The following is a 57,438-nucleotide window of genomic DNA, read 5'->3' as shown; positions in this document are numbered from 1 at the left end:
CTGGAACTGACACCCGGCAGGACGTACGGAAATCCGCGTGACTACGACTTCATCGTCGTGCACGGGGGCATACTCCATGGCGACCACAGGATCCCGGGGGAACTCTACGACTTCGTCACTGCGGCCGTCCGCAAAGGCGTGCCGGTGGCCGGCAATTGTTCGGGAAGTTTCGTGCTGGCCGAGGCGGGCCTGCTTTCCGGAAAGAGATGCGCGGTCCATTTCACGCTGGCGGGGCTGCTGCGCCAGACCTTCCCGGATATTATTCCCGTCACCGACCGGCCGGTCGTGGTCGACGGAAACGTCATAACCTGTCCCGGCGGATTGGCTTCGATAAAGCTCGCAATGTATCTGGTCTCCAATGCGTGCGGGGAGTCCCGTGCGCACAAGGCGTTTCACTATCTTCTCGGCGATCACGGCTTCGACAGGCAAGGCGCGATCGAAGAGTCCGATCTCGGCATGAAGTGCGGCGACCGCCGCGTGACGAACGCGATCGGCCTGATGCGGCAAAAGATGTACGAGCTGTGTTCGCTCGCCGACATCGCGGCGGGCGTCGGTACATCGGAACGAGAGCTTTCCCGGCTTTTCCAGAAGCATCTGCAGGTTGCTCCCGGCGAGTATTGGCGCCAGATACGCCTGAAAGCTGCGAAGTGGATGGTGCTCAACAGCGATCGGTCTATCGCCCAGATTGCCTATGAATGCGGGTTTACCGATTGCGCCCATCTGGTGAACTGGTTCAGGCGCACCTATCACATCACGCCTGCAAAACTTCGCAGATCGCATCGCGAACTGGGAGTGCGCTGACGAGAAGGCTGTTTCAGCCCAGGCCCGCAAAAGCTCTTCCGTCTCCATCGCCTGCGGCGAAAGTTCCCCGGATCGGCGGACGATCAAAAGCCTTTCAGGCGATGGCGCCGGGAGCGATCGCCAGCAATTCGGCGGCGTTCTCGGCTTTGCGGAAACAATCGAGGTCGTGCAGCGGAACCGGTTTGGCGAAGAAATAGCCTTGCAGGTCGGTGCAGCCGAGGGCTGCCAGAAAATCGCGTTGATATTCGGTTTCGACCCCTTCGGCCGTCGTCGAGATGCCGAGGTTGCGGCTGAGCGCGACGATGGCGCCAATGATGGCCGCCCCGTTGGCTTTTGTGCCGAGCAGCGAGACGAACGAACGGTCGATCTTGATGCGGTCGATCTCGAAGCGCATCAGGTGGCTGAGGCATGAAAACCCGGTTCCGAAATCATCGAGCGAAATCTGAACACCCCGGCTGCGCAGCGAGCCCAGCACCGAATAGATGTCCGAGTTATCCTCGATCAGCGACGATTCCGTCAGTTCGAGCTCGAGCCGCGATGGCGGCAGCCCGCTCTCCTGCAGCACGGCGAAGACTTCCTCGGCAAAATTCGGCCGTCTCAACTGGGCGGGAGACACGTTGACGGCAACAAATGTATCCTCAGGCCATGTGCAGGCGGCACGGCAGGCTTCGCGCAAAACCCAGAAGCCGAGCGCGTCGATAAGGCCGCCCTCCTCGGCGACAGGGATGAAGCTCGCCGGCGTCAATAGGCCGCGCCGGCTGTGACGCCAGCGCACCAGCGCCTCTGCTCCCGACGCCGCGTATCCGCCGTCGGCACGATGCACCGTTTGGTAATAGACCTCGAGCGAGCCGAAGTCCGGTCTGTTCAGAGCCGGATCGGCGCGTAGACCGTCGCCGGATGAGGCCGTGCTTTTGGCCAGCACCTCCCGGAGTTCGTTCTTGAGAATGTCGCGCGCATTCCTGCCGCCGTCCATGGACGGCGAATAGACGCGCCATTGACCTCTGCCGCCCATCTTCGCCTCGTAGAGTGCGACGTCGGCATAACGCATGATGTCGTCGGCATTCCGGCCGGCATCCGGCACGATGGTTACGCCGATCGAGCCGCCGACGCGGGCGACCGCCTCACCGCGCAAAAGCGGGAAGGGTTTGCCAAGTTCGGCAACGATCGCTTCGCAGATTGCCGGCAAGATCTGATCATCCTTAATGTCCCGGAGAAGCAGGGCGAATTCGTCGCCACCGAGCCGGGCAAGCGTGTCGGCTGGACGCAGCACGGAGCGGATCCGCTCCGCCGCCATTCGGATCAGTTCATCGCCGGCGGCATGGCCGAAGGTGTCGTTCACGGCTTTGAAGCGGTCGAGATCGAGAAGCGCGACGGCCGAGCGCTCGGTCGAGTTCTCGGTCTCGGCCAGGCACGCGTCGAACCGCATGGCAAACAAGGCGCGGTTGGGGAGGTCGGTCAGCACGTCATGCAGAGCGAGCTGGCGTGCATGCAACTCGCTTTTCCTCAATTCGCCGAGGCTGCTGCGCAGGCGTACCAGCAGGACCGAGAACAAAATGGCGATCACCAGGGCGGCAATCGAAAGCGCCGGCATCAGCCGGCCGATCACCCTGGAGCCCGGAAGATCGGGCCGCCAGACAATAAAGCCGATCGGCTCGCCGTTCGCCGTCGCATCGATCTGAAACGCAACTTCGTTTTCATCGGCATCGGCGGTGCGGGCAAAACGCGCGCCGTTGAGGCCCTGCTGCCGGCTCAATTCGTCCAGCGCCGGACCATCGAGAAACCGCACGACGATCAGGAATTGCCGCATCGGCTGCTGCTGCCTCTGATCGGCCTCGTTGATGGCGACGACGCCGACGATCGTCGGTCGGCCTTCCAGCCGCATCAGATTGGCGAGCGCACGGTTGGGGCCGGCGGCATTCGCAAGGCGGCTTTCCATCGAGGACGGCGTTCGTTCGGAAGCCGTCCCCTGCCTCACGCCGAGGCTGGCATCTTGAAGGAGCGGCAGGAAGAGGGGCTTCATCCAGCGGTAACGCTTTTCCGTTTGGGCGTCCGCCAGCATCAGCAGTTGCGCCTTCTCGTCGACGACGAAAGCCTGGTCGTAGCCGAAGGCGGACATGGCTGTCTGGCTGATCGCGCTGCCGGCCGCCGCCGTCAGAACCGCATCGAGGCTGGAGGAGCCTCCGGACGACCGTGCGGCAGGATAAACCCGTGTGAGGTAGCCGTTGCCGAACTGGCCGATAACATGCGCGACCTGATCGACCTGTTCCCGCAGGCGCGCGTTGACGAGATTGCGCTGTCGATCAAGGGCCGCAGCGTCGCTCTCTGTTCCCGCCCACAGCGCTGAAAGCACCACCAGCCCGATCGCGCCAAGCCCGCTGACGGCGATCAGAAACAGAATTCTCCCCGAAGCGATCCAGGATTTCTGAAACGTATTGGAGCTGGACGGAAGAACGATATGCAAGCGTAACCCCAGAACACCACTACACGGGCGCATGCCCAACGCTAACAAAGAAGCGTTCACGTAGAATTAAAGGCTGCGGTGCACTATCGGTTGAGATCGACCCTGCCCCGAGGAGTTTCCGGCGATGTTGCGCATATCCATTCAGACTGTGTTGCGCGGCGCGCTGATGGCGGCCGGGTTGGCTAGCCTTTTGGCCGCTACTTCGCCGCTCCAGGCGGCTGCGCAGGATCGCATGCCGATGCGAGTTGCGGTCGAAGGCGCCTTTCCGCCGTTCAATTACCTCGATGCGAACAACAAGCTGCAAGGCTTCGACATCGATATCGCCAACGCTCTGTGCGAAGTCGGCAAGTTCGAATGCCAATTCATCATCGAGAAGTGGGACGACATCATCCCCGATCTCGTTGCCAACAAATACGATGCGATCATCTCCTCCATGTCGATGAGCCTCGAGCGTCGGCAAAAGGTTGCCTTCACCGAGAAATATTACAACAGCCCGTCGGTGTTCATCGTTCGGAAAGGTTCCTCGATCAGCGATGTCAGCCCTGCCGCCCTCAAGGACAAAAAACTCGGGGTGACATCGTCGACGGCGCAGGAATCCTATGCCAATCATCTCTATCCCGAGATGAAGAAGACGGTTTTTCGCTCGTCGCCGGAATTATACAAGGGTCTGGCGGACGGCAGCGTCGACATTATCCTCGAGGATAAACTTGCCATCTACGACTGGATTGCCAACACCAAGGCGGGAAGCTGCTGCGAGTTCAAAGGGCCGGATCTGGTTGACGTCACATATTTCGGCGAAGGTGCCGGTATCGCGTTGCGGCTGGATGACAAGGAGCGCCTTGCGCGCCTGGACGAAGCGTTGAAGACCATCAAAGCCGACGGCACCTATGACATGATCAACGCGAAATATTTCCCGTTCAGCATCCAGTAGCTGGCCAATCAATTGTCATCTGACAAATGCGGAATGGCCGGTTTTCCGCCGGCCATTCCTGTCAGATAAAATTTTTCGGTCGTAGTGGCTAGCTAGGCGGCCTTCGCCACCTCGCCGTGCGGATCGAGGACGTATTTCGTCGCCGCGCCGTGGTCGAAGCTTTCATATCCAGCGGCGGCATCGTCGAGCGGGATGACTTTGGCGTTGACGATATCGGCAATCGGCAAGCGGTCATGGAGGATCGCCTGCATGAGCTGGCGATTGTATCTCAGCACCGGCGTCTGGCCGGTGTGGAAGGACTGCGCCTTGGCCCAGCCGAGGCCGAAGCGGAGCGACAGATTGCCGTGTTTGGCGGCATTGTCGACGGCGCCCGGATCCTCGGTGACGTAGAGGCCGGGAATGCCGATCGAACCGGCGGCGCGGGTGATCTCCATCATCTGGTTGAGCACGATCGCCGGCTGCTCGCCGCCCGAATGCCCCCTCGCCTCGAAGCCGACCGCGTCGATGGCGCTGTCCACCTCGTTGCTGCCGACGACTTGGGCGATCATATCGCCGAGACGGTCGCTCTTGGAGAGGTCGATCGGTTCGAAGCCGACCTTGGCTGCATGCGCCAGGCGATCCTTGTTGAAATCACCGATCATCACGACGGCAGCGCCGAGGATGCGGGCCGAAGCTGCAGCGGCGAGACCGACAGGGCCGGCGCCGGCGATGTAGACGGTCGAGCCGACGCCAACGCCTGCGCGCACCGCGCCGTGGAAGCCGGTGGGCAGAATGTCGGAAAGCATGGTGAGATCCCGGATCTTCGCCATCGCCTTGTCCCGATCCGGGATCTTCAGCAGGTTGAAATCTGCGTAAGGAATGGTGACGTAACGCGCCTGTCCGCCGATCCAGCCGCCCATGTCGACATAACCGTAGGCGCCACCGGCGCGGGCCGGGTTTACCGTCAGGCAGACGCCGGTATCCTGGGACTTGCAGCAGCGGCAACGGCCGCAGGCGACGTTGAACGGCACCGAGACGATGTCGCCGATATCGAGCATCTCGACGTCGACGCCTTTCTCGATGATCTCGCCGGTGATTTCATGGCCGAGGACCAGGCCCGGCATCGCCGTCGTGCGGCCGCGGACCATGTGCTGGTCGGAGCCGCAAATGTTGGTCGAGATCACCTTCAGGATGACGCCGTGTTCGATGCGGCGGCCGTCCGGCGCTTCCAGCTTCGGGTCGTCGATGTCGCGCACTTCGACCTTGCCCGGCCGGAGATAAACGACGCCTCTATTCTTGCTCATGGATTCCTCCCATTGTTTGAATGCCTCGATCTGCAACCGATGCAGCCGATGGCAATCCTTTCCTCCGGTCTGCCTCCTTCGCAGGCCGGTATTCACAACGCCGCACGGAGCGACTTCGAATTTCGCAGATAGGCACACAGGCTGGATGGAGGAGAGAGTGACACGATAGGTTTGGTCTGTCGTTCCGCTCGTCATCGCCCGCCGCAGTCCGCAGATCTGCCGCGCAAAGAGCTGGTTTCGGGCTCCAGAACCTCCTTTCGATCCATCTCGATATCTGTCCGGATGTCTTTCCGGCGATCTCCATCAGGATTGAGTTCTTCTACCTCTGTGGGATGGCCCCGGCGTCAGACCGGTCTCCCGATGGTTCAAGTCGCCAACTCGCGAGGCGGCGCCTAGAACATCACAAACAAACCACGCCGGGCGGAAAACAGCGCCCGAGAAAACGACATGGGCGCAACTCAAAGACGACAGGCGACGACGTCGCGGCGGGTTGCCGCCCGGAACAAGGATTTGCTCCCCCGAATAGGGCGGTTTTCCGGACCGTTTCAAAGATTTGATCGTGGACCTTAGCCGTCGTACGCCCGGCGGCCGCGTTTGGCGTCGAGTGCCGTGTGCCAGAACACGGCGCCGAGGATGATCGCGCCGCCGAAATAGGTGGCGATGGGCGGCTGTTCGGAAAACAGCAGCCAGACCCAGAAGGGCGTGAGCACGATTTCCATCGTGCCGATCAGCGCTGCTTCGGCCGGCGGCATCCGCTTTGCCCCGGCAAGGAAGAGCACCAGCGCCAGGGAAAAATTGGTGGCGCCGAAGGCGGCAAGGACGATCCAGTTGTGCAAGTCGAGCGAGCCGACCGAACCGAAGGGCGCAAAGATGACAAGCGTGAGGAAGGCGCTGACGACGGTCGGCGGCAGGCTCGGCACGCCGGGATTGATGCGCGGAATGATGATGACGAGCGCGAAGGAGGCGGTCATGCCGAGCGCCAGCAGATCGCCCCAGCCGGTGCCGCCGCCGATCGACGAAGCGACGATGATGCCGACGCCGAAGAGGGACACGGCGCCGGCAATCATCGTCCGCCTGGCGACCCTCTCCTTGAGGATGAGCCAGCCGAACAGCGCCGCGATGAAGGGCGTCGTCGCATAGATCATCGTCACATTGGCGACGGTGGTCATGTAAAGCGCCCCGATGAAGCAACCCTGACTGAAGGTCTGGCATGCGATCATCGCAAGTCCCGACGGGTGGAAGACGGAACGCCATTGCTGCCGCGAGATACCCCCTTCGAGGAAAAGGCAGGGGATCAGCAGGAACAGGCCTCCGAACAACGACCGCCAGGCGATCGCCGTCCATACGTCGGTGGTCAGGAGCCGCGAGTAAACACCGCTCGCGCTCCAGGCAAGGGTCGCGGCAACGATGAGAAGCACACCCTTCTCGTGCTCGCTGCCTGCGAGTGGTCTGGCCGGATTTTCAATGGTCACGCGGATAGTCTCAAAGAAGGAAGTCGAACGCCGCCCATTTCTGCGCCAGCAATTGACATTAGACAAGCGAATAGTAGAGATAGCTACCATCGATTTTTTCTATGGCTTGTCATGCACGAGGCGATCGAAAGCGACCTGCTGCGAACCTTTCTCGTCGTCGCCGAGACGTCGAACTTTTCCGCGGCCGCCCAGCGCATCGGGCGGACACAATCGGCCGTCAGCACCCAGATCAAGAGGCTCGAAGCGGCGATCGGCGAGCCGCTCTTCGAGCGCGGCGCCCGCGGCGTGCTGCTCACGCGCCCGGGCATACAGCTGGTGCCCTATGCCCGCAGGGTGATCGATCTCCTGAACGAGGCCGCCGCGACGATCCGCAGCAAGCCGCTGGACGGGCCGGTGCGCATCGGAATTCCCGAGGAATACAGCCAGACGGTGCTGCCGGCAGCGCTTGCGGCTTTCGCCGTGCGCCATCCGGCGGTCGAGGTCACCGTGTCCTGCGACTATACCGTCCGTAACCTCGCCGCCCTCGAGCGGGACGAACTCGATCTGGCCGTGGTTTTCGACTGGAGCGATCAGACGAAAGGTGAGGTTCTCTGTATAGACCCGACCGTCTGGGTCACATCGATGGTGCACCGGCTGCATGACATCGATCCGCTGCCGATTGCGACCTATCGCAACTCCGCCTGGTCGCGCGATTATGCGCTCCGGTCGCTGGAGCAGATCGGCCGCAATTACCGAATAGCCTTCATCGCCGATACCGGCTCGGGGCTGAAGAATGCCGTGACCGCAGGCCTTGCCGTCACCACGCTATGTCGCAGCAATATTCCGCCCGGCTGCCGCGAGTTGACTGCTGAAGACGGCTTCCCACCGGTCGACTCCTCGAAAGTCGTGCTCCGGCGCAATCCCTACCGATCCAATGAGGCAGTTCGCGAACTCGCGGATATGTTGCGAGACGCCTTCCAGCCTACGTCGACGTGACGCGGCGGCGCAGGCGACGCCGGGTCTCGGACGGGCTCTCGGAGAAACTCGCCCGGTAGCTTCTGGCAAAGGCGGAAGCCGAATTGAAGCCGGTTGCTGCCGCGATGTCGGCGAAAGAGGCCGTCGTCTCGATCACTTTGCGGCGCGCCGCGTTCAGGCGCAGCGCGAGATAATGCACATGCGGCGGTGCGCCGATGCTCTGCTGGAAGAGGTCCTGCAGATGCCGGGCGCTGATGCCGACCCTGCGGGCGAGCCGCGCCAGAATGAGTGGCTGCTCGATATGCTCCTCCATCAGCCGTACCGCCTGCGCCACGCGGGGATCGTGCATGCTGAGCCCCGCCGAGGCTGCGGAAAGCGGTTCGTCGCCATGGAAGGAGGGCTGCTCGTAGCGGAACAGCCGGCTGACCTCGAGCGCCAGCGAATAACCCTGCCGCTGCCTGATGATCTCCAGCATCAGGTCCACGGTCGGCAGCGAACCCGATGTCGTCAGCCGCTTGCCGTCGATGACAAAACGATCCTTGACGGCCCGCACCTCAGGATAAGCAAGCGCAAAATCCTCGTAGTCCTCCCAGTGGACGGTGGCCGGCAACCCGTCGAGCAGGCTTGTCTCCGCCAGCAGCCACGTGCCGGACTCGATGCCGGCGATGACCGTGCGGTAACGGGCGGCCTGGGAGAGCTGCATCTTGAGTGCCGGCGTGGCGCTGTCACGCCAATTGTAGCTCGCCAGCACGAAAAGCGGCCTGTCTTCGGTCGTCGCCCGGAAGATCCCTTCGGCCGGAATGGCGATATGGCTGGTGGTCGGGACCGGCGCCCCGTCCGGCGTCAGCAGTCGCCAGCGGTAGAGTTCGCTGCCGGAGATGCGGTTGGCGCCGCGCAGCGGCTCGATGACCGAGGCGATCAGGATCAGGTTCGTATCCGGCAGGACGAGAAGATCGATGTCGAGCCGTTTGGTCGATCGCTGCAGCAAAGCCACCTCCATCAATTCTGATAATGTATCAAGGACTTCTGAAAATGCAAAGCATCCCAATCCTTGCTGTCGCGTAATGGGGACAAGACGGGGAGAACAAAAACATGCCTCTAGCGATGAACCGCGATGTCTTCATCACCTGCGCCGTGACCGGCGCCGGCGATACGGTTTCGAAATCCAGCCACGTTCCCATTACCCCCAAGCAGATCGCGGAGTCCGCGATCGACGCCGCCAAGGCTGGGGCGGCGGTTGTTCACTGTCATGTCCGCGATCCGGAAACGGGAGCGGCCAGCCGCCGCAACGATCTCTACCGGGAGGTCACCGACCGCATCCGCTCGGCCGATGTCGACGTCGTCCTCAATCTGACCGCCGGCATGGGCGGGGATCTGATCTTCGGCGATGTCGAAAGACCCCTTCCCCTCAACGTAAAAGGCACCGACATGGCGGGTGCTACCGAGCGCGTCAGCCATGTCGCCGAATGCCTGCCGGAGATCTGCACGCTCGACTGCGGCACGATGAACTTCAACCTCGGCGACTATGTCATGACCAACACGCCGGCGATGCTGCGGGCGATGGCAAGCAAGATGACGGCTCTCGGCGTGCGGCCCGAGATCGAGGCTTTCGACACCGGCCATCTCTGGTTCGCCAAGCAACTCGCCGAAGAAGGGCTGATCGAAGACCCGGTGCTGATCCAGCTTTGCATGGGCATCCCTTGGGGCGCGCCCGACGATCTCAACACCTTCATGGCGATGGTCAACAACGTGCCTCAGAGCTGGGCCTTTTCGGCCTTCTCGATCGGCCGCAACGCCATGGCCTATCCGGCCGCAGCGGTTCTCGCCGGCGGCAACGTCCGCGTCGGCCTCGAGGACAACCTCTTCGTCGGCAAGGGCCAGCTCGCCACCAATGCGCAGCTCGTCGAAAAGGCGGTGCAGGTGGTGGAAGGCATGGGCGCCCGGATCATCGGTCCTGAGGACGTCCGCAAGAAACTCAAACTGACAAAGCGCTGAGGGCGGGATGACAGGGATCAGCAAGGCAGCTTGTATCGGCGGCGGCGTCATCGGCGGCGGATGGATCGCCCGTTTCCTGCTCGCCGGCATCGACGTTGACGTGTTCGATCCGCATCCGGAGGCGGACCGCATCGTCGGTGAAGTAATCGCCAATGCCGAAAAAGCCTATGCCATGCTGACCGGCGCGCCGTTGCCGCCGCGCGGCAGACTCACCTTCTGCAAGACGCTTGAGGAGGCTGTCGCCGGCGCCGACTGGATTCAGGAAAGCGTTCCGGAGAGGCTCGACCTCAAGCGTGGTGTCCTCACGCAGATCGATGCCGCGGCGCGGCCCGACGCCCTGATCGGCTCTTCCACCTCGGGCCTGCTGCCGACCGATCTGCAGCGCGACATGAAGCATCCCGAGCGCCTTTTCGTTGCCCACCCCTATAATCCCGTCTATCTCTTGCCACTCGTCGAAATCGTCGGCGGCGAGAAGACCTCGGCCGCGACCATCCAGGCGGCGATGGACAGACTTCAGCCGATCGGCATGAAGGGTGTCCATATCGCCAAGGAAATCGAGGCCTTCGTCGGCGACCGGCTGCTCGAAGCGCTCTGGCGCGAGGCCCTTTGGCTGATCCACGACGACATCTGCACCGTCGAGACGCTCGACGACGTCATCCGCTATTCCTTCGGCCTGCGCTGGGCGCAGATGGGACTGTTCCAGACCTACCGCATCGCCGGCGGCGAAGCCGGCATGCGTCACTTCCTCGCCCAGTTCGGCCCCTGCCTCGCCTGGCCCTGGACCAAGCTCACCGATGTCGTCGATCTCGACGAGGCGCTGATCGAAAAGATCGGTCGGCAATCCGACGAACAAGCTGGGGGTCTTTCGATCCGCGAACTCGAACGCATCCGCGACGAAAATCTCGTCGGCATCCTCCAGTCCCTCAAAGGCGGCGACAGCGGCAAGGGCTGGGGCGCCGGCAAGCTCCTGAAGGATTTCGAACAATCGCTCTGGGCGAAGGGCGGCGGTGCGGCCGCGTCCTTCGATCCAGCGAAGTCGCTGCGGCTCGTCGAAACCAAGGTGAGCCCGGCCTGGGTCGACTATAACGGCCACATGACCGAACACCGCTACCTCCAGGTCTTCGGCGACACCTCAGATGCGCTGCTGCGCCTGATCGGCGTCGATCTCGCCTATGTCGAGGCGGGGCAGAGCTACTATACGGTGGAAAGCCACATCCGCCATCTCGGCGAAGCCAAACTCGGGCAGGCGATCCATTCGACTTGTCGAATTCTTGATGTCGACGAGAAGCGGCTGCATGTCTTTCACACGCTGTATGACACGACGACTGGTGAAGTTCTCGCGACCGCCGAGCAGATGCTGCTGCATGTCGACAGCAAAGCGGGCAAGGCCGCCCCGGCGCCAGCCGCCGTGCTCGACAAGGTCAAGGCGATCGCCGCGGTTCATGCGGAATTGGCGCTGCCCGAAGGCGCCGGCCGTCACGTCGGCCAGAGGCGGTAGGAGGAGCGGCATGGATTTCGGTCTCAGCCAGGAACAGGAAATGATCGTCGAGACGGTTCGCGGCTTCGTCGAAACCGAAATCTATCCGCATGAGAACGAGGTTGAGCGCACTGGTTTCGTTCCGCCCGAGCTTGGACGCGAGATCCAGCGCAAATGCATCGATCTCGGCTTCTACGCCTGCAATTTCCCCGAGGAGGTCGGTGGCGCCGGTCTCGACCACCTTACTTTCACGCTGGTCGAACGGGAGCTCGGGCGCGGCTCGCTGGGCCTGACGGTGTTCTTTGGCCGGCCCTCCGGCATTCTGATGGCCTGTGAGGGCGAGCAGCGCGAGCGTTATCTTCTGCCGGCCGTGCGCGGTGAGAAGATCGACGCGCTCGCGATTACCGAGCCCGATGCCGGTTCCGACATGCGCGGCATGAAATGCACCGCCCGCCGCGACGGCGGTGATTTCGTCCTGAACGGCACGAAACATTTCATCTCGCATGCCGACGTCGCCGATTTTGTCATCGTCTTTGCCGCGACCGGTGAGGAGGAGACGCCGAAAGGCATCAAGAAGAAGATCACCGCTTTCCTCGTGGATCGAGGCACGCCGGGCTTCGAAATCCTCAAGGGCTACGAGTCTGTTTCGCATCGCGGCTATCACAATTGCACGCTGAGCTTCGAGGATTGCCGTATTCCCGAAGCCCAGGTACTGGGCGAGGTGCATCGCGGCTTCGATATCGCCAATCAATGGCTTTACGGCACGCGGCTGACGGTCGCCGCCACCTGCGTCGGCCGGGCGCGGCGTGTCTTCGATCTGGCGCTCCCCTATGCCGCCGAGCGCAAGCAATTCGGCAAGCCGATCGGCGCCAATCAGGGCGTTTCCTTCAAGCTCGCCGACATGATTACCGAGATCGACGCGGCCGACTGGCTGACGCTTGCCGCCGCCTGGCAGCTCGACGCCGGCCGCCCCGCGGATCGGCAGATTGCTTCGGCCAAGCTCTATGCCTCCGAAATGCTCGCGAGGATCACCGACGAGGCGATCCAGATCTATGGCGGCATGGGCCTGATGGATGACCTGCCGCTTGCCCGCTTCTGGCGCGACGCCCGCGTCGAGCGCATCTGGGACGGCACCTCCGAAATCCAGCGGCACATCATCAGCCGCGATCTGCTTCGGCCGCTGGGAGCGTGAGCCGATGACCTCAAGACCGCTCGATCGCCTGCTCAGACCGCAAACGATCGCCGTCTTCGGCGGCCGTGAGGCGCGCAGGGTGATCGAGCAATGCGACCGCATGGGCTTTTCAGGCGAGATCTGGCCGGTCCATCCCAAACTCGACGAGGTGCTCGGGCGGCGGTGTTATCGCTCCGTATCCGATCTGCCATCGGCTCCGGACGCCGCCTTCGTCGGCGTCAACAGGACGCTCACCGTCGACATCGTGCGCAGCCTTTCTGCGGCCGGCGCCGGCGGAGCGGTCTGTTATGCCTCGGGCTTCAGCGAGGCGACGGCGGAACTCGGCGACGGCGCAGATCTGCAGCAGGCGCTGCTGGCGGCGGCCGGCGACATGCCGATCCTCGGCCCCAACTGTTACGGGCTGATCAATGGTCTCGATGGCGCACTGCTCTGGCCCGACCAGCACGGGATGAAACGCATCGAATATGGTGTCGCGATCCTCACACAGTCTTCCAATATCGCCATCAACCTGACCATGCAGGCACGCGGGTTGCCGATCGCCTATGTGGTGACGGCAGGCAACCAGGCGCAGACGTCGCTTGCCGATGTCGCCTGCGCATTGATCGACGATCCGCGCATCACGGCGGTCGGCCTTCATGTCGAAGGGTTCGGCGATCTCTCCGGCCTCGAACGCCTTGCCGCCATTGCCCGCCGGTTGAAGAAGCCGGTCGTCGTGCTGAAGGTCGGCAGGTCCGAACAGGCAAGACATGCGACGGTGTCGCACACCGCCTCGCTCGCCGGCAGCGATGCGGTGGCCGATGCCGTGCTTGCCCGCCTCGGCATCGGCCGTGTCCAAAGCCTGCCGGCCTTGCTGGAAACCCTGAAGCTGCTGCATGTCGCCGGCCCTCTGCCAAGCCATTCGATTTCGTCGATGAGCTGCTCCGGCGGCGAAGCTTCGCTGATGGCCGATGCCGCCGTCGGCCGCAATGTCGAATTCCCGGCGCTGGAGCCGCAACAATTGCCGCGTCTGCGGCGGGTCCTCGGCGAGATGGTGGCGCTCTCCAATCCGCTCGACTACCACACTTTCGTCTGGGGCGATTTCGAACGCCAGACCGAAGCCTTCAGCGCCATGTTCGAAGGCGGCTGTGCGCTCAATCTCGTCGTCCTCGATTTTCCGCGCGGGGACCGCTGCGATGCGGCCGAATGGGTGATGACGGCGGACGCGGTGATCGCCGCGGCCACTGCCACCGGCGCGCTGGCCGGCCTTCTGGCGACCCTTCCCGAGAATATGCCCGAACCGGTCGCCGATCGGCTGATGGCGAATGGCATCGTCGCCTTTTCAGGCATCGACGAAGCCATCATTGCGGCGGAAGTCGCCGCCGGTATTGGCAAGGTCTGGGATCGCCCGCCTCCCCTGCCGCTGCTCGACGTGCCGTCCATCGACGGCGAAATCGAGACGCTGACAGAAGCCGATGCGAAAACGGAACTTGCTGCCTGCGGCCTCCCTGTTCCCTGGGGGCTGCAGGCTTTTTCTCCCCGCGAAGCCGCAGAGCAGGCCGAGCGGCTCGGTTTTCCTGTCGTGCTGAAGGGCCTCGGTATTGCGCACAAGACCGAGGCCGGCGCCGTCGTGCTCAACCTGAGGGATAGTGAGGCGGTGTTGAACGCGGCGGCGGCAATGCCGCCGAACGGCGGCTATCTCGTCGAAAAGATGATCGATCCGCCGGTCGGCGAACTCATCATCGGCGCCGTCCGCGACCCTGTCTTCGGATTGTCGCTCACCTTGGGAGCGGGCGGAATCTTCGTCGAATTGCTCGAAGATTCCGTCATCCTGCCGCTTCCGGCGACGAAAACCGAAATTCATGCGGCGATTTCTCGCCTCAAGCTGGCAAAATTGATCTATGGCTATCGCGGGCGGGCGAAAGGCGATCTCGACGCTGCGGTTGCCGCCATCGCAGCAGCGGCAAATTATGTCGTAATGAACGCGTCATGCCTGGAGGAACTGGACATTAATCCATTGATGGTTCTTCCCGAAGGGCGCGGGGTTGCCGCAGTCGATGCTTTCATACGGCGGAGGAGGTAGCAGAGGTTGAGCGATCCCATTCGCACACGACAGGACGGCGGCGTGCTGGAAGTCGTCATCGACCGGCCGAAGGCGAATGCCATCGACCTTGCGACCAGCCGTGACATGGGATTGATCTTCCGGGATTTTCGCGACGACCCGGCCTTGCGCGTCGCCATCGTGTCGGGCGCGGGCGAAAAGTTTTTCTGCGCCGGCTGGGACCTCAAGGCGGCGGCATCAGGCGATGCGGTCGACGGCGATTATGGTGTCGGCGGCTTCGGCGGGCTACAGGAATTGCGCGACCTTAACAAACCCGTGATTTGTGCTGTCAACGGCATCTGTTGCGGCGGCGGGCTGGAGATCGCGCTTTCGGCCGATCTGATCATCGCCGCCGAGCATGCGAGTTTCGCCCTGCCGGAAATCCGCTCGGGCACGGTCGCCGATGCCGCTTCGATCAAGCTGCCGAAGCGCATCCCCTACCACATCGCCATGGACATGCTCCTGACGGGCCGCTGGCTCGACGTTCACGAGGCGCATCGCTGGGGTTTCATCAACGAGATCCTGCCGGCCGAGCGGCTGATGGAGAGAGCCTGGGAGCTTGCCCGGCAGCTGGAGAGCGGGCCGCCGCTCGTCTATGCGGCGATCAAGGAAATCGTGCGCGAAGCGGAGGGTTCGACGTTCCAGACTGCCATGAACAAGATCACCAAACGGCAGTTTGCGACCGTCGACAGGCTCTATTCGAGCGAAGACCAATTGGAAGGCGCGCGGGCTTTCGCGGAGAAGCGAAGCCCCATTTGGAAAGGAGAATAGGGAGGCGGCAGCAACCGCAGCATTTTCCCGCATGATGCGGGCACCGGAGGCGGAGAGGAAACCGCCTGCGATCCTGCCCGGAAGTTCTGTCAACGCACCAAAGAAGGAACTGGGGAATGAACGACTATACGAAATATCTCGCAAGCCGCGTCACCGCGGGCGGGCTCAGCCGCCGCGAATTCATGGGACGCGCCATGGCGGCCGGCATCACACTCGCCGTCGCCGACAAGCTCTTCACCGAAAGTGCTGAAGCGGCCGAACCGAAACGCGGGGGCCACCTGAAGCTCGGCCTCGAAGGCGGCGCTGCCACCGATTCCAAGGACCCGGCGAAATTCCTGTCGCAATTCATGTTCTGCGTCGGCCGCTGCTGGGGCGACATGCTGGTCGAATCCGACCCGCTGACGGGTGCTGCCGTGCCGGCGCTTGCCGAATCCTGGGAGCCCTCGAAGGACGCGGTGACCTGGACTTTCAAGATCCGCAAGGGCGTCAAGTTCCACGATGGCAAGGAACTGACGATCGACGACGTCGTTGCGACGCTGAAGCGTCATACCGACAAAAAATCGGAATCCGGCGCGCTCGGTGTCCTCGGCTCGATCAAGGAGATCAAGGCCGATGGCGGCAATCTCGTCCTGACGCTCAGCGAAGGCAATGCCGACATGCCGCTGCTGCTCTCCGACTATCATCTGGTCATCCAGCCGAACGGCGGCGTCGACGATCCGCTCGCCTCGATCGGCACCGGTCCCTACAAGCTCACGAGCTTCGAGGCCGGGGTCCGCGCCACTTTCGAGAAGAACAAGGACGACTGGCGCAGCGACCGCGGTTACGTCGATTCGATCGAGATCATCGGCATGAACGACGCCACCGCCCGCATCGCGGCGCTGTCGTCCGGTCAGGTGCATTATATCAACCGCGTCGATCCGAAGACCGTCAACCTGCTGAAACGCGCGCCCAATGTCGAGATCCTCTCGACCGCCGGCCGCGGCCACTACGTCTTCATCATGCATTGCGACAAGGCGCCGTTCGACAACAACGATCTGCGCCTGGCGCTCAAATACGCCATGGACCGTGAGACCATGGTGCAGAAGATCCTCGGCGGCTACGGCAAGGTCGGCAACGACTTCCCGATCAACGCCACCTATGCGCTCTTCCCGGAAGGCATCGAGCAGCGCACCTATGATCCCGACAAGGCCGCGTTTCACTACAAGAAATCAGGCCATAGCGGCTCCGTCCTTCTGCGCACATCGGAAGTCGCCTTCCCCGGCGCCGTCGATGCGGCCGTCCTCTATCAGGAAAGCTGCAAGAAGGCCGGCATCGAGATCGAGGTCAAGCGCGAACCGGGCGACGGCTACTGGACCAATGTCTGGAACGTCCAGCCCTTCTCGACCTCCTATTGGGGCGGGCGGCCGACCCAGGACCAGATGTATTCCACCGCTTACCTCTCGACGGCGGACTGGAACGACACCAAGTTCAAGCGTCCCGACTTCGACAAGCTCTTGCTGCAGGCCCGCTCCGAACTCGACGAAGCCAAGCGCAAGGAACTCTACCGGACCATGGCGATGATGGTGCGCGACGAGGGCGGCGTGATCCTGCCGATGTTCAACGACTTCGTGAACGCCTCCACCAAGCAGGTGAAGGGTTATGTCCACGACATAGGCAACGACATGTCGAACGGCTACGTCGCGACCCGCGTCTGGCTGGACGCCTGATGGCAAAGGGGCGCCTGCCCCTCCGATCTCCAATGAAGCCGGGACCGTGGGATGAAAGCCTGCGGTCCTCCCGACGTTTCAGCGCTAGGTCTTCGCCATGACCAATCCTGTCCCCAGCAATATCCTGCCCGGCCTCCGGTTCCGGCAGCGTTTTCCGCTGCTTGCCCTCATCCTCGAGCGCTTCGTGCTCAGCATCGTCCTGCTTTTTGCCGTGTCCATCCTGATCTTCGGCGGCCTGGAAGCTTTGCCCGGCGATTTCGCCACCACCTATCTCGGCCAGTCGGCGACGCCGCAGGCCGTCGCCAATATCCGTGAGGATCTCGGGCTCAATCGCCCGGTGACGACGCGTTATGTCGAATGGCTCGGCAATGCCGTCCAGGGCGATTTCGGCACCTCGTGGGCCAGCAAGAATTCGGTGAGCGAACAGATCGGCAAGCGCTTGGGAAATTCGCTCTTTCTGGCGGGTTTCGCAGCGCTGATCTCGGTGCCGCTCGCCGTCGGGCTCGGCATGTTCTCGGTGCATTTCCGCAACCGCATGCCGGATAAGATCATCAACGTGATTTCGCTGGCGGCGATCTCGCTGCCGGAATTCTTCATCGGCTACCTCTTGATCCTGTTCTTCGCGGTGAAGTTCGGCATGGCGACCTTTCCGGCGACCGTCTATGACAGCATGGGTTTCGTCGAGCGGCTGAAGGCGATTGCGCTGCCGACGGCGACCCTGGTGCTCGTCGTGCTCGCCCACATGATGCGCATGACGCGGGCAGCAATCCTCTCCGTCATGTCGTCGGCCTATATGGAGACCGCCGAGCTGAAGGGTCTCAGCGGCTTCCGCTCGATCGTCAAGCACGCCGCTCCCAATGCGCTGGCGCCGATCATCAATGTCGTTGCATTGAACCTCGCCTATCTCGTGGTCGGCGTCGTCGTTGTCGAGGTGGTCTTCGTCTATCCCGGCATGGGGCAATATATGGTCGATGCGGTCACCGTGCGCGACATGCCCGTCGTGCAGGCCTGCGGCCTGATCTTCGCGGCCGTCTACATCTTCCTCAACATGACGGCGGATATTCTGGCGATCGTCGCCAATCCCCGGCTGAGGCATCCGCGATGAGAGCAAGAGACATCCCCATCACCGCCTGGATCGGCATAGCAGGCATCGCCGTTGCCTTCATCTTCGCGATCTTCGCGCCCTGGATCGCGCCCTATGGCGAGACGCAGGTCGTCGGCGACGTCTGGGCGCCTGCCGACGCCAATTACGTCTTCGGCCTCGACAATCTCGGCCGCGACATCCTCTCGCGCCTGATCTACGGCGCGCGCACGACGCTGCTCGTCGCCTCCGCCGCCACCATCATCTCCTTCTCGCTCGGGGTCATTTTGAGTTTCACCGCAGCAGTGTCACGCGGGCTGATCGACACGGTCTTGTCGCGCTTCAACGATTTGATGATGTCGATCCCGACGCTGATCTTCGCGCTGGTGGTGCTGGCGGTGCTGCCGCAAAACATGATCGTTCTGATCCTGGTCATGGCGATCCTGGACTCCACCCGCGTCTACCGTCTCGGCCGCGCTGTGGCGCTCGATGTCGCGGTGATGGAATTCGTCGAGGCGGCCAAGCTGCGCGGCGAAGGCAAGCTCTGGATTATCTTCCGCGAAATCCTGCCGAACACGCTGTCGCCGCTGCTGGCCGAGTTCGGGCTGCGCTTCGCCTTCTCGATCCTGTTCCTCTCGACACTGTCCTTCCTCGGCCTCGGCATTCAGCCGCCGGCAGCCGATTGGGGCGGCATGGTCAAGGACAACAAGGACGGCATCATCTTCGGCATCTCGGCCGCGCTGGTGCCGGGCACGGCGATTGCCGTGCTTGCCGTCTGCGTCAACCTCGTCGTCGACTGGCTCCTGAAACGCACATCCAGCCTTAAGGGAGGGCGCGGCGATGCCTGAGCTTCTTTCCGTTCGCAATCTGAAGATCGAAGCGACCAGCTATCCGCCGGGGGAGCCGCCCAAGCGGGTGACGATCGTCGACGGCGTTTCCTTCGACCTGCAGAAGGGCAAGGTTCTCGGCCTGATCGGCGAATCCGGCGCCGGCAAGTCGACGATCGGCCTTTCCGCACTCGGCTACGGCCGGGGCGGCGCCGAAATCACCGGCGGCGAGGTGCGGCTCGACGGAGCCGATATCCTGGCGCTTGGGAAGAACGGCATCCGCAAAATCCGCGGGGCGCGGGTCTGCTATGTCGCGCAGTCGGCGGCCGCCGCCTTCAACCCGGCGCATAGGCTCGGCGACCAAGTGATCGAGGCGTCGGTCAAACATGGGTTGATGAGCAAGGACGAGACGCGCAAGCGGGCGCTTTATCTGTTCCGTGTCCTCGGCCTGCCCAATCCGGAAAGCTTCGGCGAGCGCTTTGCCCATCAGGTCTCCGGCGGCCAGTTGCAGCGGGCCATGACGGCAATGGCGCTCTGCTCCAACCCTGAACTCATCGTCTTCGACGAGCCGACCACCGCACTCGACGTCACTACGCAGATCGACGTGCTGGCGGCGATCAAGCATGCGATCGAGGAAACGCACACCGCCGCCCTCTACATCACCCACGACCTTGCTGTCGTCGCCCAGATCTCGGACGACATCATGGTGCTGCGCCATGGGAAACAGGTCGAATATGGCAGCGTCAAGCAGATCATCGAGGCGCCGCGGCAAGACTATACGCGTGCCCTCGTCAATGTCAGGCAGGCCTATCGCGACGAGGCCGCCGATCAGTCCGCGGCCCTTCTCAGGATAGAAAACGTCAGCGCCGAATATTCCAACGGCTTCAAGGTGCTGCACGACGTTTCGCTGCACGTGCCGAAGGGACAGACGCTCGCGGTTGTCGGCGAATCCGGCTCGGGCAAATCGAGCTTGGCGCGCGCCATTACCGGCCTCCTGCTGCCGAGCAGCGGCCGCATCCTCTTTGACGGCAAACCGCTGATGCCCGATCTCAAGAGCCGGCCGAACGACGACCTCAGACGCATCCAGTTGATCTACCAGATGGCCGATACGGCGATGAACCCGCGCCAGACGGTGCGCGACATCATCGGCCGGCCGCTGACCTTCTATTACGGCCTGAGAGGTGCGGAGAAGACCGCCCGGGTGAAGGAATTGCTCGACCAGATCGAAATGGGCAACGGCTTCATCGATCGTTATCCGGCCGAACTCTCCGGCGGCCAGAAGCAGCGTGTGGCGATTGCCAGAGCCCTTGCCGCCAAGCCTGAACTCATCCTCTGCGACGAGCCGACCTCGGCACTCGACCCACTGGTGGCCGAGGGTATCCTCAAGCTGCTGCTACGCCTGCAGGAGGAAGAGCAGCTCTCCTATATCTTCATCACCCACGACATCGCGATCGTCCGGGCGATCGCCGACAGCGTGGCGGTGATGCATCGCGGCAGACTGGTACGGTTCGGGCCGAAATCGGTGGCGCTGTCGCCGCCCTTCGACGATTATACCGATCTGCTGTTGAAATCCGTGCCCGAGATGGAAATCGGCTGGCTGGAACGGGTGCTTGCCACGCGGCGCATGGAGAGCGCCGGTCACTGAAAGGCCGATCACTGAAAGGAACGAGCATGGCCTCGCGCGGCTTCACCACCATCGAGAACGAATGGATTACCCTCAAGGATGGAACGCGGCTTGCCGCGCGCATCTGGATGCCTGACGGCGCGGCAGACGATCCGGTTCCCGCCGTTTTCGAATTCCTGCCCTATCGCAAACGCGACGGAACCAGCCTTCGGGACGAGTCGACCTATCCGGTCTTCGCGGCCGCAGGCATTGCCGGCGTGCGTGTCGATATCCGCGGATCGGGAGAATCCGAAGGCGTCATCGATGGCGAATATACCGAGCGTGAGCTTGCCGATGCCTGCGAGTTGATCGCCTGGATTGCCGCGCAGCCGTGGTCGAACGGCTCGGTCGGCATGATGGGAATCTCCTGGGGGGGCTTCAACAGCCTGCAGGTCGCGGCATTGCGCCCGCCGGCGCTCAAAGCCGTCATCTCGATCGCCTCGACCGTCGACCGTTACAACGACGACATTCACTACAAGAATGGCTGTCATCTTTCCGCGCAGCTCTCCTGGGCGGCGACCATGCTCGGCTATCAGTCGCGCCCGCCGGATCCTGTCCTTATCGGCGAGCGCTGGAAGGAGATGTGGCTGGAACGCCTGGCCGGCGAGCCCTTCTTCATGGAGGAATGGCTGAGCCACCAGCGGCGCGACGATTTCTGGCGTCATGGCTCGATCTCGGAGGATTTTTCGAAGGTGGAGGTCCCGGTGCTGGTGATTGCCGGCTGGGCGGACGGTTACCGCAATACGCCTCTGATGACGGTCGAAGGCCTCGGTGAAAAAGCCAAGGCGCTGATCGGTCCCTGGGTTCACAAATATCCGCACTTCGCCTGGCCGAAGCCGCGCGCCGATTTTCATGGCGAAGCAATCGCCTGGTGGAACAAATGGTTGCGCGGGGAGGACAATGGCGTCGACGGGCTGGCGCAGACCCGCGCCTATATCCTCGATGCGATCCGCCCTGCCGCGCGCCGCGACAGAGATCCTGGCTTCTGGATCGCTAGGGATGTCTGGTCGCCGCCGCACATGCAATGCTTCTATGTCGAGCAATTCGGCCGGCTGACGGAGGGCATGCCGATCCCGCATGCGCCAGAGCATCCCGTCCATCTCCATTCTCCGCACGACACCGGCACGGCATCAGGGGAATATTTCACGCTGAAGCCCGACGCCGAATTGGCGATCGATCAGCGCTCGGACGATGCCGGTTCGCTGGTCTTCGATACGATGCCGCTTGCCGGCGATTGCGATTATCTCGGCCGGCCCGTGTTGACGCTTGCGCTGCGCGCCCACGCAATGGGCGGCAATCTCTGCGCCCGGCTCGTCGACGTCCATCCCGACGGCACGGCTATGCGGGTTGCCTTCGGCGTCCTCAATCTCACCCATCGCGACGGCAATGCCGATCCGAAACCGCTGGTGCCGGGCGAGACGGTGTCGATCCGGCTCGTGCTCGACGCCTGCGGTTACCGCTTCCGCAAGGGACATCGCATCCGCCTTTCGCTCTCCACCGCCTATTGGCCGATGATCCTGCCACCGCCTGAAGACGAGGGCATCGAAGTCGATATCACTTCGCTCGGCCTGGGGCTGCCGATGCTCGGCGAGCACCAGCGGATCGACATCGAAGAACCGGCCAATCCCGATCCCTTGCCGAAATATATCGAGCACGCGGCCGCGGCGACGAAGCGGCAGGTCGTTCGCGACCTCTCGGCCAACCGGACGGAATATCATATCCATGAGGATAGCGGGCTTACCGAACATCCTGAGACCGGCCTGTCGACCCGGCAATTGCGGGAGGAGGTCTGGTCGATTGCACCGAATGATCCGCTATCGATGACCGGGACGTCGACCTGGACCTGCGACATGCGCCGGCCCGGCTGGTTTGCCCGCACGGTCGCGACGGCGCGAATTGCCTGCACCGGGACCGAGTGGATCATCAGCGCCGTCGTCACCGCTTTTGAAGATGACGTGCAGATCTTCGAGAAGGTCTTTGCGGAGAAGCGGATCGCGCGCGACCTGATGTGATCGTTAGAGCCTTGAAAAATGTCTGACGGCCTCGCAAACGGCGCGGAAGCCTTCCTGCGCGCCATCGCTGATGTGGCGGGCCCGCAGCCATGCATGCACCATCTGCGGCTCCTCCCGGAACCAGACTTCGACACCTTCGGCGGTGAGCCGGGCGGCATATTGCCGTCCGTCGTCCCGGAGCGGATCGAAATGGGCGACCGTGATGAAGGCTGGCGGCAGTCCCGCAACCGAAGATGCCGTCAACGGCTGGGCGATTTCGTTTCCATCAGGCGCCTGCAGGATATCGCGGTAATAGGCGACGTCCGCCGTCGTCAGGCCGGGCGCCGCGGCCATTTCGACATAGGAACCGGCATCGAGGTCGCCGCCGAGCGCGGGGTAGATCAGGACCTGGCCGACAATGCCGGTTAGGTCTTCATCGCGTGCCCGCAAGGCAAGGCCGGCCGCAAGGTTGCCGCCGGCGCTGTCGCCGATCAGCACGACCTTGTTGCTGGCGGCAAGCAGATGTTTGAGCACGGCGAAACCGTCATCCGTCTGTGCCGGCCAGCGATATTCTGGGGCCAGCCGGTAATCGACGGAAACCAGTTCTGCGCCGGCAAAATCGGCGATCTCGGCGCAGATGGCGTGATGGCTTTCGAGCGAACCGACGACGAAGCCGCCGCCGTGAAGATAGAGCAGGATGGTGCGCGTGCTGATCTTCCGTGGGCGATAGCGCCGGATCGGGATACGCTGGAGCATGCCGTCCGCAAAGATCATATCCGGGGGAGCCGAGCGGTCGAAGCGGGCGCAAAGAGCGTCGTACCAATGCCGCTGCTGCTCGACCGATGCCTGGACGGCATCCGGCGGATAGAAACTATCGCAAATCTCGAGAAACTGCAGAATGCCCTTTTCGGTGGGGACAGGCGATGGAGCGGACATGCAGGGTCCTTTCGATTTGGGACGTACAGATCATGTCCCTGGCCGACTCTGACCCCATCATGCGCCTTTGCCTCGAGGGTAATCTGTCTGGCCGCGACCCAAGGATGTCGCGATGCTTCCTTATTTTGTCCTGCGTTTCCAAGCTTTGCCGCTTTTTCAAAAAAATCCGATAATTTTTTATGGTCGACCCAAGGAAAGCCATTGGAGAAACGTCTCAATCCCGAAGTAGCATCTTGGCTGATAGCTTGGGGGTAGGTGCGCATTGGATGCGGAGCTCATAGAACGAGCGCAGGTGGGTGACCGGGAGGCCTTCGGTCAACTGGTCTCGCGCCATTATGATTTCGTCCACGCGACGGCGTGGCGATGGTCGGGCAGTTCCACCGACGCCGACGATATCGCCCAGGAGGTCTGCGTCAAGCTCGGCGCTGCGATCCGCGGCTTTCGCGGCGCCAGCCGCTTCAGGACATGGCTCTATATGCTGACGCTCAATGCCGCCCGCGACCATAGACGCAAGCTTGCGCGGGAAGAGCAGACATTCCGCGCTTATGCCGCCGAACCGCAGCCGGACGCGCCGGGCAGAAATGATGACGAGCTGTCGAGCGAATTATGGGCGGCCGTGCGTGCTTTGCCGGAACGGCAATGCGACGCCGTGCTGCTCGTCTATGGCGAAGGCCTCAGCCATTCGGCTGCCGCCGATGTCATGGGCTGCTCGGAGGCAACCGTCTCCTGGCAGGTGCACGAGGCGCGCAAGAGGCTGAAGGCCATGCTCGGCAAGGAAGAGGTATGATGGACAAGGAACTCGAAAAGCTCTCCCGTCTCACAGCCCCGGCAGCCGATCCGGAAGCACGCGCGCGCGCCCTTGCCGCGGCGATGCAGGCCTTCGACAGTGCGGAAAATAATGCGGCGGCAGCCCAAGGAAATGCGAAAGGCCGGCGTCCAAGCTCCATCATTAACTGGATATGGAGCCCTGCCATGAACAAGAAATTCCTCGCCGGTTCAGCCCTGGCGACGCTGCTCGTCATTCCCGCCGCCGGTTACCTTACGTTCGAGCTGACCCGCAACGGATCGCCGATCGTCGACCAGACCGAGATCGCGGGCAACCTGTCGAAGAATGACGCGCCAAAACCAATCGAGGGGTCGGCCCGCCAGCCGGCGAAACCCATTGCGATTGTGCCCCAGCCTCGGCCGGCGACCCCCGAAACGAGCGAACTTGCTGAAGAGCCCGCTGCTGACAGCGCGCCAGCTTTGCAGGACAAGGAGCAGCGAGCTCCTGCGAAAACAGCTGCGGCGCGGCGATCTGAATTCAGCGCTGATGAGATATCCTCACTCCTGCCTAAATCGGAAGGGTCCGCGGCGGCTAAACGTTCTGTGCCGGCCGCTCCCGGCATCGTCTCTCAGCAACCTTTGGCTGAACCGATGACCGTTGCCCCCTCGCCTGTTCCGGCTGAGGAAGGGCGTGTCCAGATCCAAGTCGAAGCTGATCGCGAACGCTTTGCCAATGCCGCGGCAAATCCGATCAAGAGTGTCGCGACCGATCCGGTCTCGACCTTCTCCGCCGATGTCGACAGCGCCTCCTATTCCTTCGTTCGCCGGTCGCTGACCAGCGGCGCGCTGCCCGATCCGCAATCGGTCCGCGTCGAGGAGATGATCAATTATTTCCCTTATGATTGGCCGGGTCCTGACAATGCCGACCAGCCTTTCAAGGCGACCGTGACCGTGATGCCGACCCCGTGGAACCACGACACGGAACTGATGCATGTGGCGATCAAGGGTTATGACATCGCGCCGGCGACCGTACCGCACGCCAATCTGGTCTTCCTGATCGACGTCTCGGGCTCGATGGACGAGCCGGACAAGCTGCCGCTGCTCAAGAGCGCCTTCCGGCTGCTCGTCAACAGGCTGAAGTCAGACGATACCGTCTCGATCGTCACCTATGCCGGCAATGCCGGCACGGTGCTGGAACCGACGCGGGTGGCGGAAAAATCGAAAATCCTCTCGGCGATCGACAGGCTGGAGGCTGGAGGCTCGACCGGCGGCGCCGAAGGCATCGAGGCGGCCTATGATCTTGCCAAGCAGGCCTTCGTCAAGGACGGCGTCAACCGGGTGATGCTGGCAACGGACGGCGATTTCAATGTCGGTCCCTCGAGCGATGAGGATTTGAAGCGCATCATCGAGGAGAAACGCAAGGACGGCATCTTCCTGACCGTTCTCGGCTTCGGGCGCGGCAATCTCAACGATTCCCTGATGCAGACGTTGGCCCAGAACAGCAATGGCAGCGCCGCCTATATCGACACATTGGCAGAGGCGCAGAAGACGCTGGTCGAGGAAGCTGGGTCGACGCTGTTTCCGATCGCCAAGGACGTCAAGTTCCAGGTCGAATTCAACCCGGAACGGATCGCCGAATACCGGCTGATCGGCTACGAGACGCGGGCGCTGAACCGCGAGGATTTCAACAATGACCGTGTCGACGCCGGCGATATCGGCTCCGGCCATAGCGTCACGGCAATTTACGAGATCACGCCTAGGGGAAGCCCGGCGGTGATGAATGACGACCTGCGCTACGGCGCGGCCGACAAGGCGCCTGCCGCGACGTCGGATCGTGCGCGTGGAGGCGAGCTTGCCTTCGTCAAGATGCGCTACAAGCGGCCGGGCGAGGAGAAGAGCGCCCTCATCACCACGCCCGTCGGCGACAGCAACACGGTCGCCACCGTCGATGCGGCGCCGCAGGATGTGCGCTTCTCGGTGGCCGTCGCCGCCTTCGGCCAGAAGCTGAGCCGCATCGCCGCCGTCGATGCCTATTCCTATCAGGCGATTGCCGATCTCGCTGCGGCATCGCGGGGGACGGACCCCTTCGGCTACCGGTCGGATTTCCTCGGTCTTATCAGGCTGGCGGATGGCCTCACCCAACGCTGAAGAGAGAAGCACCGCAAAGCAGAGGCCGCCTGGGAAGTCGGCCTCTGCTACTGGGCGTTTGAAAATGGCGTTCAGCTGCGGGCAAATTCGAGAAGGGGACCGATGTCATGACTGTCGGCGGATCGAAGTGCCGCGATATAGCGCATGCGTAACTCGCCCACGTCGCCGAGGCTCCCGCTCCCCCAACTGAAGGGCTCTTCATTCAGTTTTTCCACGAGAAGATCGGCCGCCAGTCGCGCATGGCGCCCGTTGCCGTTTGGGAACGAGTGGATGGCGACCAGACGATGGTGGAATCGGATTGCAATCTCGTCCGCTGCGAAGGTCTCATGCTCGATCCAGTATCCTACGTCGGCAAGCAAAGCGGCGAGCTCGACCGAGATCCGATAGGCCTGAATACCAATGTTACGTTCCGTCGCTCGGAAGTTACCTGCCCATTGCCAGACTTCGCCGAACATGCGTCGGTGCAATGTGCGCATGAAGTCTTCCGTCAGCATCCTGTCGACCGGCATGCGCCGACGTCCGCGGACCCAGGCTGCGCCCTTGACGATGTTCTCCTGTTCGGCCTCGTTGAGGTCGTTTCGATGCGTGATCCAGCTTTGAAGCAGGCCCTCGCGTTCCTGCGGTTCGAGCGGTGTTGCGTCCTTGGGTTCCTGGAAGAGGTCGGTCATTTCTCTGACCAGAGATCGCGCTCGGAAAGCTGGTCACGGATGTAGGCCTGGATACGAGACTCAAAATCGACGTCATCGGTTCCCTGTGCCTCCAGGCGCATCGTATGCGCGACCCGCTGAAGTTCGCGCAGCGCGATCTTTCTTGCCCGCTCATTGAGCGCAGCCTCGATCGACGTATTCGGGACCAGTGCGTAGACGAGGGTGCAGTCGAGCGCCTCGGCTGCACGGCGCAGGGTGCTAAGCTGAATCGTTCCGGACGCCTCCGACTTCTCGATCGCTTCCACTGTCTGCGGCCGGATCCCCATCCGGGAACCGAGTTGCGCTCCGGTCATGCCGAGTGCGTCCCGCAATGCGCGAACCCAACCTTTAGGGGGCGCCCTGAAATTCTCCGTAGGCTGTAGCGCGCGAAGACGTTCGTCAAGCCGTTTCCGCGCTCGTTTTCGCACCTCGCCCTTGATCACTGAAACCTCCTGACCCTATTGCGAAATCATATCGCAGACTGATCCTACCCAATTAAATAACAGTCGATAGACTGATAAACAATGGACTAAAATCAGCTTATAGCATGAATAATGTGCGCATTGATCAGGTCGTGGACTGATTTTGTTGTGAGTCGGGCAAAAGAGAAGAAGAGCGGAACCGTCGCAAGCCCGCCGGCCCGAGGGTCAGAAATGGCCAGCCAGAGCCCACTCGTGACCCTTCCGATCCCTCAAGATATTATCAGGCCTCAACCGAGACCGGAGCGACAGCGCGCTCTATCCCGGTCTCGATCCGTTGGCCGTGAGATAAACGGCGTAAAGAGACGTGGTTGCGGTGATGAAGAGACGGTTCAGTTTCTCGCCTGCGAAAGCGACATTGGAGACGATCTCGGGAATATGGATCTTGCCGAGCAGGGTGCCATCCGGGTCATAGGCGTGCACGCCGTCGGCGGCGCTCGCCCATATTCTTCCCTTCCTGTCGACGCGAAAGCCGTCGAAAAAGCCTGAGGTGCATTCGGCGAAGATGCCGAGATCGGTCAGCTTTCTATCGCCTGAGACCGCGAGTTTTCTGATATGCCGCGGACCGCCCGGCAAGTGTGAAGCCCCGGTGTCGGCGATGTAGAGAAGGCTCTCGTCGGGTGAGAAAGCCAGCCCGTTCGGCTTGACGAAATCCGACGCCACCTGCTCGGTCGCGCCTGTCGTCGGGTCATGCCGGTAGACATGGCATCCGCCGATTTCCTCTTCGCCGTAATCACCCTCATAATCGTGGAGGATGCCGTAGCTCGGGTCGGTGAACCAGATCGTGCCGTCGGATTTGACGGTGACGTCGTTGGGAGAATTGAGCCGTTTGCCCGCAATGCGATCGGCGAGCACGGTAATCCCGCCGTCGAAATCCGTCCGCGTGACCCGGCGCGTCAGGTGCTCGCAGGTAACAAGCCGGCCCTGATTGTCAACCGTATTGCCGTTCGAGTTGTTGCTGGGCGAGCGGAATACCGAGGTCTGCCCGCTGGTATCGTCGTAGCGCATCATGCGATTGTTGGGGATATCCGAGAAGACCAGATACCGCCCGGCGGCAAACCAGGCCGGTCCCTCCAGCCAGCGGCCTCCCGTCCAGAGCCGCTCGACGCGGGCATGGCCGACGAAGCAGTTTTCAAAGCGCGGGTCGAGAACTTCAAACCCCGTACCCTCGATTTCTCCGAACATGATGCTCCCTTATCCCTTATTGTTATCGATACCACTTTGCCCTGTTTTGCGGTCTTCGTACAGAGATCGATGGACTGTGGAACGCTGCACTGCCGCAATAATATCGATTGTGCGATGATAGCGATAACTTTATCGTATCCCGACTTGCCCAACTCGGAAGCTGTTTGAAAGCGGAGCCGGTGAAAAACGAGGATGAGCCAAAAGATAAGCGTCTCAAGGGAGGAGACGCCCAGAAGCTGACGATGGCTGAAGTCGCCAAATATGTCGGCGTCTCGGCCATGACTGTTTCGCGCGCCTTTCGCCAGGACGCCAGCGTTTCCGAAGAGACCCGCAAGCGCATCATGGAGGCGGTCGACGCGCTGGGTTATGTGCTCGACCTTTCGGCCGGCAGTCTTTCCTCGCGGCGCAGCGGCTTCATCGCGGCCCTGGTGCCCTCCATCAACAATTCGAATTTCTCCGACACCGCCCGCGGTATTACCGATGCACTGGAGAATACCGGCCTTCAGCTTCTTCTCGGCTATACCGACTATTCCGCCGAGAAAGAAGAAAAGCTGATCGAGGCGATGCTGCGCCGCCGCCCCGAAGGCATCATCCTGACAGGCGGTTCGCACACCGACCGCGCCCGACGCATGCTTGACAAGGCCGGCATTCCGGTGGTGGAAACCTGGGAGCTTCCGGAGGAGCCGATCAACCATGTCGTGGGCTTTTCCAACAGCGAGGCGATGTCGCTGCTGGTGCGGACGCTCGCCGGCCAGGGTTATCGGAAGTTCGGCTATATCGGCGGAACGACGGCGCGCGATACGCGCGGCAGCCAGCGGCGAAGCGGTTTCCTGAAGACCGTCGAGGAACTGGGCCTGGGACCGGGCCGGGCGATTTCCTTCGGCGTGCCGCCGATCACCATGGAACAGGGCGGCCAGGCGATCGTGAGTCTGCTGGAGCGCTGGCCGGACACCGAAGTGGTTCTTTGCGTTTCCGACCTTTCCGCCTTCGGCGCGATCATGGAATGCAAGCGCAGGGGAATGAGCGTGCCGGGTGATATCGCCATTGCCGGCTTCGGCGATTACGAGATCTCGTCGATCTGTCATCCCAGCATCACCACCATCAATGTCGACTGTTACGGCATCGGCCGTCAGGCCGCCGCCCGCCTGCTCGATGCCCTGCAGGGCAGCGGCGAGGCGACTGGCGACGAGATCACATTGACGGGCTACAGGGTCGTTCTGCGCGGAAGCACGGATCGCGGCGCCTCATAGCCGGCGACAATATCAGAAGGCGATCTGCACCTTCATCGACTTGCTGCGGTCGCTGGCCAGTTCGAAGGCGGCGACAGCCTCGTCGATCCCGAAGACGCCTGTCAGCAGCGGTTTCAGATCGACACGGCGCGCATTGATCAGTTCGACGGCGAGCCCGAACTCTTCGTGAAAGCGGAATGTTCCGCGCATCTCGATTTCCTTGGCAACGATCATGTTCTGCGGGATGGAGACATCGCCGCCAAGGCCGAGCTGCACGAGCACGGCACGGGGCTTCAGCACCTCAAGGCCGGCGCGCACGGCCCGCTCATTGCCCGACGCCTCGAACATGACGTCGAAATATCCCTTGTCGGCGCCGTAAGCGGCAAGGTCTGCAGCATGCGTGGCAACATTGATCGTGCGATCGGCGCCGCTGGTGCGGGCGATCGCCAGAACGCTGTCGGTCACATCGGTCGCGACGATTTCGCGGGCGCCGAGAACGCGCGCCGCCACGATCGCCAGCATGCCGATGGGACCGCAGCCGGTGACGAGCACTCGTTTTCCGAGCAGCGATCCGGCGCGGCTTGCCGCATGCAGCGTCACGGCAAAGGGTTCGGCGAAGGCAGCCTCATGAATGGAAATGCTGTCGGCGACCTTGTGGCATTGCCAGCGCTCCGCCACCAGCCGCTGGCGAAAACCGCCCTGGATATGCGGCATCGGCATGGCGCTGCCGTAGAACCGCATGTTCAAGCAGTGGTTCTGCTGTCCCTTCAGGCAATATTGGCAATGGCTGCACGGCCGGCTCGGGGAAACCGCAACGCGGTCTCCAACGGCAAGATCGCTCACGCCGGCACCTAGCGCCTTGACCGTGCCGGCGATCTCGTGGCCGAGGATCATCGGTTCGCGCAGACGAACGGTGCCGAAGCCGCCATGATTGTAATAATGCAGGTCGGAGCCGCAGATGCCGCCGGCTTCGATCGATATCTCCACCTGCCCAGCTCCCGCAACCTCCGGCTCGCGCTCTTCGACCCTGAGATCCTTGGCGGCGTGAATGACGATGGCTTTCATATCGGGATCCTCATACGACCGGAGTCGGAAGCGCGCGACCGGCAAAATGCGCGGCGAGATTGTCTCTGACCAGTTTACCCATGGCCTTGCGGGTTTCGATGGTGCCGGAGCCGTGGTGGGGCTGCAGCACGACGTTTGGCAGCGTCAGGAAGCGCGCATCGATTTTCGGCTCGTTGAGGAAAACGTCAAGGCCTGCGGCCTGGATGGTGCGGTTCTGAAGCGCTGCGATCAGTGCCTCCTCGTCGACGGTCGTTCCTCGCGAAACATTGATCAGCATGCCTTCAGGACCGAGTGCTTCAAGCACCTCGGCGTTGATGATCTTCGTGGTCGCGGCCCCTCCGGGAACGATGACGATCAGGAAGTCGGCCCAATTGGCAAGCGCGACCAGATTGGCTTCATAACCATAGGCGACATCCTGGTCCCTATTGCGGGCGAAATAAGAGATGTCGCAGCCGAAAGCGGCAGCCCGCCTGGCGATCGCCTTGCCGATCCGCCCCATGCCGACGATCCCGACCTTCTTGCCCGAAACCCGCGTCACCAGCGGCATGGGAACGTTGCCCCACTGGCCGGTGCGGACGAAAACGTCGGCCTGCGGAATCTGGCGCGCCGTGGAAAGCAGCAGTCCGATGGCGATATCGGCGACGTCTTCGGTCAGCACGTCAGGCGTATTCGTCACGCGAATGCCGTTGGCGCGGGCGTAGGACAAGTCGATGGCGTCGGTGCCGACGCCGTAACAGGAGACGACCTCCAGCTTCGGCAATTGCTTCATCAGATCGGCGGAGGCGCCGAGTTCGCCGCGCGTCGCGATGGCGCGGATATTGCTGCCGACTTTCGAAATCAGTTCCTGCCGATCGGCGGCTTCCCACAGGCGGTGGACGCGGTAGGTCGCCTCCAGATCCACCATGTCCCATTCCGGATAGGCCCCGGCCATCAAGATTTCTACGTCAGGCATTTCGTCTCCATCCCGCATTTTGGCTGTTGATTATGTTATCGATAACATATAATCCGAGAAAGGGATGTCAAGTGAGTTTCACCGCAAGTGGCGGTATAAGCCGTCATTCACAGCGACACCGGAGGAGTGATTTGCATGAAGAACCTGTTTGATCTGACCGGGCAGCTTGCCCTGATCACCGGCTCGAGCCAGGGGATCGGTTATGCACTGGCCGAGGGCCTGGCGCAGCATGGCGCCGAGGTCGTCATCAACGGCCGCACGCCCGAAAGCGTCAAACGCGCAGTCGAAAGCCTCAAGGCTCAAGGCCTGTCTGCCCATGCGGCCATCTTCGACGTGACCAGCAAGGACGCTGCCGCGCAGGGGATCGCCGCGATCGAGGCCGATATCGGTCCGCTCGATATCCTGATCAACAATGCCGGCATGCAGTTCCGCACGCCGCTGGAAGACTTCCCGGCGGACAAATGGGAACTGCTGCTGACCACCAATATTTCCAGCGTGTTTTACGTCGGCCAGGCGGCCGCCAAAGCCATGATCGCCCGCGGCCAGGGCAAGATCATCAACATCGCCTCGGTTCAGAGCGAACTGGCCCGTCCCGGCATTGCCCCCTACACGGCGACCAAGGGCGCGGTGCGCAATCTGACCCGCGGCATGTGCGCCGACTGGGCCAAGCACGGCCTGCAGATCAACGCGATCGCGCCGGGCTATTTCAAGACGCCGCTCAACCAGGCGCTCGTCGACAATCCCGAATTCTCGTCCTGGCTCGAAAAGCGGACGCCGGCCGGCCGCTGGGGCAATGTCGAGGAACTGGTGGGTGCTGCCGTTTTCCTGTCGGGGCGCGGTTCGTCCTTCATCAACGGCCATACGCTCTATGTCGACGGCGGCATCACGACCTGCCTCTAACGGAGGTGAGATGATGAACCTCGAGAAAAAGGCACTGCCCCTGGCCGTCGTTGTCATGGGCGTCAGCGGCTGCGGCAAATCCTCCGTTGGAGAACGCGTCGCCGCGCAAAACGGCATGCCGTTCCTGGAAGGCGACCAACTCCACCCGGCTGCCAATGTCGAGAAGATGGCCAAGGGCATCCCGCTCACCGACGATGACCGCCTGCCCTGGCTCGACCGGATCGGCGAGGAAATAAGGGCGGCGCAAAAGGCGTCGCAAGGGCTGGTGGTTTCCTGCTCCGCGCTGAAAAAAAGCTATCGCGACAGGCTGAGGCAGGCGGCGGGCGGGCGCCTGGCCTTCGTTTTCCTCGACGGATCGCGCAAGCTTCTGCTGTCGCGGATGCAGGCACGTCAGGGCCATTTCATGCCGGCCTCGCTGCTCGACAGCCAGCTGCAGACGCTGGAGCCGCCGACCGGTGAGCCCGGTGTCGTGACGGTGGCGATCGATGGTGCTTTGGATGATATGGTGGCGCTGGCTTGTGAGGGGCTGAGAGGCGCCGCCGTCAAGGGAGGGTTTCATGCAGGATGACTACAGAGCAGATGTCGCCGTCATCGGCGCGGGCATCATGGGAGCGGCGATCGTCACGCGATTGATCGAGACTGGCCACAAAGTATCGGTCTTCGATCTCGATGTTGAAAAGGTCGCGGCATTGGCGGCCAAGGGCGCCCGCGCGGCCGCTTCGGTGGAGGATGCGGTCTCGCGGTCGCAATTCTGCGTGCTCAGCCTCAATCACGCAAACATCGTCCGCGCCGTCGTCTTCGGCGAGAAGGGCGTTGCGGCGGCGGCGAACGCCGGCAAGCTGCTGATCGACATGTCCTCGATCGACCCGGCCGAGACCGCCGACATGGCGAAGCGGCTGCGTGGGGAAACGGGCATGGCCTGGGTGGATTGCCCGCTTTCGGGCGGCGTGCCCGGCGCGCTCGGCGGAAAGCTGACGATCATGGCCGGCGGCAGCCCCGAGGATTTCGAACGGGCGCGGGTGGTGATGCGGCATCTTGCCGCCAATTATACGCTGATGGGTGGCTCCGGCGCCGGCCAGACCACCAAGCTGATCAATCAGCTGTTCTGCGCCGTGCTGTTCCAGGCGGTCGCTGAAGCCGTCAAACTGGCGGAAGCCGGCGGTGTCGATCCCTCCGCCATTCCGGCCGCCCTTGCCGGCGGCAGGGCGGACAGCCGGATATTGCAGGAATTCATGGCGAAATTCGCCGCCCGGGATTTCCAGCCGACCGGCAGGATCGACAACATGCTGAAGGATCTGGACTCGCTTCAGGCCTTTGCGCTGAAGACGAAAACGCCGCTGCCGATGACGGGCGCGGTGGTGGAGATTCATCGCGTGCTCTGCGCTGCCGGCCTTGGGCCGAAGGACTCTGCCGAGATGATGCGTCTGCTCGACGGATTTAATGCCGACTGACGTCAAATTTCAGGCGTTGGAGATTGCTATTTTCCGCTTGACTACTGTGGAATGTTATCGATAACATCCCTTCATGACGTCAGCTGCAGCTTTGGGAGGAGCCACAGTGGAAGCCAAGAGACTGCTGGAGTTCCAATCGATCACCAAAAGCTTCGGCGGCACGCAGGCGCTGCGTGACGTCTCGATCGACCTGCGCGAGGGCGAGATCCTGGCGCTGCTCGGCGAAAACGGCGCCGGGAAATCGACCCTCATCAAGACGCTGGCCGGCATCTACAAGCCCGATCATGGCGACATCCTGTTTCGTGGCCAGAGCTATCACCATCGCCCGCCGAAGCCGAACGAGCGGCAGCCGGTCGCCTTCATCCATCAGGATCTCGGCTTGATCGAGTGGATGACGGTCGGCGAGAATATGGGCCTGTCGCAGGGCTTCTCGATGCGGCGCGGCCTGATCGACTGGAACAGGACGCAGGCCCGCGCCAAGGAAGCCCTGAAACTGGTCGGCTGCGACTTCGATCCGACGACGCGGGTCTCGGCCCTGTCGCGCACCGAAAAATCGCTCGTCGCCATTGCCCGCGCGCTTGCCGTCGAAGCCGACGTTCTGGTGCTCGACGAGCCGACCGCGAGCCTGCCCGCCGACGAAGTCGATCGGCTGTTCAATGCGATCCGCCCGCTGAAGGAGCGCGGCGTCGGCATGATCTACGTCTCCCACAGGCTGGATGAGATCTTCCGCATCGCCGATCGCGTCGCTGTGCTTCGCGACGGATGCATGGTCGGACAGAAGCCCGTCAGCGAGACCACGCCTGACGAACTGGTGACGATGATCATCGGCCGCAGCGGCGACAGTCTTTTTTCGAAGACCGAGATCAAGCCCGGCAAGGCGATCGTCAAGGTGCGCGACCTGGTCTGCGCCGGCACGAGCCCGATATCCTTCGATATAAGGGAGGGCGAACTGCTCGGTCTTGCCGGACTGCGCGGCGCGGGCCAGGAACGCATCGGCCGGGCGCTGTTCGGCTGCGAGCCCTTCAACGGCTCGGTTCTGCTGCATGACCGGGCACCGGACCTTTCGAGCCCGCTGCGGGCGATGGCGTCGGGCATCGGCCTGATCGCCCGTGACCGGACGGAAGAATCCGTGGCGCTGTCGCTTTCCATTCGCGAAAATACCTACCTCAATCCGGGTGCCGTCGGACGTGGGCTGTTGTCCTTCCTGTCGCCGCGCGGCGAAGCCGATCTTGCCCATGCGATCGGCCATACCGTCGGCCTCAGGCCGAACGACCCGGACCTGCCTGTCGAGGCCCTGTCGGGCGGCAATCAGCAGAAAGTGGTCGTCGGCCGCTGGCTGGCGACCGGCCGCAAACTGCTGATCGCCGAAGATCCGACCGCCGGCGTCGATATCGGCGCGCGTGCGGAGATCTACCGTCTGATCACCCAGGCACTGGAAGCCGGTCTCGCGGTCGTCGTGGTGTCGACCGACTTCGAGGAAATCGCCCATATCTGCCACCGCGCGCTGGTTTTCTCGCGCGGCAAAATCGTCAGCGAACTGACTGGAAGCGCCCTGACGACGGAGGCGGTGATAACGGCCGCATCCGCATCGGAAGCTGCTTGAGCCATCGGGAGAACAGCCATGCAATCCATTGAATCCACCGCGCTGGAGCCGACCAAGAGCGAAATGGCCGGCCTGTCCACCGGCCAGAAGATCGGACGCCTGATCCCGGTTTACGGGCTGGTGATCCTGACCCTCGGGCTGATCGTGCTCTTCTCGATCCTGCTGCCCGATACGTTTCCGACCGTGTTGAATGTCCGCTCGATCGTCTCCGACAAGGCGATCATCGCGCTTCTGTCGCTGGCCGCGATGATCCCGATGGCCTCGGGCCGCATCGACCTGACCGTGGGTTACGGCATCGTGCTCTGGCACATTCTCGCCATCAGCCTGCAGACGGTCTACGGCCTGCCCTGGCCGGTCGCGGTCCTGATCGTTCTCGCGCTCGGCGTTCTCACCGGCTTCATCAACGGCCTTTTGGTCGAGGTCGCCAAGATCGACAGTTTCATTGCGACGCTCGGCACCGGGACGGTCCTCTACGCGCTTGCCCTCTGGCATACCGGCGGGCGACAGGTGGTCGGCGTCCTGCCTGAAGGGTTCTACGCGCTGAACGGCACCATGCTGTTCGGCCTGCCGATCACCGGCTTCTACGTGCTCTTGATTGCCATCTGCATGTGGATCGTCCTCGAATACCTGCCGATCGGCCGTTATCTCTATGCCATCGGCGCCAATCCCAAGGCCGCCGCCCTCAACGGCATTCCCGTCCGCAAATTCGTGATCGGCGCCTTCGTCACCTCGGGGCTGCTGGCGGCCCTGACCGGGGTGCTTCTCGCCTCGAAGCTGCGCATCGGCCAGGCCAGCGTCGGCCTCGAATATCTGCTGCCGGCGCTTGTCGGCGCATTTCTCGGATCGACGACGATCAAGCCCGGACGGGTGAACGTCTGGGGCACCTTGATCGGCGTCATCATCCTGGCAGTCGGCATTTCAGGAATTCAGCAATTCGGCGGGTCGTTCTTCGTCGAACCGCTGTTCAACGGTGTGACCCTGCTGATTGCCATCGGCATAGCAGGTTACGCCCAGCGCAAACGCGGAGCTGTGAGGAGGATCACACCCGCATCCAAATGAAGGTGCCGGCTCACCGGTATCTCACAACAAACAAAATGGAGGAGTGAACATGAAGCGCAGAATGTTATTGCAGGCAACGGTCGCAACCGTCGCCGTTATGCTGAGCATGCCGGCACTGGCCGATTCCATGGCCGACGCCAAGGCCGTGGTCGACAAGTATGCGTCCAAGGTCAGCGCCTGGGATGGCCCGACGAGCGGCCCCAAGGGAGCGACCGGCAAAAACATCGTCATTCTTGCCGCCGATATGAAAAACGGCGGCATCCTCGGCGTGGTCAATGGCGTTCAGGAAGCAGCGGGTGCGCTCGGCTGGACGGTGAAGGCGCTTGACGGCGCCGGTTCGATCGGCGGCCGCACGGCAGCCTTCGGCCAGGCCATGGCGCTGAAGCCGGATGGCATCATCATCAACGGCTTCGACGCGGTCGAGCAGAAGCCGGCGATGGAAGCGGCCAAGGCGGCCGGCATTCCGATGGTTTCCTGGCACGCCGCCTCGGCCGTCGGCCCGGTTCCCGAAGTCGGCGTCTTCGCCAACGTCACCACCGATGCGATGGAAGTATCGAAGTCGGCGGCCGATTGGGCCTTTGCCGACGCCGGCGGCAAGCCGGGTGTCATCATCTTCACCGACTCGACCTATGCGATCGCGATCGCCAAGGCCGACCGCATGAAGAAGGAGATCGAGGATCTTGGCGGCACGGTGCTCGAATATGTCGACACGCCGATCGCCGAAACCTCCCAGCGCATGCCGCAGCTGACCACGTCGCTTCTGCAGAAATATGGCGCCAAGTGGACGCATTCGCTTGCCATCAACGACCTCTATTACGACTTCATGGGACCGTCGCTCGCCTCGGCCGGCATTGCCGGCGACGGAAAACCGGTGAATGTCGCAGCCGGTGACGGTTCGGAAAGCGCCTATCAGCGCATCCGCGCCAAGCAGTATCAGGCCGTCACGGTGGCCGAGCCGCTCAACCTCCAGGGCTGGCAACTCGTCGACGAACTGAACCGCGCCTTTGCGGGCGCTCCGTGGTCGGGCTATGTGTCGCCGCTGCACGTGGTGACGAGCGCGAACGTCGAATTCGACGGCGGGCCGAAGAACAGCTTCGATCCCGACAACGGCTATCGCGATCAGTACAAGAAAATCTGGGGCAAATAAGCCTTCCCAAGGGCGTATCGACGGATACGCCCTTACCCCTGCCGACACCACGCCAATATCGATCCAGCTCCGGCGAGTTTTGGAAAAGAGAACCCATGATCATTCGTTATGCTTTGTTTGAAGGCGAAATCCATCCCGGCCGAGAAGCGGAATTCCGCGACTTTGTCAGGCAGCGGCTCGTCCCTCTCTGGACGAAATTTCCGGGCGCCGAGGAGGTCCGGGTGCTGGATGGCATGGAGCGCGACGAAGGCGCGCCGGTCTATGCCATGGCGCTCGCCATTCGTTATCCCGATATGGATGCGGTCAACGCAGCGCTTCGCTCCGATGTCCGCTTCGAGAGCCGTGAGGTTACCGGCGAGCTCCTGCAGCTCTTCACCGGCAAGGTCCATCATCACGTCTTCTCGGCCAACGAATACGCACCGGCCATTGCCTGACCGCCGGGCGGCTTTCGTACCGGCTCGAGCGATGCAGGCTGCCCGGCAGCAAAATTGAGAGCAGGGATCGATCAATCCTAAAGCGCCTGCGAACAAGCGTTCCGGGCGCTTTTCCTGTTGGGACGCTGCCAAGGTCACGGGCGCAATTGTTCCGGCTGCCCGACCTTTGGCATAATTTTTCATCGGCGCCGCCATTATTAAAATTAAATAGTCTACTGATTTAATAGGTAATGCTCCATCTTACCTCGCATGGGCGCCCGGCGAAGCAGATAACCGCATGATCTCCCAGGAGGCCTTCTTCTTCCAACCACACAGATCCGCAGCATCGCATGAGCACTCATTCCGAATTTCTCTGGTATATTCCAAACGACGTCAGGCCCGGCCATCGCGGCGATTCCGCCGTCGACAAGCACAACAGCCTCGATACGCTGACCAGCCATGCGAAGGCGCTGGAGGAGCATGGCTGGAAGGGCGCGCTCATCGGCACCGGCTGGGGCCGGCCCGACACCTTCACCGTCGCGGCCTCGCTTGCCGCGCGCACCACCACCTTCGAGCCGCTGATTGCGATCCGCCCAGGTTATTGGCGGCCGGCGAACTTCGCGTCCGCGGCGGCGACGCTTGACCACCTCACCGGCGGCCGGGTGCGGATCAACATCGTCTCGGGCAAGGATGATCTGGCCGCCTATGGCGACAGCGAGGGCGACCAGGCGCATCGTTATGGCAGGACGAGGGAGTTCATGCGGCTGGTCCGCAGGTTATGGACGGAAGAAAACGTCACCTCGGCGGGCGAGCATTTCCGCGTCACCCAATCCACCGTGGTGCCGCGCATCGAGGTTCGCGGCGACCGCCGGCACCCGAAATTCTATTTTGGCGGCGCATCCGAGGCGGCCGAACGGGTGGCGGCCGCCGAGGCCGATGTCCAGCTTTTCTGGGGCGAACCGCTCGACGGCGTCCGGGAACGGATCGATCGGCTCAAGGGCCTCAGCCGGGACCTCGACCGTGACCTTCCCCCTTTGGAATTCGGGCTGCGGATCACAACGCTGGTGCGCGACACGACGGAACAAGCCTGGGCCGATGCCGAAACGAAGGTCGCAGAAATGGCGAAGAGCAACGGCGCCGGCTGGCACGATCACCAGCGCGTGCTTGCCGTCGGCCAGCAACGACTGCTCTCTCTGTATGAGCGTGGCGACGTTCTCGACGACAATCTCTATACCGCACCGGGCAAGTTCGGCGGCGGCGGTGCCGGCACCACCTGGCTGGTCGGTTCGGCCGCGGATGTCGCCCGCTCGCTGCGCAAATACCAGGATCTCGGCATCACCCATTTCGTGCTGTCCGACACGCCCTATCTCACCGAGATCAGGCGGCAGGGCGATCAGCTTCTGCCGCTGCTGCGCGGTTGACACTTGCGGAAAGGTCAGCTCGTCGCAGCTACGCGTGACAATCCCCCAAGGGCGGCTCTAACAAGCTGCGACCGAGATTAACGGTCGCCTTCAGTCGTTTCGGAGATAATGATTCGTCTGGAATGTAAGAAGAGCGGGTTTCCCTAGTTTTACAACACATGATGTGCCTCGATTCCGCCGAACAACTTGCCATATTGTTTTCGGCCGAAGCTTCTGCCCATTTTCCGAAAATATGCGGGCAGAATAGCCGAAAAGCGCAGCGGAATGACCGGCTGTCGGCTCCGTTTACACTATCTAAAATATATTTTCTTATTTTTCCGCATATCGGAAGGACGTTCTCAGCAGCGTCACCTATGCCATGACGGCACGCCAGGCACCCGAAAATCTCGCATGAAATCGACGATGTTACTTGGACGGACGACCGCCCGGGCAAAGACGCCTTTAGCGACGGATCTGAGCCCCCGTGTTCGAACGGGATAGGGGAACGGCCCTGGCGTCCAGGACATTGAGCAAATCTCGCCAACACGACGGAGAGGCGAAATGAACAGTATTAAGAGTTTCGGGATCGCGGCGCGTCTCGCGCTTGGCTTCAGCTTCCTGGTCATGCTGATGGTGGGCCTCAGCATCTATTCAGCGGTAAAGGTTGCCGAGATCAACAGTAATCTCGGGACGATCAATGACGTCAACAGCGTCAAGCAGCGCTTTGCCATCAACTATCGCGGCAGCGTGCACGATCGGGCGATTGCCATTCGCGACGTCACTCTGGTGACGTCAGCCGATGAACGCAAGGCGGCCGAGGCGTTGATCGCAAAGCTCGCCGCTACCTATGCCGAGAACGAAAAGCGCATGGCGGACATGGTTGCATCTCCGGCCGGTGCGACGGATCAGGAAAAGACCATCCTCGGCGAGATCGCCGACATCCAGGCGAAGACCAATCCCCTGGTCGCCCAGATCATTGCGCTGCAGGAAAAGGGTGACGGCGAGGCGGCCCGCAAGATCCTGCTCGAGCAGGCCCGGCCTGCTTTCGTTGCCTGGCTCGGCGCCATCAACAAGTTCATCGACTACCAGGAAGGGCTGAACAAATCGATTGGTGGCGACGTCCGCAGCACGGCGAGTGGCTTCAAGCCGATCGTGTTGACCGCGCTCGGCATTGCGGCGGTTCTTTCGATCATCGCGGCGGCCATTACCGCACGCACGATCGTTGGTCCGCTGGCAAAACTGCAGCTTTCGCTGAAGGCCATGGCGGAGGGCAATCTTGACGGGGATCGTCGCCTCGAAGCGCGCGGCGATGAGATCGGCAAGCTCGCACGCGCCGTCGCCGGCTTGCGCGACGCGATTTCGGCCAAGGCGGAACGGGAAGCCGATGTGGAGGCCAAGCGGGCCGTCGCGGAACGGCACAGGCTCGAGCAGGATGCCGATGAACGCCGCACCCTTGCCGAGCAGACGGACCGGGCTGTCGGCCAGCTTGGCACTGCACTGCAGGCGCTGGCCAATGGCGACCTGACGCAGCAGATCGACACACCGTTCATCCCGTCTCTGGAAAAACTCCGCGCCGACTTCAATACCGCGGTCGAAAAGCTCCGCGCCGCCATGCAGAAGGTTGCCCAGAACGCCAGCGCCATCGCCGCCGGCGCACAGGAAATCCGATCCTCCTCGGACGATCTCGCCAAGCGGACCGAACAGCAGGCCGCTTCCGTCGAGGAAACCGCCGCTGCCCTTGAAGAGATCACCACGACCGTCGCCGACTCGAGCAGCCGGGCGCAGGAAGCAGGACAGCTCGTTCGCAAGACCAAGGATAGCGCGGAACGCTCGGGCAATGTCGTTCAGGACGCGGTCGACGCCATGGGCAAGATCGAATCCTCCGCCACTGAAATCGGCAGCATTATCGGCGTCATCGACGAGATCGCCTTCCAGACCAACCTGCTCGCGCTGAATGCCGGCGTCGAAGCCGCCCGCGCCGGTGAAGCAGGCAAGGGTTTCGCCGTCGTTGCCCAGGAGGTGCGCGAATTGGCGCAACGCTCCGCCAAGGCGGCGAAGGAAATCAAGGAACTGATCAATGCTTCGAACGGCCATGTCAAAAGCGGCGTGGCCTTGGTCGGCGAGACCGGCAAAGCCCTGAAGGAGATTGTCGCACAGGTGCAGCAGGTCGACGGCAATGTCGGCGCCATCGTCGGCGCTTCGCAGGAGCAGGCAACCGGGCTGAAGGAGATCAACACCGCGGTCAACAGGATGGATCAGGGCACGCAGCAGAACGCCGCCATGGTCGAAGAAGCGACGGCCGCCGCCCATAACCTCGCCAAGGAGGCCGACGCGCTGTTCCAGCTCTTGGGCCAATTCAGCATCGGGGGCGCTGTGGCAGCACCTCGGCGCATATCGCAGCCCGCTGCCGCGGCACAACATGCTCAGCCGGTTTCCTCGCCCGCCCGCCAGATGATTGCCAAAGTCGGCAAGTCGTTCCAGTCGAGCGGCAATGCGGCCTTGGCCGGCGATTGGGAAGAGTTTTAAGTCGCACTGATTTCTCTCCGGCTTCCGCCGGACGGCAATGGCGAAGGGCAGCGTTGGCTGCCCTTCGCATTTTCATCTTAGATCCGAAGAGGTGAGCATGATGTTATCCAAAAACCGCTCACACTTTTCGGCATCATGCTCTAAGCCCGCACCGGAGCCCTGGCCGGAAGAAGGGCGTTGATCACGACGGCAACGCCGATATTTGCCGCAAGCGCCAGCAGTCCAGTGTAGACGGTGAAGGGCTCGCCGCCGAGGCTGATCAGGTGCAGCGGCTTCCAGCCGGCATCCCAAACGAGGAAGGTGCCGCCGCAGAAGCCGACGAACCAGCCGGCAAGCAGAGCGGGTGCACGGAACCAGTTGGTGTAGAGACCGAAGACCAGGGCCGGCAGCGTCTGCAGGATCCAGATGCCGCCGAGCAGCTGCAGGTCGAGTGCGAACTGCGTCGGCAGGAAGATGATGACGAGAAGCGCGCCGACCTTCACGACCAGCGACGTCACCTTCGCGACCTTAGCCTCACCCGCATCGCTGACCTTGGGATCGACATAGGCCTTCCAGAAATTGCGGGTGAAGAGATTGGCGGCGCCAATGCTCATCACTGCCGCCGGCACCAGCGCGCCGATGGCGATCGCCGCAAAGGCGAAGCCGGAGAACCAGCCGGAAAACAGCGTCTTGAACAATGTCGGAACGACGTCGTTGGCGCTGTCGAGCTTCAGGTTGGCGGCATGGCCCATATAGCCGAGCAGCGCCAGAAGGCCGAGCAGCAGCGTATAGGCGGGCAGCATGATCGCGTTCTTGCGGATCGTCTTGCCGCTGTTGGAGGCGAAGATGCCGGTCAGCGTGTGCGGATACATGAAGGCCGCAAGCGCCGAACCGAAAGCGAGCGTGGCATAGGCGACATACTGATTGCCGCCGAGCAGCAGGCTGCCGGAGCCCTTGGCCTGGAAGGCCGCATCGGCCGAGGCGAAGACATTGGCATAACCGCCGAGCTTCGACGGGATCAACGCCACGGCGGCGATCACCACGATATAGATCATGATGTCCTTGACGAAGGCGATCAGCGCCGGAGCGCGCAGGCCCGCCGAATAGGTGTAGAGCGCCAGTACGATGAAGGCGATTGCCAGCGGCAGTTCGCCATGCAGCCCGAGCGCCTTCAAGACCGCCGTCATGCCGACGAGCTGCAGGGCGATGTAGGGCATGGTGGCGATGACGCCCGTGGCCGCGACGGCGAGTTCGAGACCGCGCGATCCGTATTGGCCATGCACGACGTCGGCGGCCGTCACATAGCCGAATTCCTTGGCGCGTTTCCACAGGACCGGCATGACCATGAAGACGAAGGGATAGACGACGATGGTATAGGGCAGCGCGAAGAAGCCGTAGGCGCCCACCGTATAAACCAGTGCCGGGACGGCGATCACGGTATAGGCGGTATAGAAATCGCCGCCGACGAGAAACCAGGTGATCCAGGTGCCGAAATTGCGGCCGCCGAGGCCCCATTCATCGATATGGGCGAGTGTCTCGGGCTTGCGCCAGCGGCTGGCGACGAAACCCATGACGGTGACGAGGGCGAAAAAGAAGATGAAGACGGCCAGCGCCGTGCCGTTGATATCAGTCGTCATGGCGGGTGCTCCGATAGGCGATCCAGGTCAGCGTCGCGGTGATCGGCACCCAGAGGAGCTGATACCAGTAGAAGAAGGGGAAGCCGAAAAGCGACGGGTCGCGAAGATTGTAGAACGGCGGCCAGAGCAGACCTATGTACGGAATGATCAGCAGCCAGAGCGCTGCCTTGCTACGTGGTTTTTCCATGTCGGGATACCTTTCAGGCGCCGCGGGGCGCGGTCGCCATGTTCCAGTTGTCGGCGTGGAAGGCAGGTCTGTCAGCCGGCGGCGGCGGCAGGCCCGGTTCGGGTCGCTCGAGCTTTTCCGGACGTTCGGAAGCTGATGTAACGCATATGAATTCCTCCCAACGGCCAGCACTTGGCCAGCCGTGAATGGAGTCCTAGGGCGCTGGTTTCATCCCCACAAGATAGGTGCCGGGGTGAAATGCCGGGGCCTACCCAGAAGTGGGTAGGCGCGGATTCGCGTCGATTTTCGCAGCGATGCCATGGTCGAGCGCGTAGCGGATAAGGCCCGCCGTCGTTGCGATACGGAGCTTTTTCTTGAGGTTCTTGCGGTGCGTTTCCGCCGTGGCCGAGCTTATCCCCAGCGCTTCGGCGATCTCCTTGTTGCTCCTGCCGGCAACGATCAGCCCGAGGGTGTCACGCTCGCGCGGCGTCAAGGGATCGCTCCCCTCCTCCGCCCGTTCGCCCATCAGCGTGTCGAAGACGCCCGAGGAGAAATAGGTGCCGCCGCCGGCGACGGTTTCGATGGCGGAGACGATCTCGTCCGTCGAGACGTCTTTGAGGACGTAACCGGCGGCGCCGTGCATGACCGACGAGGAAATATACTCGCGGCTGTCATGCATGGAGAGCATCACGACGCGGGTCTGCGGCAGCTCGTTCCTGAAGAGTTCGATCGCATCGATGCCGCTGAGCTTCGGCATGTTGATGTCCATCAGCACCACCTGAGGCTGGACCTGCCGGGCGATGTCGAGCCCGGTTTGGGCGAGCCCGGCGGTGCCGGCGACTTCGATGTGGTCGAATGTTTCGAGCACGGCCTTCAGACCGTCGAGCACCAGCGGATGATTGTCGATCAAGAGCACTTTAATCGTGGGGCGTTCCGTCATGCCGCTTCCGCCTGCCGGTCGGCGGGACGATTGGCCGATTTCGGCAGCATCGCCGTCAGCGTCGTGCCGGTCTCGCTGCTGTTGATCAGCAACAAGCCGCGGAAATGCGCCATCCGTTCCTGCATGTTGCGCAGGCCGAGGCCCGATCTGCCGGATGCGCCGTCCTTGCTACCGTCGAAACCCGAGCCGTTGTCGGCGATCGTCATACGGGCGCGGCCACCGTCGCTCCAGAGCTTGACCGTAAGCCGGGAGGCGCCCGCGTGCCGCTCGACATTGTTGAAGGCTTCCTGCGCGACGCGATAGAGCGCGGTATTGGCTTCGGCCTTCAGCGTATCGGTGAAACCTGAAGCGTCGATATCAGTCTCGATCCCCGTCCGCTCGGCGAAATTGTAGCAGAGTGCCTCGAGCGCCGCCGTCAGGCCGAGGTCGTCGAGCACGCGCGGGCGCAGATCATGCGACAGCCGCCGGATCTCCTTGATGGCGCCGTTCAGCGCCTCGATACCGCGGTCGATGGTCACAGCCGCATCGTCGACATTGGTCCTGACCTTGCGGCCGGCGAGATCCATCGCATAACGCACGCCGACGAGATTCTGGGAGATGCCATCGTGCAATTCGCGGGCAAGACGGGCGCGCTCTTCTTCCTGGGTATCGATGACCCGCTGCGTGAGCGCCTTAAGCCGGCTATCGGCCATGCGGCGCTCATGGAAGGTCAGCAGCATGCAGGTGGTGAACACGACGAGCACCGAAGGGACGGCGATCAAGGCAACGATGACGAAGGTCCGCCGGATGTTGGCGCGCATCACCTTGTTGGCGGCGGCACTTTGGGCAAAGACGTCATCCAGGTAGACGCCGGTGCCGACGACCCAATGCCATTTGTCGAGGCTGACGACGAAGGAGAGCTTGTCGGCGATCTGCCCGGTCGATGGTTTCTGCCATTTGTACTGATGCAGGCCGCCTCCCGCCTTTGCCGTGGCGATCAGTTCGGCAATCACCTTGTCGCCATCCGGATCGGTGAGATCGAGCCAATTGTGCCCATGTCGGAAACTCTGGCGCGGATGGACGATATTGTTGCCGTCGTAATCGTAGACGAAGAAATAGCCGTCCTTGCCGTAATCGAGCGAGGTCAGAATCGCAGCCACCTGCTGCTTGGCTGCCTCGTCGTCGGCCCCGGCCTTGTCATAGATCGTCTGGATGGCGGAGAGGGCAAGATTGGTCAGATTGAGGATCTCGGCTTCCTTGGTCTTCAGCATGTTTTGCTCGAACGTGTCGATGCTGTTCTTGGCGAGGTTTGCCGATTGCCAGGTGATGAAGGTGGTGATCGCAAGGATCGAGATGACGAGCGGGACGATCGCCAATGCGATGATCTGGTGTCGTAACGTCAAGGATCGTTCCTCCCGAGGATTTGCGCCCGGAATTATGCTCTTTGCCGAAGGCGAGTCCAGCAGCTTGTCGGCGTGCGAAGCCGGGCCGGCGCTATTCCAGCGGCACGAACAGGCCGAGCTTTACGTCGCGCAGCACGACATTGGTGTGCATGCGGCGGATCTGCGGATTGTCGGCCATGATCAGGGCGGCGATATCGTCATAATGCTCGACGTCGCGGGCAGTGACGATCGCGATCAGATCGACCGCGCCGGTGACATAATAGACCTGCTGGATATGATCCTGCTTTTCCGCCCACTGGCGGAACTTCGCCAGAGCGTCGTAATTGTCCCGCTCGATCTCCATCCCGACGATGAACACCATCGATGTCCCGGTCGCCTTCCGGTCGACGACGGCAACCTCCGCCTTGATGATCCCCTCCTCGCGCAACCGCTTCAACCGCCGCTGCACCGCCGAGACCGATAGTCCGATCCGCTCGGCGATCGTTTCGGCCTTCAGCTGGCAGTCGCGCTGAACGATATCGAGTATGTCACGGTCAAAACGATCCAGTTGTTCCATTATCCAGTCCTAATTCTTGCCGCAGCATTTCACGCGTTCTGCTGCATTCGCCGCGTGAGGAAGATTATTTTGCACAAATTATGCAGAAGAGACAAAAATTGCGCGAAAAAACCGCGTTCTTTTATCATTATCCTTTGCAAACTCAGTTCAGCCGGACCCATGCATGTCGGATCAACCCTTTCCTGCTCTTCGCGTCGAAGATCTCCATAAAAGCTTCGGCTCGCAACTGGTTCTCAAGGGTATCTCGACCGAGGCCCACAAGTCGGATGTGATCTCCATTATCGGCTCGTCGGGTTCTGGCAAGAGCACCTTCCTCAGATGCATCAATTTTCTGGAAATGCCGGATCGCGGCCGCATTGCCGTGAACGGCGAGGAGATCGCGCTGAAACCAGGCCGCGGCGGGCGGCTGCAGCCGCGCAGCTGGCGGCAGATCGAACGGCTGCGGACCGGACTTGGTATGGTCTTCCAGAGCTTCAACCTCTGGGCCCATCGCACCGTGCTCGAAAACGTCATCGAGGCGCCGGTGCATGTCATGGGCATTCCCAGGCGTGAGGCGATCGAAAAGGCCGAGGCCCTGCTCCACAAGGTCGGGCTTTTCGACAAGCGCGACGCCTATCCCGCTTTTCTCTCCGGCGGCCAGCAGCAGCGCGCGGCGATTGCCAGGGCGCTCTGCATCGATCCCGCCGTCATGCTGTTCGACGAACCGACATCGGCGCTCGATCCGGAGTTGGTCGGCGAGGTCCTCAAAGTCATCCGCGATCTCGCCGAAGAAGGCCGGACGATGCTGATCGTCACGCATGAAATGCGTTTCGCCCGCGATGTCTCCAGCCGCGTCCTCTTCCTGCACCAGGGCCGGATCGAGGAGGAAGGTCCGCCGGAGCAGATATTCGGGGCGCCCGTCAGCGCCCGCTGCCGGGAATTCACCGGTCTCAGCACCCACTGATGCACCCAAGCCGTCATCGATAACACCAACCAGGAGAACCCTGCGAATGAAACTGCTCCCCATGCTCTTTGCCGGCGCGGCACTTGCGCTTTCCGCGGTCACGGCGCAGGCCGAAGTCCGCTTCGGCGTCATGAACGAATCCTATCCTCCCTTCTTCGCCAAGGACGCTTCGGGTGAGTGGCAGGGATGGGAGATCGATCTCATGAACGCCGTCTGCGCGGAGATGAAGGAAAAATGCTCGATCGTCGACATTTCCTGGGATGGCCTCATTCCGGCCCTGCAGAGCAAGAAGTTCGACGTGATCTGGTCGTCGATGTCGAACACGGCGGAACGCTCGAAGGTGATCGACTTCACCGACAAATATTACAACACGCCGAGCACCCTGATCGGCCCCAAGGACCAGAAGCCGGGCGCCACTGCCGAGGATGTGAAGGGCAAGACCATCGGCATCCAGGTGTCGACGATCCAGTCGGAATATTACAAGAAGTATTTTGCCGGCGCCGCCGAGGAGAAGACCTACCAGACCCTCGACGAGGCTTTCCAGGATCTCGCCTCCGGCCGTATCGACTATGTCTTCGGCGATTCGCTGGCGCTCGACGCCTTCCTGAAAAGCGACGGCGGCAAGGATTGCTGCGCCAAGATGGGTGATGTCGCCGACGACAAGGAAATTCTCGGCGCCGGCGTTTCGGGCGGTCTGCGCAAGGAAGACACCGAGCTGAAAGCCAAGCTGAATGCGGCGATCGCTGCGGTTCGCGCCAACGGCCAGTATGACGCGATCACCAAGAAATACTTCGACTTCGACATCTACGGCGCGAAGTAAGCAGTCCTGGAGATGGCGACCGCGCAACAAGGCATTCTGGAGCTGCTGTCTCCCTATCCTCCGGGATGGGGCGGCGTTCTGCTGGCAGGTGCGGTCTCCACGGTCGCCATCTCGGCCTGCGCCTTCGCGGTCGGTCTTTTGCTCGGCACAGGCGGCGCGCTTGGGAAGCTTTCGGGAAATCGCCTGCTCCGCCTGCTGCTCGATTTTTATACCACCGTCATCCGCGCCGTTCCCGAGCTGATCCTGATCGTCGGGCTCTATTATGCCGGCACCGACGGCCTCAACCGGCTGCTCGCGGCATTCGACCTGCCGCCGGTCAATGTGAACGGTTTCGTTGCGGCGGTTGCCGTGCTCGGCTTCGTGCAGGGCGCTTACATGACGGAAGTGCTGCGCGGCGCGATCCTCGCCATTCCCGTCGGCCAGATCGAGGCGGCCAAGGCCTTCGGTATGGGGCCGATGCTGCGCTTCCGCCGCGTCCTGCTGCCGGCGCTCTTGCCGAACGCGCTGCCGGGGCTTGCCAATCTGTGGATGTCGATCACCAAGGATAGCGCCCTGGTCGCGGTCGTCGGCTATCAGGAACTGGCGCTCGCCACCCGGCTCGCCGGGGCGAGCACCAAACATTACTTCGTGTTTTTCCTGGCTTCTGCCCTTCTCTACCTCGCCATCACGCTCGTCTCCAACGTCGTCTTCAAACTGATCGAGGGGCGGGTGCGGCGGGGGCAGCCACGCCTTGCCTGAGGAGCGCGCCCCGTGAGTTTCACCTGGATCTCTTCCTATTGGCCGCTGCTTCTGACAGGCGCCTGGCAGACGGTGTCGCTGCTTGTCATTTCCGTTGTCTTCGGTTTCGTTATCGCCATCGGCCTCGCCTTCGCGCAGGTCAGCGGCGGCAGGCTGACGCGGCTTCTCGCCCGCGGCTACTGCACCTTCTTCCGCGGCACGCCGCTGCTGATCCAGCTTTGGCTTCTTTATTACGGCGTCGGCTCGCTGCTGCCGATGATCCCCGGCATCCGCCAGAGCCTGTTCTGGCCGATCCTGCGCGAGGGGTTCTTCTTTGCCGCCGTCAGCTTCACCCTGAACTACGCAGCCTATGAGGCCGAGGTGTTGCGCGGCGCGCTGCTTGCCGTTCCCAAGGGTGAGCTCGAAGCCGGCCGGGCCTTCGGCCTGTCGCCCTGGAAACTGACCCGCCGCATCTGGCTGCCGCGGGCCATTCGCATCGCCCTGCCGACCATTGCCGGAGAGATCGTCATGCAGCTGAAGGCGACGCCGCTCGCCTTCACGGTGACGGTGATGGATCTCTATGCCGTCGCCAACAAGGTTCGCCAGGACACGCTGCTGGTCTACGAACCGCTGCTGGTCGTGACCGTCTTCTATCTCGCCCTCACCGCAGTGATCGCCCGCGTCTTTCGAGGTTTCGAAGCGCAGGTGCCGGTTCGCCGCTAGACCGGCGGAAGCTGACACATTGTTTTGAAAAGTCCGCGGCCGGTGACGGCGCGAAAGCATGAATGGAGACGACCTCATGAGCACAACGCGAATTCTCGATGGCGGCATGAGCCGCGAGCTACTGCGGCTCGGTGCCGAATTGAAACAGCCGGAATGGTCGGCCCTGGCGCTGATCAATTCGCCGGATATCGTCCGCGAGGTGCACAAGGAATTCATCGCCGCCGGCTCGGAGGTGATTACGACGAACAGCTATGCGCTGGTGCCCTTCCATATCGGCGAGGACCGGTTCCAGAAAGAAGGGGCTGAACTGATCCGCCTCGCAGGCCGTCTGGCGCGCGAAGCGGCCGATAGCGTCACCGATCGCAAGGTTCTGGTCGCCGGTTCGCTGCCGCCGATCTTCGGCTCCTACGAACCTGAGAATTTTCAGCCTTCGCGGGTACAGGATTATCTCAAGGTGCTTGTCGAAAACCTCGCGCCCTTCGTCGACATATGGCTCGGCGAGACGCTGAGCCTGATCGCCGAGGGCGAGGCCGTCCGCAAGGCGGTGGCGGCAACGGGCAAGCCGTTCTGGATCTCCTTCACCTTGGCGGACGACGCGGCTGTTATAGCGGGCGGCGAGCCGAAGCTTCGCTCCGGCGAAAGCGTCGAGGCGGCGGCATCCTGGGCGGTCGCATCAGGTGCTGAAGCCTTTCTGTTCAATTGCAGTAAGCCTGAAGTCATGCAGGCGGCCGTCGAGACGGCAGCGCGTGTGTTTCGCAAGGCGGACGCTCGGATCGAAATCGGCGTCTATGCCAATGCCTTCGAAGGGGAAACAGGCGATGCGGCCGCCAATGAGGGGCTGCACGATACCCGCGACGATCTCAACGACGATATCTATTCGCGTTATGCCTGCTCCTGGGCCGAAGCCGGTGCCACGATCATCGGCGGCTGCTGCGGTATCGGGGCTGCCCATATCCATCGCTTGAGCAAGACGCTTTTACGCTGAAGCGGCCGGTTGGCGGCGCGGCCATGCCGCCGTCGCCATGCGCCGATCGGGAGGGGCCTGCCGCTGTTTTCCAGTGGCGGATCTTATGTTTTTCCTGGCGGAGAGCCGGACGATAAATAACTTGATTTATTTGATCATATTTTATAACCCGACCTCGTATTTAACCGATGGATGGTCGTCATGAATTTTAAATCCGTGGCCAGCTGGCTGGCTGCTTCACTTATTTCTATTTCCGCTGTTTTCTTCGCACCGTCTGCCATGGCGGAACAGAAAACGATCACCGATGTGATCGGCCGCGCGGTGAAGGTCGACCTTCCCGCCAAGCGCGTGGTCCTCGGTTTCTATTTCGAGGATTACATGGCCGTCGGTGGCGAGAAGGCCTACGATTCCGTCGTCGGGATTTCCCGTGAGGCATGGGAGGGCTGGGTTCCGGCAAATTGGAAGATGCACCTTGCCCACCGCCCCTCGCTCGGCGATATCGCCGATGTCGGCGAGGTGGAAGCGCAGACCTTTTCCATCGAGAAGGTGTTGAGCCTCAATCCCGACCTGGTCATCCTGGCCGACTGGCAATACCAGGCGCTCGGTCAGGACGCCCATCGCCTGGAAGAGCAAGGCATTCCGGTGGTCGTCGTCGACTACAACGCGCAGACGGTCGAGCGCCATGTCGCCTCGACCGTGCTTTTCGGGCAGCTGACCGGTCAGGACGCACGCGGCAAGGAAATCGCCGATTTCTACGCCGGAGCGCTGAAGGACATCGCCGATCGCGTCGCCGTATCGGGCAAGCCCAAGCCGAAGGTCTATGTCGAATTCGGCAACAAGGGACCGGCGGAATATTCCTTTACTTACGGCAAGAACATGTGGGGCGCCATGTCCACCGCAGCCGGCGGCGACAATATTGCCGCACCCTTCGTCGAATGGTGGGGGGCGATCAATCCGGAGCAGGTGCTGGCGTCGAAGCCCGATGCCATCTTCATTTCCGGCCGTGAGAACAACAAGAGCGAGACCGCCCTGCCGATGGGCGAGGGCGTGAAGGCCGATGAAGCCCGCGAAAAACTCAAGGCGTTCGAGACCCGCCAGGGCTGGAACGAACTGCCCGCCGTCAAGAACGATGCGCTCTTCGGCGTCTATCAGGGCGCGTCCCGCACGATCTCGGATTTTGCGATGGTGCAGTATATCGCCAAGCAGCTCTATCCCGAGCAGTTCACGGATGTCGACCCGGTTGCCAATTACCTCGGCTATTACAAGAAGTACCTGCCGGTGGTTCCCGAGGGCACGTTTGCTATCGCGGTCAAGGGTTGATCCCGGCACGTTCACCTCTGCGAGCGCCACGTCACCGATGGCGCTCGTTTCCCTTCGAGACAGGTTTCCCGATGACTGTGACCGCCCGCAATGCCGAAGCGATCGGTGCGCACCGGCTGCGTGAGCGCAGGCGCTGGCGCAGCCTGCTGATTTTTGTGCTGCTCCTGGTGATATGCCTTGTTCTCGACATCGCCACCGGTCCCTCGCTGCTGTCGCCGGTGGAAGTGGTGCGCTCGCTCACCGGGCTCGGCGAGCGGGCGGCGATGACCGACGCCATCGTTCGCGGCCTGCGCCTGCCCATGGCGCTGATGGCGCTTGCCGTCGGCGCAGCCCTTGGAGCCGGAGGCGCGCAGATGCAGACGCTTCTCAACAATCCGATGGCGAGCCCCTATACGCTCGGCATGGCGGCGGCGGCCGGCTTCGGGGCCGCGCTGGTTCTGGTGCTCGGGGGCTTGGGCCTCGATCCGATGATCGCCGTGCCGCTCGGCGCTTTCGTCTTCTCCATGCTGGCGGCGCTGTTTCTCTTCACGCTCGCCTCGATGCGGCGGATGACGGCGGAAACCATCATTCTCGGCGGTATCGCCCTCTTGTTCCTGTTCCAGTCGCTTCTGTCGCTCATCCAGTTCCTCTCCTCGCCTGAGTTGTCGCAGCAGATATTGTTCTGGCTGTTCGGCAGCCTGACGAAGGCAACCTGGCCGACGCTCGGCCTGACCGCAGCCGTGACATCCCTCTGTTGCGCCCTGCTGATGGCCGACTCCTGGAAGCTGGCCGCCTTGCGCATGGGCGAGATGCGGGCCGCGAGCCTCGGCGTCAATGTCCGGCTGCTGCGCATGAAGGTCCTGGTCATCGTTGCTGTGATGACGGCGACCGCCACGAGTTTCGTCGGCGTGATCGGCTTCATCGGTCTCGTCGCCCCACATATCGCCCGCATGACGGTGGGCGAGGATCAGCGTTTCTTTCTGCCGATGTCTGTTGTGTCAGGCGCGCTGATGCTGTCGGCCGCCTCCGTCGTGTCGAAATCGATCATTCCAGGTGCTTTGTTTCCGGTCGGCATCGTTACCGCCATCGTCGGCGTGCCGTTCCTGCTGTGGCTGATCTTTGCGCCGAAGAAAGCAGGCGCATGATCTGCTTGGAAAACATCGCCATCGAGCGCGGCGGGCAGAGAATCGTCTCGGGCATCGACATCTGTCTCGAAGCCGGCAAGATCCATGCCGTCATCGGCCCCAACGGCACGGGCAAGACCACGCTTTTGCGGGCACTCTTCGGCGACCTGCCGCTGGCCGGGGGCAGATTGACGCTCGGCGACAACAGTCTTTCGGCCGGGCGGACGAGCGCGCGGACGCTGAAGTCATGGCGTGAGAGCTTCGCCTATATGCCCCAGGATACGGCCGCCGACATCGCGCTGTCGGTTCTCGAAGTCGTGGTTCTCGGCCGGCTGGGCCGGCTGTCGCTGCACATTGACGACGAGACGCTCGACATGGCGATGACACGGCTTTCGCAAGCCGGCATCGCTCATCTCGCCGGGCGCGACATCGCGTCGCTGAGCGGCGGACAAAGGCAGATGGCGCTGTTTGCGCAGGTTTTGATGCGCGCGCCGAAAGTCATGCTGCTGGACGAGCCTGTCAGCGCCCTGGATCTGAAGCACCAGATTGCCCTGCTCGATCTCGTGCGCCGGGAAACATGCGCCAACGGCTGGGTCACCATGGTCGTGCTGCATGATCTCAATCTGGCCTGCCAATATGCCGACAATTTACTGGTCATCGCGGACGGCACGATGAAGGCGAGCGGTCACCCGCAATCGATCATCACGCCGTCGCTCATCGCCCAGACTTACGGCGTCGATGTCGAGGTGCTGCGCGACCGCCGCGGCCAGCCGGTGATTCAGCCGCTGGTCGTCGAGAATTTGTAAGTCCTATCGCGTCGCGGTTCATTCCGCTTTCGGCGCCGTTTTCTGCAGTTCGACGAGAAGCTCGATCAGCTTCGGGGCCATGACCCGGATTTCCGAAAGATGGACGGCACTCAGCCTCGTCAGGAGTTCGTCGGCCTTCGCGGTCAGGAGCAGCGTCTGCCGGCGCCTGTCGGCCGGGTCGGTATGGCGTTCGACCAATCCGGCATCCGAGAGCCGTCCGACGAGCTCGGTCGCCGTATGGGGCGCGATGAGCAGCCGCTCGGCCAGCATGCCGATGGTCATCGCTTCGCCGCCGCGTTGTCCCTTGATCGCCAGCAGCGCCTGATGCTGCTGCACGGGCAGTCCCTCGGACTGGGCGGCAGAGGCGCTGAAGTCCATGAACTGACGAAGCGCGAAGCGGAGGTCGGCGAGCGCCTGGTAATCCTCCTGTCTCAGCGGCGGCGGGATTCTCTTCACACTCATTCTCCTCTGCCGCCTGCGATCCGCAGCGCGAATTGTTCCCGAAATTGAATAGAGGCGCACTCGACAGCCGGTCAAGTGAGGCATCTTCACGCGACATTTTCGTCTCGGTGTTTTCGTCCATTGATTTATATCGTATTACGATATAATGGCCTCAAGCCTACCCATTTCCGCGTAGCAGAGGTTTTCATGGCGCAGCATCAACCCAGCAACCGGCCGCACGATTTCACCGGCGGTCTTTCCCGGCGCGAGGCCGGGGATTTCACCACCGACAGGCGGGTTCTCGTCCTGATCGGCATGTCCCTCATCGTCGGCACCGCAGGCGCCTTTGCCGCCTGGTGTCTCGTCAGCCTGATCGCGCTTGTCACCAATGTCGTCTGGTTCGGGCAGCTGGGTATCGAGCCCGCCTCTCTGGCTGCGGTGCCGCGCTCGCTGTGGGTGGTGCTGGTGCCGCCGCTCGGCGGGCTCATCATCGGCCTGATGGCCCGCTTCGGATCGGAGAAGATCCGCGGCCACGGCATTCCAGAGGCCATCGAGGCGATCCTGATCGGCGGCAGCCGGATGTCGCCGAAGGTGGCGGTCCTCAAGCCGCTGTCATCGGCAATCTCGATCGGAACCGGCGGGCCGTTCGGCGCCGAGGGGCCGATCATCATGACCGGCGGAGCGATCGGTTCGCTTTTCGCGCAATTCTTTCACATGAGCGCGGCTGAGCGGAAGACGCTGCTCGTCGCCGGTGCCGCCGCCGGCATGACGGCGATCTTCGGTTCGCCGATCGCTGCGGTCATGCTGGCGGTCGAACTCTTATTGTTCGAATGGAAACCGCGCAGCTTCATTCCCGTCGCCGTTGCCGCCTGCGTATCGATCTGCTGGCGCCCACTGCTGTTCGGCGTGGGGCCGCTGTTCCCGACCCATTTCCAGGTGACCTTGCCCTGGTGGGGGATCTTCGCCTGCGCGGCAATGGGCATCATCTCAGGCCTGCAATCGGGATTGCTGACGACGCTGCTCTACCGGATCGAAGACCTGTTCGAGGCCTTGCCGATCCATTGGATGTGGTGGCCGATGTTCGGCGGTCTCGTCATCGGTCTCGGCGGCCTGATCGAGCCGCGGGCGATGGGTGTCGGTTACGACATCATCGAAGGCCTGCTCAACAACCGGCTGCTCGCGCCGGCTGTCCTGTCGATCCTGCTGGTAAAGACCGTCATCTGGCTGTTTGCCCTGTCGTCGGGCACCTCGGGCGGCGTGCTCGCCCCGCTCCTGATTTTCGGCGGCGCTCTCGGATGGCTGGTCGGACTTGTCATGCCCGGCAATGACCCGGGCTTCTGGGCGCTGCTTGGAATGGCGGCGATGATGGGCGGAACCATGCGCGCGCCGCTGACGGGAACCTTCTTTGCGATGGAGATCACCGGCGACGTCAGCACGCTCGTTCCGCTGCTCGCGGCAACAGTGGTGGCCTATGCCGTCACGGTCCTGCTGCTGCGCCGCTCGATCCTCACCGAGAAGATCGCGCGCCATGGCCAGCACATCACCCGCGAATACGGCGTCGATCCGTTCGAACTCTCGCGGGCAAGGGAGATCATGATCGGCGATGTCGATACGCTTGCCGTCACTATGACGGTCGGAGAGGCCTGCGATTTCTTCGCCTCTGAAGAGAAGACCCATCGGATCTACCCGGTGGTCGATGCCGGGGGCAGGCTGGCCGGCATCGTCTCGCGGGCCGATGCCCTTCTCTGGCAGGGGAAGGCGGAACTTGCCGCCCAGACGCTCGGTGAAAACGTCGCGGACGATTCCGTTCCCGTGGGGCATCCCGATGATACGGTCGCATTCATCGCCGACCTGATGCTGTCGACCGGCGACGGTCGCATTCCGATCGTCGACCCCGCTTCCGGCAAGCTGTGCGGCCTGATCGCCCGCAAGGATCTGCTGCGGCTGCGCAGTTCCTACCGCTCGGCGGAACTGGATCGGCGGCCTTATCTGACTGCCGGAGCAAAGAGTAAGGCGCGATAGCGGTCCGCGCGCGTCCTCCGCATCGCTACTGCCGCGCGTCGCATGGATCAGACCCCATGCGGCGCGCAGACGTCTGAAGAAATCAATGCAGTCCGAACAGGTTCAGCAGTTCTTCGCGGTGCCGGACGAATTCCGGCGCGCTACGGTCGCGCGGGCGCGGCAGTTCGATGTCGATCAGACGCGGCTCGGCTCCCTTTTCCCGCGGCAGGATCAAGATCCGGTCGGCGAGATAGATCGCCTCCTCGAGATCGTGGGTGACGAGAATGGTCGTCACATCCTCATCGCGCCAGATC

General features: G+C 62.4%; 51 protein-coding genes (2 of these 51 running past the window's edge). 34 read left to right on the top strand and 17 right to left on the bottom strand.

Features of this window, described 5'->3' with window-relative positions; genetic code table 11:
• Positions 1-801, top strand: the 3' portion of a protein-coding gene (locus CO666_RS10830) for a GlxA family transcriptional regulator (RefSeq protein ID WP_245436769.1). 150 nt of this gene lie to the left of the window's left edge; 801 of the gene's 951 nt are visible here — the last part of the coding sequence; its start codon lies off the left edge, out of view; it ends in the stop codon at positions 799-801.
• 94 nt (positions 802-895) lie between these two features.
• On the opposite strand, the gene CO666_RS10825 is transcribed toward CO666_RS10830, so the two are convergent.
• Entirely contained in the window at positions 896-3,295 is a 2,400-nt protein-coding gene (locus CO666_RS10825) for a putative bifunctional diguanylate cyclase/phosphodiesterase (RefSeq protein ID WP_179869656.1), read from the bottom strand.
• 91 nt (positions 3,296-3,386) lie between these two features.
• Here CO666_RS10825 and CO666_RS10820 point away from each other — a divergent pair, with 91 nt between their 5' ends.
• On the top strand, positions 3,387-4,193 hold the full coding sequence (locus CO666_RS10820) for an ABC transporter substrate-binding protein (protein WP_097612065.1): 807 nt from the start codon (positions 3,387-3,389) through the stop codon (positions 4,191-4,193).
• A 92-nt stretch (positions 4,194-4,285) separates the two neighbouring features.
• Here the strand turns inward: CO666_RS10820 and fdhA are convergent, their stop codons facing one another.
• Positions 4,286-5,476 (bottom strand): formaldehyde dehydrogenase, glutathione-independent, encoded by a 1,191-nt coding sequence (gene fdhA / locus CO666_RS10815; RefSeq protein ID WP_097612252.1) that lies wholly within the window; start codon positions 5,474-5,476, stop codon positions 4,286-4,288.
• 566 nt (positions 5,477-6,042) lie between these two features.
• Positions 6,043-6,948 carry a DMT family transporter gene (locus tag CO666_RS10810; protein ID WP_097612064.1) on the bottom strand — a complete coding sequence of 302 codons (906 nt, stop codon included), beginning with the start codon at positions 6,946-6,948 and terminating at the stop codon, positions 6,043-6,045.
• Between the two features lie 111 nt (positions 6,949-7,059).
• On the opposite strand from CO666_RS10810, the gene CO666_RS10805 reads away from it, so the two are divergent.
• Positions 7,060-7,923 carry a LysR substrate-binding domain-containing protein gene (locus CO666_RS10805; protein WP_097612063.1) on the top strand — a complete coding sequence of 288 codons (864 nt, stop codon included), beginning with the start codon at positions 7,060-7,062 and terminating at the stop codon, positions 7,921-7,923.
• On the opposite strand, the gene CO666_RS10800 is transcribed toward CO666_RS10805, so the two are convergent.
• Complete coding sequence (locus tag CO666_RS10800) at positions 7,910-8,896, bottom strand: GlxA family transcriptional regulator (RefSeq protein ID WP_097612251.1); 987 nt, start codon at positions 8,894-8,896, stop codon at positions 7,910-7,912. The two genes, CO666_RS10805 and CO666_RS10800, sit on opposite strands and share 14 nt — an antisense overlap.
• A 98-nt stretch (positions 8,897-8,994) precedes the next feature.
• On the opposite strand from CO666_RS10800, the gene bcoG reads away from it, so the two are divergent.
• The 10 genes from bcoG (at position 8,995) to CO666_RS10750 (ending at position 22,703) form a co-directional block, all read left to right on the top strand.
• Positions 8,995-9,897, top strand: a complete 903-nt coding sequence (gene bcoG, locus CO666_RS10795) for a 3-dehydrocarnitine:acetyl-CoA trimethylamine transferase BcoG (protein WP_097612062.1) — start codon at positions 8,995-8,997, stop codon at positions 9,895-9,897.
• Positions 9,898-9,904: 7 nt separating this feature from the next.
• Positions 9,905-11,395, top strand: a complete 1,491-nt coding sequence (locus CO666_RS10790) for a carnitine 3-dehydrogenase (RefSeq protein ID WP_097612061.1) — start codon at positions 9,905-9,907, stop codon at positions 11,393-11,395.
• A gap of 10 nt (positions 11,396-11,405) precedes the next feature.
• Positions 11,406-12,566 carry an acyl-CoA dehydrogenase family protein gene (locus CO666_RS10785; RefSeq protein WP_097612060.1) on the top strand — a complete coding sequence of 387 codons (1,161 nt, stop codon included), beginning with the start codon at positions 11,406-11,408 and terminating at the stop codon, positions 12,564-12,566.
• 4 nt (positions 12,567-12,570) lie between these two features.
• Positions 12,571-14,625 (top strand): acetate--CoA ligase family protein, encoded by a 2,055-nt coding sequence (locus tag CO666_RS10780; RefSeq protein ID WP_097612059.1) that lies wholly within the window; start codon positions 12,571-12,573, stop codon positions 14,623-14,625.
• Positions 14,626-14,631: 6 nt separating this feature from the next.
• Positions 14,632-15,414, top strand: a complete 783-nt coding sequence (locus CO666_RS10775) for a carnitinyl-CoA dehydratase (protein WP_097612058.1) — start codon at positions 14,632-14,634, stop codon at positions 15,412-15,414.
• A gap of 116 nt (positions 15,415-15,530) precedes the next feature.
• The gene (locus CO666_RS10770) at positions 15,531-17,120 is read left to right on the top strand and encodes an ABC transporter substrate-binding protein (RefSeq protein ID WP_097612057.1); all 1,590 of its coding nucleotides are present in this window, start codon (positions 15,531-15,533) and stop codon (positions 17,118-17,120) included.
• A gap of 97 nt (positions 17,121-17,217) precedes the next feature.
• A complete protein-coding gene (locus CO666_RS10765; protein ID WP_097612056.1) occupies positions 17,218-18,225 on the top strand; it encodes an ABC transporter permease in 1,008 nt (335 codons plus the stop codon).
• Positions 18,222-19,049 (top strand): ABC transporter permease, encoded by an 828-nt coding sequence (locus CO666_RS10760; RefSeq protein WP_097612055.1) that lies wholly within the window; start codon positions 18,222-18,224, stop codon positions 19,047-19,049. The genes CO666_RS10765 and CO666_RS10760 overlap by 4 nt, the downstream gene beginning before the upstream one ends.
• Positions 19,042-20,673 (top strand): ABC transporter ATP-binding protein, encoded by a 1,632-nt coding sequence (locus CO666_RS10755; protein ID WP_097612054.1) that lies wholly within the window; start codon positions 19,042-19,044, stop codon positions 20,671-20,673. The genes CO666_RS10760 and CO666_RS10755 overlap by 8 nt, the downstream gene beginning before the upstream one ends.
• A gap of 26 nt (positions 20,674-20,699) precedes the next feature.
• Complete coding sequence (locus CO666_RS10750; RefSeq protein WP_097612053.1) at positions 20,700-22,703, top strand: CocE/NonD family hydrolase; 2,004 nt, start codon at positions 20,700-20,702, stop codon at positions 22,701-22,703.
• A gap of 3 nt (positions 22,704-22,706) precedes the next feature.
• Here CO666_RS10750 and CO666_RS10745 read toward each other — a convergent pair whose 3' ends face one another.
• A complete protein-coding gene (locus CO666_RS10745; protein WP_097612052.1) occupies positions 22,707-23,618 on the bottom strand; it encodes an alpha/beta hydrolase in 912 nt (303 codons plus the stop codon).
• Positions 23,619-23,880: 262 nt separating this feature from the next.
• On the opposite strand from CO666_RS10745, the gene CO666_RS10740 reads away from it, so the two are divergent.
• Together CO666_RS10740 and CO666_RS10735 are read left to right on the top strand one after the other, a co-directional pair.
• Complete coding sequence (locus CO666_RS10740; protein ID WP_097612051.1) at positions 23,881-24,405, top strand: RNA polymerase sigma factor; 525 nt, start codon at positions 23,881-23,883, stop codon at positions 24,403-24,405.
• The gene (locus tag CO666_RS10735; protein ID WP_097612050.1) at positions 24,402-26,531 is read left to right on the top strand and encodes a vWA domain-containing protein; all 2,130 of its coding nucleotides are present in this window, start codon (positions 24,402-24,404) and stop codon (positions 26,529-26,531) included. Before CO666_RS10740 ends, CO666_RS10735 begins: the two co-directional genes overlap by 4 nt.
• Positions 26,532-26,602: 71 nt before the next feature.
• Here the strand turns inward: CO666_RS10735 and CO666_RS10730 are convergent, their stop codons facing one another.
• The 3 genes from CO666_RS10730 to CO666_RS10720 all read right to left on the bottom strand — a co-directional run bounded on the left by CO666_RS10730 (position 26,603) and on the right by CO666_RS10720 (position 28,881).
• Positions 26,603-27,199, bottom strand: a complete 597-nt coding sequence (locus tag CO666_RS10730; protein WP_097612049.1) for a mobile mystery protein B — start codon at positions 27,197-27,199, stop codon at positions 26,603-26,605.
• The gene (locus CO666_RS10725; RefSeq protein ID WP_097612250.1) at positions 27,196-27,657 is read right to left on the bottom strand and encodes a mobile mystery protein A; all 462 of its coding nucleotides are present in this window, start codon (positions 27,655-27,657) and stop codon (positions 27,196-27,198) included. Before CO666_RS10725 ends, CO666_RS10730 begins: the two co-directional genes overlap by 4 nt.
• A gap of 297 nt (positions 27,658-27,954) precedes the next feature.
• Entirely contained in the window at positions 27,955-28,881 is a 927-nt protein-coding gene (locus CO666_RS10720; protein WP_097612048.1) for an SMP-30/gluconolactonase/LRE family protein, read from the bottom strand.
• A 179-nt stretch (positions 28,882-29,060) separates the two neighbouring features.
• On the opposite strand from CO666_RS10720, the gene CO666_RS10715 reads away from it, so the two are divergent.
• Positions 29,061-30,131, top strand: a complete 1,071-nt coding sequence (locus CO666_RS10715) for a LacI family DNA-binding transcriptional regulator (RefSeq protein ID WP_097612248.1) — start codon at positions 29,061-29,063, stop codon at positions 30,129-30,131.
• Positions 30,132-30,143: 12 nt separating this feature from the next.
• Here CO666_RS10715 and CO666_RS10710 read toward each other — a convergent pair whose 3' ends face one another.
• Positions 30,144-31,175, bottom strand: a complete 1,032-nt coding sequence (locus CO666_RS10710; protein ID WP_097612047.1) for an L-idonate 5-dehydrogenase — start codon at positions 31,173-31,175, stop codon at positions 30,144-30,146.
• A gap of 10 nt (positions 31,176-31,185) precedes the next feature.
• Positions 31,186-32,127, bottom strand: a complete 942-nt coding sequence (locus tag CO666_RS10705) for a 2-hydroxyacid dehydrogenase (protein WP_097612046.1) — start codon at positions 32,125-32,127, stop codon at positions 31,186-31,188.
• A 135-nt stretch (positions 32,128-32,262) separates the two neighbouring features.
• Here CO666_RS10705 and CO666_RS10700 point away from each other — a divergent pair, with 135 nt between their 5' ends.
• From CO666_RS10700 to CO666_RS10660, 9 genes are all read left to right on the top strand, one after another.
• Entirely contained in the window at positions 32,263-33,027 is a 765-nt protein-coding gene (locus tag CO666_RS10700) for an SDR family oxidoreductase (protein ID WP_097612045.1), read from the top strand.
• Positions 33,028-33,040: 13 nt separating this feature from the next.
• A complete protein-coding gene (locus tag CO666_RS10695) occupies positions 33,041-33,595 on the top strand; it encodes a gluconokinase (protein WP_097612247.1) in 555 nt (184 codons plus the stop codon).
• A complete protein-coding gene (locus tag CO666_RS10690; protein WP_097612044.1) occupies positions 33,585-34,478 on the top strand; it encodes an NAD(P)-dependent oxidoreductase in 894 nt (297 codons plus the stop codon). The genes CO666_RS10695 and CO666_RS10690 overlap by 11 nt, the downstream gene beginning before the upstream one ends.
• 106 nt (positions 34,479-34,584) lie before the next feature.
• Positions 34,585-36,081, top strand: a complete 1,497-nt coding sequence (locus CO666_RS10685) for a sugar ABC transporter ATP-binding protein (RefSeq protein WP_097612043.1) — start codon at positions 34,585-34,587, stop codon at positions 36,079-36,081.
• Positions 36,082-36,099: 18 nt separating this feature from the next.
• Entirely contained in the window at positions 36,100-37,140 is a 1,041-nt protein-coding gene (locus tag CO666_RS10680; protein WP_097612042.1) for an ABC transporter permease, read from the top strand.
• A gap of 49 nt (positions 37,141-37,189) precedes the next feature.
• Positions 37,190-38,287, top strand: coding sequence for an ABC transporter substrate-binding protein (locus tag CO666_RS10675; protein ID WP_097612041.1), 1,098 nt, complete (start codon positions 37,190-37,192; stop codon positions 38,285-38,287).
• Positions 38,288-38,382: 95 nt separating this feature from the next.
• The gene (locus tag CO666_RS10670; protein WP_097612040.1) at positions 38,383-38,721 is read left to right on the top strand and encodes a hypothetical protein; all 339 of its coding nucleotides are present in this window, start codon (positions 38,383-38,385) and stop codon (positions 38,719-38,721) included.
• Positions 38,722-39,050: 329 nt separating this feature from the next.
• A complete protein-coding gene (locus CO666_RS10665; protein WP_097612039.1) occupies positions 39,051-40,121 on the top strand; it encodes an LLM class flavin-dependent oxidoreductase in 1,071 nt (356 codons plus the stop codon).
• A gap of 540 nt (positions 40,122-40,661) precedes the next feature.
• Positions 40,662-42,626, top strand: coding sequence for a HAMP domain-containing methyl-accepting chemotaxis protein (locus CO666_RS10660; RefSeq protein WP_097612038.1), 1,965 nt, complete (start codon positions 40,662-40,664; stop codon positions 42,624-42,626).
• A gap of 140 nt (positions 42,627-42,766) precedes the next feature.
• Here CO666_RS10660 and mctP read toward each other — a convergent pair whose 3' ends face one another.
• The 5 genes from mctP to CO666_RS10635 form a co-directional block, all read right to left on the bottom strand.
• Complete coding sequence (gene mctP / locus CO666_RS10655) at positions 42,767-44,242, bottom strand: monocarboxylate uptake permease MctP (RefSeq protein WP_097612037.1); 1,476 nt, start codon at positions 44,240-44,242, stop codon at positions 42,767-42,769.
• Positions 44,232-44,429, bottom strand: coding sequence for a DUF3311 domain-containing protein (locus CO666_RS10650; RefSeq protein ID WP_097612036.1), 198 nt, complete (start codon positions 44,427-44,429; stop codon positions 44,232-44,234). Before CO666_RS10650 ends, mctP begins: the two co-directional genes overlap by 11 nt.
• 247 nt (positions 44,430-44,676) lie before the next feature.
• On the bottom strand, positions 44,677-45,348 hold the full coding sequence (mctR, locus tag CO666_RS10645; RefSeq protein WP_097612035.1) for a two-component system response regulator MctR: 672 nt from the start codon (positions 45,346-45,348) through the stop codon (positions 44,677-44,679).
• Positions 45,345-46,730: a two-component system sensor histidine kinase MctS gene (mctS, locus tag CO666_RS10640; protein WP_097612034.1), complete on the bottom strand. Its 1,386-nt coding sequence runs from the start codon at positions 46,728-46,730 to the stop codon at positions 45,345-45,347. Before mctS ends, mctR begins: the two co-directional genes overlap by 4 nt.
• Positions 46,731-46,821: 91 nt before the next feature.
• Positions 46,822-47,286, bottom strand: coding sequence for an Lrp/AsnC family transcriptional regulator (locus CO666_RS10635; RefSeq protein ID WP_097612033.1), 465 nt, complete (start codon positions 47,284-47,286; stop codon positions 46,822-46,824).
• Between the two features lie 163 nt (positions 47,287-47,449).
• On the opposite strand from CO666_RS10635, the gene CO666_RS10630 reads away from it, so the two are divergent.
• The 8 genes from CO666_RS10630 to CO666_RS10595 all read left to right on the top strand — a co-directional run bounded on the left by CO666_RS10630 (position 47,450) and on the right by CO666_RS10595 (position 54,682).
• Entirely contained in the window at positions 47,450-48,229 is a 780-nt protein-coding gene (locus CO666_RS10630; protein WP_097612032.1) for an ABC transporter ATP-binding protein, read from the top strand.
• Between the two features lie 46 nt (positions 48,230-48,275).
• Complete coding sequence (locus CO666_RS10625; protein WP_097612031.1) at positions 48,276-49,049, top strand: transporter substrate-binding domain-containing protein; 774 nt, start codon at positions 48,276-48,278, stop codon at positions 49,047-49,049.
• Between the two features lie 12 nt (positions 49,050-49,061).
• Complete coding sequence (locus CO666_RS10620) at positions 49,062-49,787, top strand: ABC transporter permease (RefSeq protein WP_097612030.1); 726 nt, start codon at positions 49,062-49,064, stop codon at positions 49,785-49,787.
• A gap of 12 nt (positions 49,788-49,799) precedes the next feature.
• Positions 49,800-50,489, top strand: coding sequence for an ABC transporter permease (locus tag CO666_RS10615; RefSeq protein ID WP_097612029.1), 690 nt, complete (start codon positions 49,800-49,802; stop codon positions 50,487-50,489).
• A 76-nt stretch (positions 50,490-50,565) separates the two neighbouring features.
• Positions 50,566-51,474: a homocysteine S-methyltransferase family protein gene (locus tag CO666_RS10610; protein ID WP_097612245.1), complete on the top strand. Its 909-nt coding sequence runs from the start codon at positions 50,566-50,568 to the stop codon at positions 51,472-51,474.
• Positions 51,475-51,654: 180 nt separating this feature from the next.
• Positions 51,655-52,773, top strand: coding sequence for an ABC transporter substrate-binding protein (locus tag CO666_RS10605; protein ID WP_097612243.1), 1,119 nt, complete (start codon positions 51,655-51,657; stop codon positions 52,771-52,773).
• 71 nt (positions 52,774-52,844) lie between these two features.
• Positions 52,845-53,897 (top strand): FecCD family ABC transporter permease, encoded by a 1,053-nt coding sequence (locus CO666_RS10600; protein WP_097612028.1) that lies wholly within the window; start codon positions 52,845-52,847, stop codon positions 53,895-53,897.
• Positions 53,894-54,682, top strand: a complete 789-nt coding sequence (locus CO666_RS10595) for an ABC transporter ATP-binding protein (RefSeq protein ID WP_097612027.1) — start codon at positions 53,894-53,896, stop codon at positions 54,680-54,682. Before CO666_RS10600 ends, CO666_RS10595 begins: the two co-directional genes overlap by 4 nt.
• A gap of 18 nt (positions 54,683-54,700) precedes the next feature.
• Here CO666_RS10595 and CO666_RS10590 read toward each other — a convergent pair whose 3' ends face one another.
• A complete protein-coding gene (locus tag CO666_RS10590) occupies positions 54,701-55,138 on the bottom strand; it encodes a MarR family winged helix-turn-helix transcriptional regulator (RefSeq protein ID WP_097612026.1) in 438 nt (145 codons plus the stop codon).
• Between the two features lie 192 nt (positions 55,139-55,330).
• Between CO666_RS10590 and CO666_RS10585 the strand changes: the two genes are divergently transcribed.
• The gene (locus CO666_RS10585) at positions 55,331-57,145 is read left to right on the top strand and encodes a chloride channel protein (protein WP_097612025.1); all 1,815 of its coding nucleotides are present in this window, start codon (positions 55,331-55,333) and stop codon (positions 57,143-57,145) included.
• A gap of 82 nt (positions 57,146-57,227) precedes the next feature.
• Here the strand turns inward: CO666_RS10585 and CO666_RS10580 are convergent, their stop codons facing one another.
• Positions 57,228-57,438, bottom strand: partial view of an ABC transporter ATP-binding protein gene (locus CO666_RS10580; protein ID WP_097612024.1) — the final stretch only. Its footprint extends 560 nt past the window's final position; 211 of the gene's 771 nt are visible here — the last part of the coding sequence; its start codon lies off the right edge, out of view; the stop codon is at positions 57,228-57,230.

Source organism: Rhizobium chutanense, assembly GCF_002531935.1.
In the GTDB taxonomy this organism is placed as follows: Bacteria; Pseudomonadota; Alphaproteobacteria; order Rhizobiales; family Rhizobiaceae; genus Rhizobium; species Rhizobium chutanense.
This window is presented reverse-complemented; position numbering and strand designations above follow the sequence as displayed.

Excerpts from the sequence above, each read along its gene's own strand:
- CO666_RS10710 (WP_097612047.1), bottom strand. The coding sequence starts at position 31,175 with ATGAAAGCCATCGTCATTCACGCCGCCAAGGATCTCAGGGTCGAAGAG.
- CO666_RS10675 (WP_097612041.1), top strand. The coding sequence starts at position 37,190 with ATGAAGCGCAGAATGTTATTGCAGGCAACGGTCGCAACCGTCGCCGTT.
- fdhA (WP_097612252.1), bottom strand. The coding sequence starts at position 5,476 with ATGAGCAAGAATAGAGGCGTCGTTTATCTCCGGCCGGGCAAGGTCGAA.
- bcoG (WP_097612062.1), top strand. The coding sequence starts at position 8,995 with ATGCCTCTAGCGATGAACCGCGATGTCTTCATCACCTGCGCCGTGACC.
- mctP (WP_097612037.1), bottom strand. The coding sequence starts at position 44,242 with ATGACGACTGATATCAACGGCACGGCGCTGGCCGTCTTCATCTTCTTT.
- CO666_RS10585 (WP_097612025.1), top strand. The coding sequence starts at position 55,331 with ATGGCGCAGCATCAACCCAGCAACCGGCCGCACGATTTCACCGGCGGT.
- CO666_RS10750 (WP_097612053.1), top strand. The coding sequence starts at position 20,700 with ATGGCCTCGCGCGGCTTCACCACCATCGAGAACGAATGGATTACCCTC.
- CO666_RS10670 (WP_097612040.1), top strand. The coding sequence starts at position 38,383 with ATGATCATTCGTTATGCTTTGTTTGAAGGCGAAATCCATCCCGGCCGA.
- CO666_RS10595 (WP_097612027.1), top strand. The coding sequence starts at position 53,894 with ATGATCTGCTTGGAAAACATCGCCATCGAGCGCGGCGGGCAGAGAATC.
- CO666_RS10605 (WP_097612243.1), top strand. The coding sequence starts at position 51,655 with ATGAATTTTAAATCCGTGGCCAGCTGGCTGGCTGCTTCACTTATTTCT.
- CO666_RS10625 (WP_097612031.1), top strand. The coding sequence starts at position 48,276 with ATGAAACTGCTCCCCATGCTCTTTGCCGGCGCGGCACTTGCGCTTTCC.
- CO666_RS10680 (WP_097612042.1), top strand. The coding sequence starts at position 36,100 with ATGCAATCCATTGAATCCACCGCGCTGGAGCCGACCAAGAGCGAAATG.
- CO666_RS10620 (WP_097612030.1), top strand. The coding sequence starts at position 49,062 with ATGGCGACCGCGCAACAAGGCATTCTGGAGCTGCTGTCTCCCTATCCT.
- CO666_RS10785 (WP_097612060.1), top strand. The coding sequence starts at position 11,406 with ATGGATTTCGGTCTCAGCCAGGAACAGGAAATGATCGTCGAGACGGTT.
- CO666_RS10760 (WP_097612055.1), top strand. The coding sequence starts at position 18,222 with ATGAGAGCAAGAGACATCCCCATCACCGCCTGGATCGGCATAGCAGGC.
- CO666_RS10720 (WP_097612048.1), bottom strand. The coding sequence starts at position 28,881 with ATGTTCGGAGAAATCGAGGGTACGGGGTTTGAAGTTCTCGACCCGCGC.
- CO666_RS10630 (WP_097612032.1), top strand. The coding sequence starts at position 47,450 with ATGTCGGATCAACCCTTTCCTGCTCTTCGCGTCGAAGATCTCCATAAA.
- CO666_RS10755 (WP_097612054.1), top strand. The coding sequence starts at position 19,042 with ATGCCTGAGCTTCTTTCCGTTCGCAATCTGAAGATCGAAGCGACCAGC.
- CO666_RS10765 (WP_097612056.1), top strand. The coding sequence starts at position 17,218 with ATGACCAATCCTGTCCCCAGCAATATCCTGCCCGGCCTCCGGTTCCGG.
- CO666_RS10790 (WP_097612061.1), top strand. The coding sequence starts at position 9,905 with ATGACAGGGATCAGCAAGGCAGCTTGTATCGGCGGCGGCGTCATCGGC.
- CO666_RS10700 (WP_097612045.1), top strand. The coding sequence starts at position 32,263 with ATGAAGAACCTGTTTGATCTGACCGGGCAGCTTGCCCTGATCACCGGC.
- CO666_RS10820 (WP_097612065.1), top strand. The coding sequence starts at position 3,387 with ATGTTGCGCATATCCATTCAGACTGTGTTGCGCGGCGCGCTGATGGCG.
- CO666_RS10610 (WP_097612245.1), top strand. The coding sequence starts at position 50,566 with ATGAGCACAACGCGAATTCTCGATGGCGGCATGAGCCGCGAGCTACTG.
- CO666_RS10735 (WP_097612050.1), top strand. The coding sequence starts at position 24,402 with ATGATGGACAAGGAACTCGAAAAGCTCTCCCGTCTCACAGCCCCGGCA.
- mctR (WP_097612035.1), bottom strand. The coding sequence starts at position 45,348 with ATGACGGAACGCCCCACGATTAAAGTGCTCTTGATCGACAATCATCCG.
- CO666_RS10650 (WP_097612036.1), bottom strand. The coding sequence starts at position 44,429 with ATGGAAAAACCACGTAGCAAGGCAGCGCTCTGGCTGCTGATCATTCCG.
- CO666_RS10745 (WP_097612052.1), bottom strand. The coding sequence starts at position 23,618 with ATGTCCGCTCCATCGCCTGTCCCCACCGAAAAGGGCATTCTGCAGTTT.
- CO666_RS10660 (WP_097612038.1), top strand. The coding sequence starts at position 40,662 with ATGAACAGTATTAAGAGTTTCGGGATCGCGGCGCGTCTCGCGCTTGGC.
- CO666_RS10690 (WP_097612044.1), top strand. The coding sequence starts at position 33,585 with ATGCAGGATGACTACAGAGCAGATGTCGCCGTCATCGGCGCGGGCATC.
- CO666_RS10825 (WP_179869656.1), bottom strand. The coding sequence starts at position 3,295 with ATGCGCCCGTGTAGTGGTGTTCTGGGGTTACGCTTGCATATCGTTCTT.
- CO666_RS10770 (WP_097612057.1), top strand. The coding sequence starts at position 15,531 with ATGAACGACTATACGAAATATCTCGCAAGCCGCGTCACCGCGGGCGGG.
- CO666_RS10805 (WP_097612063.1), top strand. The coding sequence starts at position 7,060 with ATGCACGAGGCGATCGAAAGCGACCTGCTGCGAACCTTTCTCGTCGTC.
- CO666_RS10705 (WP_097612046.1), bottom strand. The coding sequence starts at position 32,127 with ATGCCTGACGTAGAAATCTTGATGGCCGGGGCCTATCCGGAATGGGAC.
- CO666_RS10600 (WP_097612028.1), top strand. The coding sequence starts at position 52,845 with ATGACTGTGACCGCCCGCAATGCCGAAGCGATCGGTGCGCACCGGCTG.
- CO666_RS10665 (WP_097612039.1), top strand. The coding sequence starts at position 39,051 with ATGAGCACTCATTCCGAATTTCTCTGGTATATTCCAAACGACGTCAGG.
- CO666_RS10780 (WP_097612059.1), top strand. The coding sequence starts at position 12,571 with ATGACCTCAAGACCGCTCGATCGCCTGCTCAGACCGCAAACGATCGCC.
- CO666_RS10695 (WP_097612247.1), top strand. The coding sequence starts at position 33,041 with ATGAACCTCGAGAAAAAGGCACTGCCCCTGGCCGTCGTTGTCATGGGC.
- CO666_RS10730 (WP_097612049.1), bottom strand. The coding sequence starts at position 27,199 with ATGACCGACCTCTTCCAGGAACCCAAGGACGCAACACCGCTCGAACCG.
- CO666_RS10635 (WP_097612033.1), bottom strand. The coding sequence starts at position 47,286 with ATGGAACAACTGGATCGTTTTGACCGTGACATACTCGATATCGTTCAG.